Source organism: Lysobacter yananisis, from assembly GCF_031199375.1.
GTDB lineage: Bacteria > Pseudomonadota > Gammaproteobacteria > Xanthomonadales > Xanthomonadaceae > Lysobacter > Lysobacter yananisis.
Genome location: NZ_CP133568.1, coordinates 3,670,169 through 3,727,839, shown reverse-complemented (window position 1 = coordinate 3,727,839; position 57,671 = coordinate 3,670,169). Strand labels below are relative to the sequence as shown.

Sequence of the window (57,671 nt, the reverse complement as noted above, 5' to 3'; positions counted from 1 at the left end):
CTTGACGAAGACCCACTTGTGATTGCTGCAGGTGTAGTAGTTGCGCCAGCTGCCCTGCACGATATTGGTCGTGGCGCCGTTCGGATTGCAGTACGCCCCGCCGATCTGCGCGTTCGCCACGCCGACGCCGCCCACCAGACCCACCGCGAAAACCGCAGCCGCCACCTTCATCATCGTCCGCTTCATGAACCTCTCCTTTTCGTAAACATGATGCCGCTGGAATCGTTCGCCGGCCCGCGCACGCACAACGATGCGCGCGCGCTCGCCGGGGCGGACAGCCAGCGATTCTGTCCGCCGTTGGGGGATCGGTGCTTCACGTGGGGGCGCAACGACAAGAGCCGGCGTATCGAAGCCGCGCGGCCCATGATTCATGGATAACGGATTTCGCGCCTGCTGTCCGCAGATTTCTCGGCGATTTCGCGCTTTAAATGTGATCCCCAGTCACATTTTTGGCGCAGCAAAGCGCATGAACCCAGCGATCGGTCACAGCCGCTTGCAGCACGCGCGCGCATTCGCGACCCGCACCGGTTCGCAGATCGCGCGAACGCGGCGCTCATGCGCCGCCATCGGCCGCGGACGCTCGCTACGAACCCACCCCACCTGGGTACGTAGCACGCACGCAGGCGCCGATCACTGGTTCATGCAGACCCAGCGCGTGCCGACCCAGCCGCATTTGCTGACGAGCTGCCAGCCGCTGCCGTCGCATTCGTACTTGTAGGCGACATCGCCCACCCACTCGGTCCGGACCGCGCCGACATGCGCGCTGTCGCAAGTCGCCGTCGGAATCGCGTTCGCGCTTCCACCGATCACCGCTCCCATCGCAAACAACCCGATCGCGATGCCCTTGATCATCATGTTCATGGATCCAGTCTCCCTTGGTCTGAATGGACTACGGCGGCGTTGCCGGCTGCGTTGCGTTCGGCCGAGGCCTCTGTGATTGCTGTTGGCCACGCAACGCTAGTCGTTGGAAGCGTTGCGCGCACGCTGCGAGGCACAAAAAATGCGTCGCATGCGAACGCGCTCGAACTTCGCGTGCGGCCAGAGCTTGCGCACGGCGTTGCAGCGGCTTGCTCGAAGGCCGCAGCGGGATCGCTTCGATGGGTTCGAGCGAACGCCCTCATCGGACGACAACGGCGCACCGGCGGCGAAGTCCGATCCGCATTCGACATGAAGACCGCGCGAGCGCTGCGCCGGATCGACTCCCTGCGCAGGCAATAGCCCATGCGCGATTCGAAGCGACGCGAAGTCTGCGGCGGCAAGCGCGAGCATGCAAAGTTCAACGGCGGCACCGCCGGGCCAGCGCTCGCCGGTTGCGGCCAACGAAAACCGATCGGCCCGCAGCGCCGCGCCCGATCGCAGCATTCGCGCGAGCAAGAACACGCGATGCGAGAACGCCCGGGGAACTTCGCGAGCCGAAGAAAACGCGAACCGAAGAAAACGCGGGACAAAGAAAAAGGGACCTGGCATCGCTGCCAAGTCCCTTCTCTTTATTGGTGGGCCGTCAAGGATTCGAACCTTGGACCTATTGATTAAGAGTCAGCTAGCCCAATGCATAAAATCTCTTTATTATCAGCATCTTAGGGGATCGATTTCTTCCACTTCTGCCGCCCGGAACGACGGAGCGCAAAGGCTCTGGACGCCAAATTTTCCACTTCCGCCGGTCCGTGCTACGCGAGAGCAGCCTCCGCGGCGCCACCCAATGGATTGACCTTTCCGTCTTGGCCCTGATTCCAGGACCCAGCGGTCCAGCCTGATCCCGACCGCAGCCTAGGGTCGCCTACGCAGAACTAGTCCTCATCTGCTTGGTCCGCGTCAGCCGGCATTGCGTCCTTTAAGTTCAGATGCTTGCGAAGCGCAGGATGAACAACGATATCGCCGTCAAACCGAGGCTCCAAGAACCGGTTCTGATAAATAAATTCGTACTTGCTCCCTCCCCCTTTCCCACCCACTCGCGGAACCCCGACCACCGCATACTCAAAAAGCAACTTGAGAGAGTGCATCGAATCAGCACCGTTAGCGCCAACTTCTGTCAGCGCCTTCTCCCATGTCGCGAAATTAAATCTTGAGTACCCGATTTTGTTGAGCGCACGAAAGATGGTTTCATGGTAGGGGACCTGCTTGTGCATTTCATCCACAAGCTCGTCGTAAACATGCTTCGAGTATTGAACCTCGGCGTCGTAGACGTCTTCTGGCTCTACCTTCGTGTGGCCATTCGCGACAGCGGCCTCCTTGCAATAAATGCAGAAGGCAATCAGATCACGAGGCCGCAACATAGTGCGCTTAAGGATATAGTTACTTATGTAAGCCCGCTGCCGCATTTGCTTGTCAGAAAAAACGGCAGCCCAAGCCTCGCTCTTTTTTACGGGAATGGATCTCGCTATTCGAGCATTTGCAATATCCAATAGGGCGTTTTGATCCCAGACAACGTGCTCTATATCAGCGCCAATCTTATTCTTATCGTTGAACTCCAAGTGTGCATAGATGTCGCTGCGCAAAAAAAGAACAATGGCCGGGGGCCGGGCGGCAGCGTAACGTAAATTCAGCGACCTAGCTGCTTTAATAGCACCAGCGAGCATTGCTTTCATTTCTGCCGAAGCGTCCCAGCCGTCATCTAATCGATCGACAAAGATCGATATCGGCTTTGTCTTGAATAGCTCATCCGCAAGTTCAATCAGCTTTCGATTCCAAGCATTAGCAGCAAAAGCTAGGTGGGCGCCTTCCGGCACTCCCTCAATCTCAATCGCCCCCAACTTTACTAAGTCGCCCGCTGCCGGACCTTCTAGCTTTCTGACGCGCTTGAACCGATCAAAGAGGATGTCGAGTAGCCCGCCCCCGCCGCCTTCGGCGCCATAGATGTCGAGATAAGTTTTCTTGGCCTTTTTGGCTACGGTCTCGTCGACCGAAGTCATCCACTTGCGGCATGCGGAAACGAGGAAGGTAAAGATCCATGACGCCGTATATGCATTCTCTAGAGGAAGCCCAAGTTCGGCGATGGCCTTGTGAGACTCCCAGGCATAATCCGAAAACTCCAGATTTACAACATGAGATCCGCTGATGGCCTTTCCGGGCTGCTGAAAAAGGGCAGTTTTACCCGACCCCTTTCGCCCGATGATGAATTGCTTCTGTCCTTTTCCGATACGCTCAATAACTCCGGTGTCAACGAAATAATTGTGCAGATTTCTATCGCTTTCTGCATCCAAGCGACCAAAATCCACGTCACGAACGTTGATTTCTGCGTCAGGCATAAGCTCTTCTATCCTTAGATTAAAATGCTATCTACCCATCTACAGGTCGAATTCGACCTAGTAGCCTGAGCGCGCTTGATACATCTTGTGGTCACCGCTAAACGTGCGGCGATCATCGTGAAGGGCGCACGCTGTCTCTGCAAGCACCGGTCTGCAACGTGATTGGGCGCCGGAAGCGGACACCGTGCTGCGATAACTCTCGCCAGTTCATCGCTCATTGCTCCAGGGCGCCACACACTCGACCGGCTGCGTCACCTTCGCAGCTCTCGGAATGGTGGTGACGCAGTCACGGTGCCTGGGCGCGGCGCCGCACGCAGCGGCCAGGGTCGCCGAAGTCGTCCGCCCCCCATTCCTCGTCCACGACGGCTATGCCGGGCACGCCCGCGAACGGGCGCGCCGGGTGTGCGGTTCTCGGAACGATGGTGACGCGGTAGCGGACGATGCAGGACGGCATGCCGCGCATGGTAACGGTGCCCGTCGAAGACCTTGAGACTATGCCGACTTTGCCCGTGCGCCCTTATTGCCTCGGGGGCTGGGGGTGCTTCGGAAATCGGTAACTTGGGTAACCTGCACGAAAATCAGCCACATTTCCTCGCTCTATCAATGACTTAGACATCATGGCCTGCGGTAACCAATGCGGTAACTATGAAGTAATTAGTTACCGTTCTTCCAAGTAACCATTAGTCATTGCAAGCCCCTTATAAATCAGCCACTTACGGGGAGGTTACCGATAGCGTTACCGAAAATTACCCCGTGGCGGTAACCCAAAAAAACCATTACAAACAGCCACATGGAGCGAATTTTGGGAAGCAGTTACCGAGGTTACCGTTTTCCGAAAGCCCCTCCCTGGGCCTGTGCACTTGCCCCCCTCCTCCCGTTCGTGGCGGCGGGCGAGAAGGTCTGAATCCGGGCTCGGGTGCGTCGAAATGCGTCGCGGACGCCGGGACGCCGTAAGCAAGGAGCGAGCTTGCCGCGCAGGGTCGGAACAGGCTCCGGCGTTTGAGTCGAAAGACGCACAACTAGCGGGAAGGCGTGGCGGGGTCTCGACCGCGCGCCAGCGCGCCAAACGGCGGGAGCGTCGCCGCCCGGCTCTTGACCTGCCGCCTGGGTAAGCGACCGGCGTCCGACCACGTAAGCCCAGCCCGTTCAGCCGAGTCAATCGCGGTGTGTCCGGCTGCGCTACCGTCCGCCGATGGATTAATCCGACACACGCCTAGGAAAAGTCTGACGCGCCGGGACGCCATCTAGGCGATACTGGGCGGTGCCTATTCGGTACCGCTTGGAACAGGACGAATCGAATGCAAAGCACAGCCGCTGAGACCGAGAAACGCCAGAGCACGAGACACGGAAAGTTCTACATCATCGACACGGATATTCGCGGTGGCGGTCCCGGTCACGGTGTGGTGCTAGCTAACGAAAGCAAGTTGCTCACACCTCCACGCTTGATTATCCGCCCGGAGGCAGGCGGGTTCCCGCCGCTGGCCGAAAACCCACACCTTGTTTATGACCCCGCGCAAGGTTCGATGCCGCGCGATCTTGAAGCGAGCTTGAGTGGATATTGGTTAGTCTCCAAGCGCTTCAAAGAAGCGCTGGCATCGGTCGATCCTGATGGATTTGCTTTCGTGCCTTGCATCTTCACGCTGCCCGACGGGACAGAAGGCCCACAGCATTTCCTTTGTGATGCGCTTCGCGAGTTGGATGCTGTGGACGAAGCCAAGTCCAAACTACGCGTCATAGAAAGCGCCGATTACGAAAATGGAAAATACTATCGACTAGGCGGCGCGGTCGACTTGGCCTTTAAGTCGGACGTACTGGGTTCCGCGCATGCTTTCCGCACACCATATTCGGGGGACTTTGTGTTCTGCGATTGGGTGCTGCGCGATGCGATAGGAGGGCATGGCTTCACTGGCGTGCGCTTCATAGATATCACACAGGGCAATTGAGTTAGGCCGCTGACATCTAGGCAAGGATACGCCGCATGAACTCCCCCGAAAGGCACGTCTTTGAGTTGCATCATTGCATTGAGCAGAACAAGGCATTTGATAGAAGCGTCCTGCTCCAAAAGCTCACAGCAATGGGCTTGTACGATATCGACGGCCCGCGCAACACGATCAATCTTCCCGATAGCAAGCAACTTGCAGCCGATCTTGGGATCAGTCCGCATACTGGCGGACATTTTAATGTCTACTCGGACGGCTTACTGTTTCAACTCGATGAGATTGCCGCAACGAAAGACGGCAAGGCGGCGTTGAATGGCGACCGCGAGGCTGCCGCGAAGGTAGTTCAACGCGTTCACGACTTAGAGGACACGATCAAAGTCGGTCTAATGAGGGGCGACGTGTATACGAATGTCCCGGCCGGCATGTCCTACGCCGAGGCGAAGCAGAGGACGGAAGACTTTTTCGACAATACCGACCAGTACGCACGCACTCATGCGAAAGAGATTGCGAGCGTAAGCAAGCTACCGCTCCCCGAGTCCGATTGGGCGGCCGTTGTGCAGTCGGAAGGGAACGTTCTAAAGACTGTCCAGGCCGTGAACCAGCCAGGATATAAACCAATCAAAGCTGACGCACTGGACGGACACCTATCCTTGCGACAAGCCATCAATCAGGCGCATGCCGCAAATAGATTGACTGTAAGCGAACCAAACGTCACTGCCCTACGTGAAGCGTTCGCACCGCACATAGACTCCGCAGCAGACCGAGCAGCGGCGAAGGCGCCAGGACGCGGCGCTATGGTTAAGTCCATTATCGTCGGCGGCGCGGCCGTGAGCCTCGCCGAAGCTGCGGAGGCCAGCGAGCGCATATCGTCGGCGCTCGACCGAGATAACCCGCTCGCCGCGCAATCGCACGCAATGCATTACGGCGGACGCGGTGTCGGCGGCGTTGCCGGCGGCGCCGCCGCTGGATTGATTGCAGGTTCGTGGACCGGCCCAGGTGCGCTAGTGACGGTCGCGGTTGGCGCATACACCGGCAGCGAAGCCGGCGAGAAAGTCGCGAAGTGGTGGGATAACCGGCAGGTCTATCACCAAACCGACCGCGACAATGTGTCGTGGGAATTCACCGGCCGGCAATGGGTGCGCGAGCGCACTGCGGACCTGAGCCGCGACGGCATCGACAATCCGACCACGACCACATTCGCCGCGCCGCCGGAGAAAGCGCGAGAACTGAATCTGGCCGCGCTCAATGCCGCGACGGCGCTGGAACTAAAGGACGTGCCGCCGCCGCGCAGCCCGTTTATTCAACCGCAATCGCCGGGGGATACGCCGAGCCTAGATCCCGCGCCATGGGAGCGTAATAGCCGCACCGGGCAGTGGGAGCGCAATGTGGTGGTCGGCCGGATCGATCACGGCGCGAATGACATTCGCCCCGAAATCGCGTCGCCCCAACGCGCTGCCGCGTTAGACCAGGCCGCCGACCAAGTCATCCGCGACAATATCGCGAACGGCCCCGCGCCTATCGCTTCGCGCTACGAAATCGCGTTCCGTGCGAGTGGGTTTGATGGCGAGAAACTACCCGCCGCAACAACGGTGCTAACGCAGGGCTACGTGACCGCCAGCAACGGCCAGTTGTACCGCCGCGACGACGCCGGCCAATGGCTGAACCCGAACGGCGCTCCCGCGCCCGGAAACCTGCCGGTGGAACTGGAGCGCACCAACGCCGAACTCGCGCCGCAATTAGCCCAACACCGGCAATACGTGGCCGCGCTGTCCCCCATGCAGGCGCCGCCGGCCGAGGATCGCGACCGCGCCATCCTGCTAGACACGTACCAGCAGCGCGGCGTGAACCCGACGCCCCAGCAGATGGACGCATCGATGCTCGCCGTCGCCCGCACGCGCGAAGCGAATGGGATCGCGCCGGGCGGGACGACGTTTCAGATAGAGCCCAACGCCGCAGGCAAGTACGACGTGCGCAGTCCGATCGCTCACGTTTCCAGCGACGCCGATGGCGTCCGGCGCATCGCGGCAGTGACCACGACGCCAGAAATCGAGCAAGCGCTAACGGAAGTCCGGGCGCGACCAGCGCCGATCCCGGACACGCCCGAACTGCGGATTGAGGCGCTGTCGCCGCAGCAGCGGGAGGCGCAGGAACAAGCGCTGCGCGAGGCGAATCGGCTCGGCCTGTCCCGCGATGACGTGCAGTTGACCGCCCAGCAGGCGGCCGCCGCAGCGGCGATTGCGGCGGATCGCGAACCGGAAATCGTTACCCGCCCCATTGACGCCGCCCGCGCCCAGGCCGCGCCACGGCAGGACGCGCAACCAACCGCCGCGCCATCGTCGCCGGCCCCTAGCCAACCGGCCGCGCCCCTGCCGCCGAAGGCGGAACCGTCAGCGGATGCCGCCCAGGTCCAGGCACGCGCAGACGAAGCGCGCAAACCCGTAGAGCCCGAGCAGCCCGCAGCCGAAGCCCAGGCGTCGCCGCGGTCACTGCCGGCGCAAAACGACGCGCAGGCCACGCCAGCGCCGCCGAGCGGACAGGACGACGCCCTGCGGCGCGGAAGCTCCGGGCAGGACGTGGCGTTGCTGCAATACCGCCTGGATCGCATGGGCTATCGAGGGCCGGGGGAATCCCCGCTACCGCAACATGGGCAGTTCGACGCGGCAACGGAACACGGCGTGCGCCAGTTCCAGGAGGCGAATCAGTTGCCGACCACGGGCGTAGTGGACCCCAGCACCGTGCAAACGCTTGCAGTCGCCCAGCAGGCCCACGCCATGCGCCCCACGCCCAGCGCGCAACGCGAACAACTGGACGAACCCAAGGCCGAGCGCGAAGCCCTCTCGCGCGTCCACGACGCGCCGGCTGCATCCGTCGCCCCTATTCTGCCGCCCGCACAGAGCGACGACCGCAGCGCCCCGCAGAATGTGCGCGAAGCGCCCCACGCGGAGTCTGCCCCATCGGCGCCGAGCGTAGCGGCCGAGCGTCCCGAACAGGATCGCCCACAGCGCCATGCCCAGCCCGACCAGCGGGGCTCTGCTCCCGACGCGCATCCTGCCGAGCCCGGCCGTTCGGCGGCCAGCGCCCAACCTACGCCGCCTGAGTCCCGCCCGGCCCCTGCGATGCCGCCCGCGACCGCCGAGGCGCCGACGTCTATCGAACCGGCGACACCTCCCAGCCACGCGGCCGAGCTGGCCGACCGCGCGCCCCTTGCGCCGACACCACCGCCCCAGCCGGTAGCGCCTGAGCGTGAGCCGGTCATCGATCTGTCGCATTTCTCGCGAAGCGATCAAGCGATGATCGCGAAGATTCGCGCGAACGCGCCCGACGGGTTGCCGGATGAACACGCGGCAGCGGCGATGCTGGCGGCAAAGCGCAACGGCATCCAAGACGCCGACCGACTCGGTCCCGTCGCCGTCGTGGGCGATACGCTATGGATGGGAGGAAAGGTCGAGGGGTTCCATACCGCCGTTGATGTTTCCCAGCAGGCGCCGCCCTTGCAGGACACCGTTCGCGAGACGGAACAATTCAATTACGAACAGACGCAGAAGCAAGCCCAGGAACAAGCGCAGTTGCAACAGCAGCAACAAGGGCAAGAGCAAACCGACAAGATACTGAAAATGTCGCTGATGTGAAGCACGCCACTGCATCGCGCTCCATTCGCCTACAAGCTGGGCGCAATGCCTTTGGATGACCTGTAACACCCCCTCACATGGAGAAAGAGTGATATGTGGCGAACACTAGTAATTGTTGCAGCACTGGGCGGCCTTGCCGCGACCGCCCGTGTCGACGCAGCCCCGAAGGAACCAACGGCCGAGAGCAGACGCCAAGAAGCGCAGAAGGGACAACAAGATCGCATTCAAGCCCTAACTAGGCGCGGGCGCCTGACCACCTATCAGCAATTGTTGGGGAGCGATAGCGTTCGCTCCGCCGACTCGAAAACAGCAGCTCAAACCGAAGCGTTCACGCGCGATGCGGCCATAGACTTGGCTGCGTTGGGTTTTACTGCGGCGGACGTAAAGTCGTATCGCGGCCGCAACACCGACCTATTCGATATCGCATACCGGTTTTTTGTGGGGACCACGACGACACCAGCCGAACAAATGCTCCTGGCCGATACGGTGGTCATCGCCACCGCCGGAGATGTGCGAGCTGGCAAGGCTCGCACCGACGGTTTTCTGTCAGAAATCCCCTTCACCGTTGTGAAATCGCTGAAAGGCAATCGCGCTATACGCGACGTCATACTGCTTCCTCGAAACTCTGGGCCGACGGGTAAAGACACCGAGCAGATTGATTTTTCCGAAGCCAAGTTCACGCCCGGGAAGAATTATCTATTGGTGCTCTCGAAAAACTGGTATGAGCAATATGTTGCAATGGCAAAAAAACAGCCAGAAAGCCACTTCACAGCCTTGCCCTATCTCGCCTATGAAGTGTCGCCCGATGGCGCCCTACTTTCCGGCCCTAAACCCGCTTTGTCGGGTGTCGCGCCCAAAGACCTGAGATCGATTGAGGCCGAGCTTAAACGCCACCAAGAAAAGAGCCAGGCCGGGGAGCGTCGTGAAATCTAATCTAATGATGGCCGTGGCGGTAGTATTTACAGCATTTGTGACCTCTGCAAACGCAACGCCTCCGGTGATCTACGGGAAGTATGGTGCGCGCTCGGTCACTGTTGGCTTTCACAATTCAATCCCAGCAGACTGCATAAACGCGACCATCTTCGCGGTAAGCGAGTGGAATGCAGTTGCAGCAGACTTCGACCTAAAAACCAAGACATCCTCATTCCAGCCACGTTACGCCGACCAGACCCCGACTTTCGATGACCAAAATGTCACTATCGAAGACGGCACGCCAGGCGACTCAAACGCCATCATGGTGACAAGAGTGAGGCGCAACACACAAACCAAGATCATTGAAAACACTGACATTATTGTTGACAAGCGACGCATCAACCAAGTCGGGCCGACGCCAGTTGACAAGCTAAACTGTGCTGGATTGAACCCCACGCCGCTGGATGAATTGGACTTCCAGTCGTCCGTACTGCATGAGCTTGGACATGTTGTGGGCCTTGAGGATGTACTAGACGACGCTAGTTGTGCGCTGTACAGGTCCTTAAACCCAGGCGTGAAGCGGCGCAGCTTATGTAATGATGAAAAGCAGGCATACATAAATAGTTATGGCAAACGCTTTCAGATTGTCAGCATCCCGAATGTAACGGGCCCCCAGCAGGTCAACATTCCGGCTCAAATCCATTACGACGGAACACCAAAATTCCCGGTCCAGCGAAAGACAAAGATAATTCAATGTCCAAGCGGTTGGTCTTGCGACGACTACAATGGGAGTTATTCCAGCACCACCCTTTCTCCGCTGACATTCAACTTCAAATGCACTCCTTCCGCCTCGCTGCCCACCGCCACATTCAAATGGCAAACCACGCTCACCGATGCTAATGGCATCGTGACAAACGCGGTGGATCACACGAGCACATGCACCCAGCCGACCACCTCGCAGAAGGTGCAACCAAACGCGGAGCAGCAAGGCTCTAGTCGGATCATCATCACCAACTGAAGCGACACGCCGCTAAGCCGTATTTTCGATACGGCCGAGTGCAATAGATTTGTCGCGCCATGCCTGGTGCATGGCGCGACACTCGCCAAGGCCGCGAGCCAGCGCTACCCTTTACCTAGCAAGCCTTAGCTAAGTTCGTACGGGACGAATCTAACGACGTCTTCGCCGAGCCAATCATTGAGGCGTCGAAATCGCGCCTGTAAAGGGATCAACTCATTGCGAGCGAACACGCGGGCGGCCTTCTCCACATCGCCGAATCCGCCCGTGTTGTTCGGCGGCATGCCCAGCAACTGCGGCGGTACACGGTGCGCGGCCAGAATGTCATCCCGCGTCGCGCCCTTGATGCCCAGGAACTCATCCTTCGCCGCAACCTCGCTGATCGGAATCACCTGCACGCCGTCCTTTTTCCCGTTCGGCGAGTAGAGGAACAGATTGCGAAAGTTGCCGACGCCCTTGGAGTCGCGCAGCGCCTGCCGCATCGCGTCAACGTCGGCTTGATCCTGCGCGGCGTCGTTCACGTACATGATGAAACCGGCATGGCTGCCGTTGAGGTAGTAGCGGCGCCGGAACAGCGTCGCCGACTCATTGAGGAATGCCGACTGCAACGCGCCGACGTACTGCGGCACGCCGTAAAGCTCTTGGATCAAGTCCGGTTCGATGAACTGGAATACCGAGTCGCGCGCGAATTCGTGTTCCTCGCCGCCTTGGGTGAAGAAGTAGGCGCCGTCCTCAATGCCGCGCCGCGTGTAGACCGCGAGCGAGTGCTTAAGCGCAATTGCCTTGCCAGTGCGGGCGTTTCGCCGTTCCAAGTAGGCATTGCCCAGCGCGATCATATCCAGCGCCAAGCGCTCGAACTGATCGCCGCTGAGCAGCCGGTGCTGAACGAAGGTCGAGGACAGGATATTGCACTTCGTGTAGATCGCCGACGCGTGGTGCGGACTGGAGCGGAACGCGCTTGCAAGGCCGCTCATGGACACGGGCGGTTCGTACCAGCGGCCGACGCGCACGCACTCGCCGTGATCCAACACGCCGCACTTATCCAAGACAGGCACGGGGTCGCCGAACGTAAACGCCTGCGCCTTGGCCGACTTCGCGGCGGATTTGGCGGGTTGGCATGCAGCGGTCATCAAAATATCTCCACAATGGATTTTCCGCGCGGGCCGTCGCCGCTAAGCGGTTCATGGTCCAGTGCGTGCATCACCGCCACGCGAGGTCGGCGTGCCCAATGTCGTCGCTGCGGCTCGCTTCAAACGTGGCCTGCCGACCGCTCGCGGTCATGGTCTTGCGAATGGTGGACCACCTGACCGTTCCTGTGTTTCAACTGATGGTCGATCAAGTGGCCGAGGCAACACCAGCGAAAGCAAATCACATGCTCCGGTATGCCCGTCGCGCGTTTACCTACGACGTGCAACGCGGCCATTGCCGCACCAATCCTGCGAAGGGAACCAAAGCGGCCGAGGAACTAGGCGAGTTCAAGATGCCGGATCACGACGTGTTCGCCGCCGTCCATGCGTTTGCACGTCAACGCGGCGCGTTGAAGGCGCATACACGGGGAAGCCTATCCCCGTATCTCGCGCCTGCAATGGTGCTGGCCTATGGCTGCCGGCTGCGAGGTTTGGAGGTAAACACCCTCACCGATGCGCACGGTTTGCGCGAGGGCATCTTGTGCAATCGCCTGAAAGGCAGCAAAGACAACATCACCGAATGGGATACCGACTTGCGCGCCGCGTGGGCGGAACTCGCCATACAGCGCGCAGCGGTTTGGAGCCGTCGTAAGTTCCCAACCCCGCTACAACCTGAACAACGGTTCCTAATCGTCAGCCAGTCGGGCGACCCGCTGGAGAAATCCAGCCTGGATTCGGCATGGCAACGACTGATTGATGCCGCCGTCGCCGCCAAGGCCATCACCGATGCGCAGCGCTTCACCCTGCACGGGCTCAAGCATCGCGGCATCACCGATTCGGAGGACAAGTCGGCGGCCGGGCACAAGACGAAGGAAATGCAAGACCGCTACGACCACGAACTGCGGTTGGTGGCGCCGGCGGCGAAGCGCAAGCGGCTCACTTAAATTTACCGGCAATTTTACCGGCGCAAAGAAAAAGGGACTTAGCAGCGATGCCAAGTCCCTTCTCTTTATTGGTGGGCCGTCAAGGATTCGAACCTTGGACCTATTGATTAAGAGTCAACTGCTCTACCAACTGAGCTAACGGCCCGGTAAAACCGAGGAGCGAAATCTTACACAACAACTTCGCTCCGCACAACACTTTCGTTACAACAAATTCCGTCGCAACGAATTTTTAGTGGGGTGGCTGAGGGGACTCGAACCCCCGACATCTGGAATCACAATCCAGTACTCTAACCAGCTGAGCTACAGCCACCACAGAAACACTTACCAGCCGCGCATTGTACCGCACGGCGCTTGCGAATTTGGCGCGCCCGGCAGGAATCGAACCTGCAACCACCGGCTTAGAAGGCCGGTGCTCTATCCGGTTGAGCTACGGGCGCCAGGAAAGTCGAATCTTAACTGACGGCCGGCCTGGACGATGGATGGTCGGGGCAGAGGGATTCGAACCCACGACATCCAGCTCCCAAAGCTGGCGCTCTACCAGGCTGAGCTATACCCCGGAACCGGGACTTCCGAAGCGCGCCAACGCCGCGAAAGGCCGCATAGTTTCGTCGCGGTTACCTGAACTGTCAATCCTGTCGCGCAATCCGTCCAGACCGCCGGTCCGCGCCCGGCGGTCGCACACTTGGAAACATCCTGCCGCGGCCGGCCGCAAGCGCCGGCGTGTATGCTTTCGCCGGTCAGAAATCATCCTCATCCGTCGGCGCGGCCGGCGGTACGCGACGAAAAAGGAGCTACACCGATGATGCGCAGCGGCAACCCCGCCCTCAAGGAATCCACCTTCCTCGACCTCGGCAGCGGCGCGGTCGTGACCGGCAACGGCCAGGCGATGACCCTGAACGGCACGGTCAACAAGACCGGCTTCCTGTTGCTGCTGACCGTGCTCACCGCCGCGTTCGCCTGGAACCAGATCGAGATCGGCCCGCGCGGCCAGGTCTCCGGCGCCGGCCTGTACCTGTGGGGCGGCCTGATCGGCGGCCTGATCATGAGCCTGGTGACCACCTTCAAGAAGGAATGGTCGCCAATCACCGCGCCGATGTACGCGCTGCTGGAAGGCTTCTTCCTCGGCGCGATCTCCTCAATCTTCGAAGCGCGCTTCCCGGGCATCGTGATCCAGGCGGTGATGCTGACCTTCGGCACCCTGTTCGCGCTGCTGGCGGCCTACCGCACCGGCCTGATCAAGGCGACCGAGAACTTCAAGCTCGGCGTGGTCGCGGCGACCGGCGGCATCGCCCTGGTCTACCTGGCCTCGATCGTGCTGCGCATGTTCAACATCGAAATCCCCTACATCCACCAGTCCGGCATCATCGGCATCGGCTTCAGCCTGTTCGTGGTGGTGATCGCGGCGCTGAACCTGGTGCTGGACTTCGACTTCATCGAGAACGGCGTCGAGCAAGGCGCGCCGAAGTACATGGAGTGGTACGGCGCGTTCGGCCTGATGGTCACCCTGGTGTGGCTGTACATCGAGTTCCTGCGCCTGCTGTCGAAGCTGCAGTCGCGCAACTGACGCCGCCGCGCGGTACTCGCGAAAGGGCGCCTTCGGGCGCCCTTTTCGTTTGCGCGGCGCTTGTTCGCGCGGCCTTGGTTTGCGCGGCTACAGCGGCAGTTCGTAGCTGCGCTTGACCACCTGGCTCGGCAGGTCGGTCTTGACGTTGGCGATGCCGTTGGCGCGGGTCAGGTGGGTGGTCTGGAAGCGGCGGTAATCGTCGAGGTCGGCGACCACCACGCGCAACATCGCGTCGCATTCGCCGAGCACGATGTAGCACTCCATGACTTGGTCCAGGCGCAGCATCGCGGCGACGAAGCGATCGATGGTCTCCGCGTCCTGGGTCATCAGCCAGACCCGGGTGAACAGGGTCATCGACAGGCCGAGCCGGGCCGGGGCGAGCACGGCGACGTAGCGCTCGATCACCCCGGCCTCTTCCAGCAACCGGACCCGGCGCAGGCACGGCGAGGGCGACAGGCCGACCCGTTCGGCCAGCTCGGCATTGGCGATGCGGCCCTCGCGCTGGAGCACGCGCAGGATGCGGCGGTCGGTCTCGTCGAGGCGCATTGGAAGCTCCTGCGGCTATCGGTGCGGATTCATGGCAGTTCCTGCCAATAATTCCGACAAACGCGCCATCCGCGCAACCCCATGCCGCCGCACCGGGCCGATCATGGCGGGCATGGACCTGCACACCGCCCTGCTCTTCTGCGCCACCGTGTTCCCGCTGATCTGCACGCCGGGGCCGGACATGCTGTTCGTCGCCTCGCAAAGCCTCGGCGGCGGCGCCGCGGCCGGGCTGCGCGCCACCGCCGGGGTCTGCGCCGGTTATCTGCTGCATTCGCTGCTGGCGGCGCTCGGGCTGGCGGCGTTGGTGGCGGCGTCGCCGCCGCTGTTCCAGGCGCTGCGCTGGATCGGCGTGGCCTATCTGGCGTGGCTGGCGTTCAAGCTGCTGCGTTCGGCGCTGCGGCGCGGCGCGCTCGACGCGCAGGCGGTCGAACGCGGCGGCCGGCGCGATGCGTTGCGCCGCGGCTTCCTGACCGCGGCGCTGAACCCCAAGGGGATGATGATCTACCTGGCGATCCTGCCGCAGTTCATGCGCGCCGATGCGCCGGCGGCGCCGCAGGCGGTCGCGTTGTCGGCCCTGTTCGTCGCCGGCTGCGCGCTGGTGTATGCGGCGTTGAGTCTGGCGCTGGGGCGCGGTGCGCGCGGCGGCGGCGCGGCGACGCTCGGCGGTCGGCGGCGGCGCTGGATCGACGGCGTCGCCGGTGGGTTGATCGCGGCGGCGGCGGGGAAGCTGGCGCTGAGTTGAGCTGCGGTGGACGCGAGGGTTCCGACTGTAGGAGCGACGCGAGTCGCGACCGCGGGGTCGCCAGGTTGCATCGTATGCGCTGTGCCGCGGTCGCGACTCGCGTCGCTCCTACAGTCGGCAGCGCAACAACGCAGGCTGCATGAAAAACGGCGCCCTGGGGCGCCGTTTTCGCTTTCGCACCGCAAAGCCGTCAGTAACGCCCGTCCTCGTCGGACGCGTCGCGGCGGCCTTCCACGCCTTCCGGCGGCGGCGGCTGGTCGCCGACGGTCCACAGGCGTTCGAGCGCGTAGAACTCGCGCACGCGCGGCAGCATGACGTGCACGACCACGTCGCCGAGGTCGACCAGCACCCATTCGGCCTCGCGCTCGCCTTCCACGCCCAGCGGCATGACATCGAGGTTCTTGGCGAACTTGACGACTTCGTCGGCGATCGACTTGACGTGCCGGGTCGAGGTGCCGGAGGCGATCACCATGTAGTCGGTGACGCTGCTCTTGCCGCGCACGTCGATTTCCACGACATCCTTGGCCTTGAGTTCTTCCACCGCGGCATGGACCGTCTTGAGCAGCAGCTCGGTCGGCGGCGGCGGGTTCGGAAGCTGGGTCTTGATGACTTGGGCTTGGCTGGTCAAGAGGGTACGGCTCGTCGTTCGGAAGATATGTGCCGATTATACCCAAGGCCCCCGCGGCGGCGCTGCGGACCGCGCGCCGGGACGTTCAGGCGGGCGTCGCGCCGCGGCCGGCGACGACGCCGTAGAGGCCGCATTCGCGGATGTAGGCGGCCACCGCGGGCGGCACGAATTCGTCCCAGGGCCGGCCGGCGGCGATGAATTCGCGCACCTGGCTGGCCGATTCGGCGTGCAGCGGCTGCTTGAGCCGGTAGACGCGGCCGGCCGGGGCCTGGCGCAGGCCGGCCGGATCGGCGGTCTCGCGACCGGGTGCGATGGCTTCGATCCGGACCGCGTCGAGCGGGCTGCCCGGGCGCTCGGCGACGACGAAATGGGCCAGCCCGAACAGCGCCTGCCATTCGCGCCATTTCGGCAAGTCGAGGAAGCTGTCGGCGCCGACCAGCAGCGCCAGCGGGCGCTCGGGGCCGAACTCGGCGCGCGCCTCGCGCAGGGTTTCGACGGTATAGGAGCGGCCTTCGCGCTGCAGTTCGCGCCGGTCCACGACCAGCCCGGTCTCGCCGGCCACGGCCAGGTCGAGCATGTGCGCGCGCTGGCGCGCGTCGGCGCCGGGCGCGGCGCGGTGCGGCGGGTCGGCGGCCGGCATCAGCCGCACCTGCGCGGCCAGCGCGTCGCGCGCGGCGCGGGCGACGGCGAGGTGGCCGTCGTGGATCGGGTCGAAGGTGCCGCCGTAGAAGACCGCCAGGCTCATCGCCGCCGCGCGCCGCTCAGTGCGCGGCGACCGCGAGCAGGCGCAGCGCGCGCGGCTCGGCCACCGCCAGCAGCAAGCGTTCCAGCGCGACCCAGGCGTCGCCGGCCTCGCGGCCCTTGGCCATTCGGTCCACGCGCCCGGCCTGGACCAGCAGCGCTTCCCAGCGGCGCGCGTCGTGGCGCTGCAGGGCGCGGCGGTACATCGGCTGTTTGGAGTCCCAGATGCGCTGGGCCTTGAATTCGGACGACAGGTTGCCGCCGCGCGCCGACACCCGCGCCAGCGCGGCGGTGCGCTGCAGTTCCATCACCACCATGCCGAGCAGCGCCGGCACCGCTTCGCCCTCGGCGCGCAGGCCGGCGAGCATGCGCGAGACCTGCGCGCCCTGCCCGTTCATGGCCGCGTCGAGCACCCGGAACACGTCGAAGCGCGCCGCGTCGGCGACCAGCGCCTGCATGCGCTCGACGGTCAGCGTTTCGCCGTCGGACAGCAGCGCCAGCTTGTCGACTTCCTGCGCGGCGGCGAGCAGGTTGCCCTCGACCCGGTCGGCCAGGCTCTGCACCGCGTCGCGATCGGCGCGCAGGCCGCGCTGGCGCAGGCGGCGCTCGATCCATTCGGGCAGTTCGTGCGGTTTGATCGCCCAGGCCACGCACAGGTGGCCGATGCGGCCGACCGCCTCGCTCCACTTGCCGCCGTGCTGCTTGCTCCATTCGCCGGCGGTGATCAGCAAGGTCGCGTCGTGCGGCGGATCGGCGCAGAAATCGGCGATGACCTCGGCGCCTTCCTTGCCCGGCTTGCCGCTGGGCAGGCGCAGTTCCAGCAGGCGCCGGCTGGCGAACAGGCTCGGCGCGCGGAAGCTCGCCGACAGCGCGTTCCAGTCGGGCTCGCGCTGGTTGCCTTCGGCTTCGAACACTTCGCGCTCGCCGATGCCCTGGGCGCGCGCGGCGGCGCGCACGGCGTCGGCGGCTTCGAGCACGCGCAGCGGCTCGGGGCCGGCGATCAGGTAGGCCGGGCGCAGCGGTTCCTGGTCGAGTTGGGCGACCAGGCGTTCGGGGGTGAGTTCCATGACGGCGGCCTCGCGCGTCGGGCGCAGCGCGGCGGGCGGCTCAGCGCCGCTCGACGACCGCGCCGCGCTCGGTGACCGCGCCGATCCGGCGCAGCACCGCCGAGCTCATCTCGCGGCGCATTTCGCGCATCAGGATCTCGCGCTCGCCCTCGGTGCCGATCGCGTTGGTCGGGTTCGAGACGTAGTCGCGCGACAGCTCGATGCTCTGGCGCGGCACCAGCGGCTTGCCGTCGGACTTGCGCAGTTCGAACACCACCGCGTAGCGCAGGCTGTATTCCTGCACGCGGCCGAGTTCGTCGAGCGCGGCCGGGGTGTCGCCCCAGCGTTCCGACATCAGGTCCAGCACCGCCACCTCGGTCGAGCCGTCCTGGGCCGGCACCGCGCCGGCGCGGGTCAGGGCCTGGGCCAGCGATTCGGCCAGCGGGCTGTAGCGGTCCACCGAGACCACCCGCACCGGGCCGAGGTCCGGCGGCAGGGTCAGGGCCTGGCGCAACTGGAAGCCGCAGGCCGACAGGGCCAGCACGAGAGCCGCAAGCGACGTGCGGGCGAAAAGGGAGCGAGGCGTCATGGGACGAAGTCTGGACGAGGCGGCCGTGGGCAGCAATAGCGAAGGCTGAACCGTGCGACGCGGTGCGCGCGGACGCGCCGGCCCGCGTCGCGGGCGGTCCGGCGCCGCCGCGGCGGCGGCGCCGGCGCGCGGGCTCAACCGGCGACGATGTTGACGATCTTGCCCGGCACCACGATGACCTTGCGCACGCTCAGGCCTTCCAGGTACTTGGCCGCGTTCGGTTCGGCCAGCGCCAGCGCCTCGATCTCTTCCTTCGGCGCGCCGACCGCGACCTCGATGGTGCCGCGCAGCTTGCCGTTGACCTGCACCGCCAGGGTCGCGCTGTCGCGGGTCAGCGCGGCCGGGTCGGCCTGCGGGAAGGCGATGTCCTCCAGCAGGGTCTCGGCGTGGCCCAACGTCTGCCACAGCGCGTGGCTGGTGTGCGGGGTGATCGGGTTCAGCAGCAGCACGATCGCCTCCAGCGCCTCCTGGCGCAGGGCGCGGCCGTTGCCGCTGGCGTCGTCGAACTTGTACAGGTGGTTGAGCAGTTCCATCACCGCGGCGATCGCGGTGTTGAAGCTGTGGCGGCGGCCGTAGTCGCTGCCGACCTTCTGCACGGTCTCGTGGACCTGGCGGCGCAGGGTCTTGTGCTCCGGGGTCAGCGCGGCCGCGTCGAGCGCCGGCGCGGGGCCGGCGTCGGCGTGGCGCTGCACCGCGGTCCACAGCCGGCGCATGAACCGCGCCATGCCTTCCACGCCGGCCTCGTTCCACTCCAGCGACTGGTCCGGCGGCGCGGCGAACATCGAGAACAGGCGCACGGTGTCGGCGCCGAACTTGTCGACCATCAGCTTGGGATCGACGCCGTTGTTCTTCGACTTGGCCATCTTCTCGATGCCGCCGATCTCCACCGGCAGGCCGTCGGCCTTGAGCGTCGCGCCGACGATGCGGCCGCGCTCGTCGCGCTGGACTTCGACGTCGGCCGGATTGATCCAGTCGGGCCGGCCGTCCGGCCGCGGGCGATAGTAGGTTTCGGCGATCACCATGCCCTGGGTCAGCAGGTTCACCGCCGGCTCGTCGCTGTCGACCAGGCCCTGGTCGCGCATGAGCTTGTGATAGAAGCGGAAGTACATCAGGTGCAGGATCGCGTGCTCGATGCCGCCGATGTACTGGTCCACCGGGGTCCAGTACTTGGCGCGCGCGTCGACCTGCTCGGCCGCGCCGGGCGAGGTGTAGCGCGCGTAGTACCAGCTCGACTCCATGAAGGTGTCGAAGGTGTCGGTCTCGCGCTCGGCCGCGCCGCCGCAGTTCGGGCAGGTGGTCTTGCGCCAGTTCGGGTCGGCCTTGATCGGCGAGGTGACGGCGCCGGCTTTGGCGAACGCGTCCTCGACGTCTTCCGGCAGCACTACCGGCAGCTGGTCTTCCGGCACCGGCACGTCGCCGCAGCTCGGGCACAGGATCACCGGGATCGGGCAGCCCCAATAGCGCTGGCGGCTCACGCCCCAGTCGCGCAGGCGGTAGTTGACCCGGCGGTTGCCGCGGCCTTCGGCTTCGAAACGCGCGGCCAGCGCGTCGAGCGCCTGCTGGAAGTCCATGCCGTCGTACTCGCCGGAATTCACCAGCCAGCCGCGTTCGTTCCACGGGCCCTGCTCGGCGATGCCGCGCTGGAATTCCTCGACCACCTGCACCGCCGCGCCGGTGTCGTACACGTCCAGCGCCGGCGCGCCGCCCAGCGCGCTGGCCATCGGGTCGGCGTGCGCGGACAGGTCGCGGCCGATCTCGGCCAGCGCGTCGCGCACCGCGTCGGGCACGATCACGGTCTTGATCGGCAAGTGATAGCGCTGGGCGAATTCCCAGTCGCGCTGATCGTGGCCGGGCACGGCCATGACCGCGCCGGTGCCGTAGTTCATCAGCACGAAGTTGGCCACGTACACCGGCACCTGTTCGCCGGTGACCGGATGCACCGCGCGCAGGCCGGTGTCGCGGCCGCGCTTTTCCTGGGTTTCCAGCTCGGCCTCGGACACGCCGCCCTGGCGCAGTTCGGCGATGAAGGCGGCCAGGTCCGGATCGGTCTGCGCGGCGTGCGCGGCCAGCGGATGCTCGGCGGCGACCGACACGTAGGTCACGCCCATCAGCGTGTCCGGGCGGGTGGTGAACACCACCAGATTGTCGAGCGCGGCATCGACCGGGCGGCCGTCGGCTTCGACCACGTCGAAGCGGATCTCCAGGCCCTCGCTGCGGCCGATCCAGTTGCGCTGCATGGTCTTGACCGCATCCGGCCAGCCCGGCAGCGCGTCCAGGCCGTCGAGCAGTTGCTGGGCGTAGTCGGTGATCTTGAGGAACCACTGCGGGATTTCGCGCTTTTCCACCAGCGCGCCGGTGCGCCAGCCGCGGCCGTCGACGACCTGCTCGTTGGCCAGCACGGTCTGGTCGACCGGGTCCCAGTTCACCACCGAGTTCTTGCGGTAGGCCAGGCCCTGCTTCATCAGCCGCACGAACATGCGCTGCTCGTGCACGTAGTAGTCCGGCGTGCAGGTGGCGAACTCGCGCGACCAGTCGATGGCGTAGCCCATGGTCTTGAGCTGCGCCTTCATGTGGGCGATGTTGGCGTAGGTCCACTTGGCCGGCGCGGTCTTGTTCTTGATCGCGGCGTTCTCGGCCGGCAGGCCGAACGCGTCCCAGCCCATCGGCTGCAGCACGTTGAAGCCGGTCATGCGCTTGTAGCGGCTGATCACGTCGCCGATGGTGTAGTTGCGCACGTGGCCCATGTGCAGCGCGCCGGACGGGTACGGCAGCATCGACAGGCAGTAGTACTTGGGCTTGGCCGAGTTCTCGTCGACCTCGAACGCGCGGGTCTGGTCCCAGTAACGCTGGGCGGCGGCCTCGAGGGCGGCCGGCTCGAAGGGCCTGGAGTCGTTCTGGGGGTCGTGCGGGGCGGGGGCGGCGGCGTCGGACACAGGCGTGGCGGTGGCGATGGGGCAGGACCGGCAAGCCTACCGCAGCGCACAAAAGCCCGCCACGCATGGCGCCGTCCCCGGCCCGCCGCGGGATGGCCGGCAGCCGCGGCGCGACCGCCGGCGCGCGGTCCGCGCGGCGGCCCCGCCCGGGTATGGGAAGATGAGCCGGTCGGACCGCCCCCCGAGCCCGCCTTGGCCCAGCCCTCGCCGCCCGCGTCCCCCACCCCACCGCCGCCGTCGCGGCTGGCCTCGCGCTATCGCGCGTACCGGCTGCCGGCGTTCGTGCTGGCGGCGGCGCTGCTGGCCGCGGTCGGCGTGGCGACCGTGGCCGGCCTGCGCAGCTTCGCCAACAGCGCCGAGTGGGTCGAACACTCCTACCAGGTCATCGCCGAGATCGAATCGACCCTGGCCGCGACGCGCACGGTCGAATCCAGCGCGCGCGGCTACCGCCTGACCGATCGCCCGGCCCTGCACGCCGAGTACCTGGCCAGCATCCCCGCGGCGCTGAACCATTCCTCCGAACTGATCGCGCTGACCCGCGATAATCCGCGCCAACACCGCCTGGCCCGCGACGTCGAGCGGCGCGTGCGCATGCGCCTGGCCGAGATCGACCGGCTGCTGGAAATGCACATGCGCGACCCGCAGCAGGCCCGGCTCAGCAGCCAGACCAGCCACGGCGCCGAGCAGATGCGCGCGCTGACCGCGGTCGCCGACGCCATGCGCGAGTACGAGCGCGCCCTGCTCAGCGCGCGCGACGCGCGCACCGAGCGCAACGCGGCCCTGCTGACCGCGCTGGTGGTCGGCGGCCTGCTGCTGGCGCTGGGCCTGCTGGCGCTGCTGATGCTGAACCTGTGGCAGGAGAACAAGCGCAGCCGCGCGCTGGAACGCGAAAGCCGACAGGCGCTGGCCGAACTGGAAGCCTCGGCCGCCGAACGCCAGCGCCTGACCGAGCGCCATCGCAGCCTGAGCCACTACGCCGGCCTGCTGCAGAGCTGCCAGACCCTGCAGGAAGCGATGGACATGACCGCCCACGTCATCGCCGACCTGATCCCGGAATTCGGCGGGCGCTGCTACATCCTGCGCGCCTCGCAGAACCTGGCCGAGACCGCCGCGCGCTTCGGCCGCGAAGCCATCGCCAGCGCCGACCTGCTGCATCCCGACGATTGCTGGGCGCTGCGCCGCGGCCGCACCCACCGCAGCCAGGCCCACGACGGCGGCGTGCGCTGCGCCCACCTCGCCCGCGCCGAAGCCGGCGCCGACAGCGGCGGCGACCCGCGCTGGAGCCTGTGCGTGCCGCTGATGGCGCAGAACACCTCGCTCGGCCTGCTGTGCCTCAGCGGCGAGCGCCCGCCGCGCGAGGCCGACCTGGCGCTGATCCAGTCCATCGCCGAACAGCTCAGCCTGGCCGTGGTCAACCTGCAACTGCGCGAGACCCTGCGCGTGCAGTCGCTGCGCGATCCGTTGACCGGGCTGTTCAACCGCCGCTACCTGGAAGAGAACCTGCAGCGCGAACTGCTGCGCTGCCAGCGGCGCAAGCTGCCGCTGTCGGTGCTGATGCTCGACGTCGACCACTTCAAGCGCTTCAACGACACCCACGGCCACGCCGCCGGCGACGCGCTGCTGGCGCGGGTCGGGCAGCTGATGCAGGAACTGGTGCGCAACGAAGATATCGCCTGCCGCTACGGCGGCGAGGAATTCACCATCGTCCTGCCCGAGGCCGACGCCGCCGCGGCGATGCAGCGCGCCGAGCAGATCCGCGCGGCGATCGCGGCGACCACGATCGTCCACCTGCGCCAGACCTTCGGCCCGGCGACCTGCTCGATCGGCCTGGCCACCTCCGTCGGCGACCGCGACACGCCGCAGCAGTTGCTGCAGGCCGCCGATGCGGCGCTGTACCGGGCCAAGGCCGAAGGCCGCGACCGGGTCGTCGACGCCAACACGCCGGCCGCCGCCGACGCCTGAAACCGGCGGTGCGCGGGCGCGGGACGGGATACCACCGCGGCCCGTTCGGCCGCTGCCGTGGCGCTGCGCGACGAATGCGTCGCGACGCAAGCTTCTCTCTCCTGCGACGACCCGGGGCGGCGAACCGCCCCGGGCCGCGCTGGCGCGCCGTAGCGCGCCGGGTCAGACGCAGACGCGGGCGACCGGCTTGCCGTCCTTGTCGTACAGCAGCTTCTCGGTCTTGCCGATCGGGCACGGCACCGGCAGTGGCTTGAAGATCTGGGCGCTGGCGTGAGTGGCGAAGGCCAGCAGGCCGGCGACGGCCAGGGCCGCGAGGAAACGCGATTTGCTCATGGGTGGTTCGACTCGCTGGGCGAACCGGAAATCGACTGGCGATGACGTCGGAAGCCCCGGTCCGTATGGCTTCCCGCCGGCGCCCACCTTGCGCAAGCGCTGCCGCGCTGGCAAGTGCGGTCGCTCAGGGCCTGGCGGTTTTTTGGCCAAACTCGTTAAAGAATCGTAACCGCGCGGCCCCATCGCAACGACTCGCGCGACGGATGCGCCGACCCTACGCCGGCGTGCGGCGGCGATGCGCTCAGCCGGCTTGCGGCGCTGGCGACGACACGCTGGTCGATGCGCAGGTCCACTGCAGCGAACCGTCGGCCTGCGGCACGGCGACGAGGTTTTCGCCGGTTCGGCAGATCACCGGCGTGTACTTGGCCTGCTTGCCGCGGTCGGTGCCGCTGTTGCCCTCGCCGGCCCAGGCCGCGCCGCAGGCCGCCAGCGCCAGCAGCGCGAGCGCCGCCATGGTCGTGTCGCGCATCGTCGTTCGCTCCTTCGATCGCCGCGCGAGCCGCGGCGCTGCGTCCAGCCTGCGCGTTCGCCGCGACCGCGGCAAGTGCGCGCGCGGCGTCGCCGCGCGGGCCGTCGCGTCGCCGGATCGGCGCCGGATCGACGCCGCTGCGAGCGATGGCCTAGCCCGTTCGTCACGTTGACCTTCGGCCCGCGCGGCTTGCATGCTGGCCCGGCCCGGCGGCCGCGCGGGGGGGAATCGCGACGCGGCGCCGCGCACTCGAACGTTCTGCGTTTCCCATTCGCGCGACGCGGCACGGACGGCGCCTCGCGGCCGCGGGCCTGCGCCCGCCACACGCCTCGCCCGCCCAAGACGGAACCGACCCGACCATGATCCGACCGCACGCCGCCGCACCGCTCGCCGTCCTGTCCTGCCTGTTCGCCGCCGCCGCGCAGGCCGCGCCGACACCGGCCGAACCCACCGCGCTGCGCTGCGGCAAGCTGTTCGACGCGCGCAGCGGCAAGCTGCTCGGCGCCCACACCATCACCGTGCGCGACGGCAAGATCGCGCAGGTGCAGGCCGGCCTCAACGACGTCGCCGGCGCGCGCGCGGTCGATCTGTCGCAGCACACCTGCACACCGGGCTGGACCGACCTGCACGTGCACCTGGGCGGCCAGTCCAGCGCGCAGAGCTATTCCGAAGGCTTCCGCCTCGACCCGGTCGACTTCGCCTTCCGCGCGGTCGGCTACGCCAACAAGACCCTGATGGCCGGCTTCACCAGCGTGCGCGACCTCGGCGGCGAAGTCAGCCCGCACCTGCGCGACGCGATCAACCAGGGCCTGGTCAGCGGCCCGCGCATCTGGGCGGCGGGCAAGTCCATCGCCACCACCGGCGGCCACGCCGATCCCACCAACGGCATGAACGATGCGCTGTCGCATCTGATCGGCCCGCCCGGCCCGACCGAAGGCGTGATCAACTCCATCGACGACGCCCGCCAGGCGGTGCGCCAGCGCTACAAGGAAGGCAGCGACGTCATCAAGATCACCGCCACCGGCGGCGTGCTGTCGTACGCCAAGTCCGGCGACGCGCCGCAGTTCACCGTGGACGAAGTGAAAGCCATCGTCGACACCGCCAAGGACTACGGTTACCGCGTCGCCGCGCACGCGCACGGCGAGGAAGGCATGAAGCGCGCGGTGCTCGGCGGCGTCACCAGCATCGAGCACGGCACCTACATGAGCCCGGAAGTGATGTCGCTGATGAAGCAGCGCGGCACCTGGTACGTACCGACCGTCTACGCCGGCCGCTTCGTCGCCGACAAGGCCAAGATCGACGGCTACTTCCCCGACGTGGTCCGGCCGAAGGCGGCGCGGATCGGCGCGATGATCCAGCAGACCGCGGCCAGCGCGTACAAGAACGGGGTCAAGATCGCGTTCGGCACCGACATGGGCGTGGGCCCGCACGGCGACAACGCGCGCGAGTTCGTCTACATGGTCGAAGCCGGCATTCCGGCGGCGGTGGCGCTGCAGGCGGCGACGATCCGCGCGGCCGAAGTGCTCGGCGTCGAGGATCAGGGCACGATCGAGACCGGCAAGCGCGCCGACATCGTCGCGGTCAAGGGCGATCCGATCGCCGACATCAACGCGGTGCTGGACGTGGCGTTCGTGATGAAGGACGGCACGGTGTACAAGCAGGCGCTGTAAGCGCGGCGGGGCGTGTCGAAAAACCCGGTCGCGCAGGCGGCCGGGTTTTTTATTGCGGCGGGGACGGCGCGGATGTCGCGACCTGGGCCGAAAGCGTCGGGCCTGAAGGCCCTCCCACAACAGCCGGCCAGAGCGCCGGCTGTTGTGGGAGGGCCTCGTCGCTGTTGTGGGAGGCCTTGTCGCTGTTGCGAGAGGGCCTTGTGGCTGTTGTGGGAGGGCCTTCAGGCCCGACGCTTTCCGCTCCGGTCGCCGCGGCCTTTGCACACCGGCTTCACGCCCACGATCCCAGTTCCGGCCATCGCGCCGCCGCCCGACCCGCGCGCGTGAGCCCGGTCACGGCGAACGGCGGCGGCGCCGTGCCATAACCCAAGCGGTCGCCCGCACCGTCTGGCGCGCGACGCCTCGATCCGCAGCCGGCAAGCAGCCGCCTCACCCAACGCCGCTCGCCCCATCCATTCCGCCGCCACCGCTGAAAAGGAATTCGCCGATGCCATCGCCGCTCCGCGCCATCGCGCCGCGCCGCCCGCACGGCCGCCCGCGCTGATCGTTCGCTTCCATGCCGATGCCGCAGCAAGGTCAGCCGCGGGTGCGCCCGCGGCAGGCGCCGATTACGACCGACCTTGCTGCGGCGCCGGCGCCCGACGTGGGCGCCGCCCGCGTCCGCGGCGCATCGCCCGCAACCACCGGCAACGAAAGGACTCGACCATGACCCTGCGCCCAACCTTGCCGCTGCGACGCGCGTCGGTCGCGCTCGCCGTCGCCGCGTTCGCCTGCGGCTACGCCGCGGTGTCGGCCGCCGCGGCGCCCTGCCCCTGCTTCGCCGAGCAACGTCAGTGCCTGGCCGACGCGGCCTCGGCGCCGGAGCGGCGCATGTGCAAGCTGGAATTCGATCGCTGCATGGAACGCGCCTGCCCGACGCCGCGCGCGCATTGAGCGCGGCGCCTCAGCGCGGCGCGCGCGCCGCGGCCAGATAAGCCGCCAGCCACGCCAGCAGAGCCACCCGCTGCGCCGGCGCCGCCGGCACCAGGCGCGCGTCGGCCGCGATCACCGCCAGGCCCACCACCGCGGCCGCGGCCAGCGCGATCGCGCCGAAGCGGCGCCACGCCGGCGCGGCCAGCGCGCTCCAGGCCAGCAACGCCGCGCCCGGCGCGAACGCCAGCCACCACAGCAGCCAGGCCAGCGCGTGCAGGCGGCTGGCCTGCGCGTCGAGGTCCCGCGGATCGAGCACGGCGATGCCCTGCGCCGCCCACGCCAGCGCCGACCACAGCCACAGCCACGCGCCGATCCGCGCCAGCGCGCGCTGCCCGCGCGCGGCCTCGGCCAGGCGCCAGGCCACCCAGGCCAGGACCAGCCCCGGCCCGACATAGCCCAGCAAATTGAACGCCAGCGCGCGCGGGATGCCGCGCGCGCCGAGCAGGCCGGGCGGATGCTGCCAATGCGAGTAGCCCTCCAGCGCCGCGCCGAAACCCAGCAGCGCGGCCACGCAACACAGCGCCGCGGCCAGCGCCAGCGCGAACGCGCCCGCGTCGCCGGCGCCGGCCCGCGTCGCGCCGGCGGCGGACTTCGCGCGCGCTGACTTGCCGCCGGACGATGTCGGATCGGCCAATGTCGAGCCGGCGGGCGCCGCATCGGCGGACTTGGCGCCGGCCGACGTCGATGCCGGGCCCGCGGAACGCGCGCCGGCGGAGTTGGGTGAGGCCTTCATCGCGACATGCTAGCGTGCGCGGCTCGCGACGCGCTTGCCTCGCGCCGCCCGCGTCCCCACCTGTAGGGACGAATCCGCTATCGAGTCCACGAGCCCGCCGATGACCGCCCACGCCGCCACGCCCCACGTATTCGACGCCACCACCGAAGGTTTCCAGCAGGACGTGCTGCAAAAGTCGCTGCAGGTGCCGGTCCTGATCGACTTCTGGGCCGACTGGTGCCAGCCCTGCAAGACCCTGGGCCCGATCCTGGAAAAGCTGGCCGGCGAATACAACGGCGCGTTCGTGCTGGCCAAGGTCGACGTCGAGGCCGAGCAGCAGCTCGGCGCCGCGTTCCAGATCCGCTCGATCCCGACCGTGTACCTGATGAAGGACGGCCAGCTCGTCGACGGCTTCGCCGAAGCGCTGCCGGAAAGCGTGGTGCGCGAGTTCCTCAAGTCGCACGGGATCGAGCCGGCCGCCGCCGCCGCCGAGCCGGAGCCGGTCGAGGCCGCGCCGGTCGACCCGCACGCCGAAGTCGTGCGCCTGCGCCGCGAGAGCGCCGAGCAGCCCGACAAGCCCGAGCTCAAGCTCGACCTCGCCCTGGCCCTGCTCGCGACCGGCGCGCAGGCCGAGTCGGAACAGCTGCTCGACGCGCTGCCGGCCAACCTCGCCACCGACGACCGCACCGTGCGCGCCCGCGCCAAGCTCGGCTTCCTCGCCGTGGTCCGCGACGCGCCGCCGGCGGCGACCCTGGAGGCGACCTTGGCCGCCACGCCGGAGGACTCCCAGGCCCGCTACCTGCTCGGCGCACGCCTGATCGCCGCCGGCCAGGACCAGGCCGGGCTGGAGCAACTGATCGAACTGCTGCGGCGCGACCGCACGTTCCAGGAAGGCCTGCCGCGCAAGGCGCTGATCGATGCGTTCCGGGTGGTCGCGGACGAGGACCTGGTCGGCGTGTACCGGCGCAAGATGTCGGCGTTGCTGTTCTAAGCGCCCAGGCTCGGGGATCGGGATCGGGATCGGAATCGGGAGACGCAATCACTGGCCTCCCGTCGCCCAACTCCCATCTGCTTTCGCCATCCACCCCAGCCTGCTGCTTTCGCCATCCATCCCAACCCGTCATTCCGGCGAAAGCCGGAACCCATTTTGACTTTGCTCTTTCCGGTGGCAAAAAACGCAAAAGCCAAATCAAAATGGGTTCCGGCTTTCGCCGGAATGACGGACCGGGGGAAGCTCTCCTCGGAGTGACGGACCGGGGGAAGCTCTCCTCGGAATGACGGTTGGGAAAGCTCTCCCCGGAACGACGGGGCGAGGAAGCTCTCCCCGGAACGCCGGGCAAGGAAACGCGGCCGACCACTCCACTCACCGCCACGGCTTCAACAATACGCATCCGTATGGCAGACTGCCCGCGCCCCTCCCCAGCCCAGCGCGCATGAAAGCCAGCACCCTGCGATTCGGCCTCAACCTGTGGCCGCCGTTCCTGTTCACCGGCGTGCACGTCGCCGCGATCTCGCCCGACTACCGCCACGCCGCGGTCGAACTGCGCATGCGCCCGTGGAACCGCAACTACGTCGGCACCCACTTCGGCGGCAGCCTGTTCGCGATGACCGACCCGTTCTGGATGCTGCTGGCGATGAACGCGCTGGGCCGCGACTACATCGTCTGGGACCGCGCCGGCGGCATCGAATTCCTCAAGCCCGGCCGCGGCACCGTGACCGCGCGCTTCGACCTGTCCGACGAGATCCTGGACGAACTGCGCGCGGCCACCGCCGGCGGCGACAAGTACCTGCGCTGGTTCGACAACGACATCGTCGACGCCAGCGGCGAGACCGTCGCCAAAGTCCGCAAACAGCTCTACGTGCGGCGCAAGCGCGACCGCTGAGCGGCGGACGCGGCCGGCTTGGCGCATTCGCGACCCGCGTCGCCATTCCCCATCGCGCCCTGCGGTATGGAAGCCCTGTCAGAAACCACGCCTGGGCCCCACTCAGGCTTGTAAACGCGGGCACTTAAAAGCCACACTAATCGTCACGCGGGCACTGCCGCAGCGTTATGCTGCGCAGTCGCGACACGGGGCCGCGAATGTCCAACAGCACAATTCCATTTGATGCCCAACGCGCGCCGATGCCGGAGATCGCCGGCTATCGATTGCGCGAGATCATCAATCACGGCGGCTCGTCCACGGTCTACCTGGGCGAGCAAAGCGCATTGGGGCGCGAGGTCGCGATCAAGATCATGCTGCCGCACGCGTTGGCCGACGAGGTCAGCCGGCGCCGCTTCGAGAACGAAGTGCGCACCATCGCGCGGCTGGAACACCCGCACGTGGTCAGCATCCACGAAGTCGGCCGCACCCGCGACGGGCTGCCGTACTACGCCATGCCCTACCTGCCGCGCGGCCACCTGGGCAAGCGCATCGAGCAGGGCTTCGCGCGCGGCGAGGCCGACGTCATCGCCATCGCCGAACCGTTGCTGGCGGCGCTGGAATACGCCCACGCGCGCGGCGTGGTGCATCGCGACGTCAAGGCCGAGAACGTGCTGTTCGACAACTCCGAACGGCCGCTGCTGGCCGACTTCGGCATCGCCCTGCGCCGCGGCTTCGGCGCGCGCATGACCGCGACCGGCCTGGCCGTCGGCAGCACCGCCTACATGGCGCCGGAGCAGGCCCGCGGCGAGGAAGTCGACGGCCGCGCCGATCTCTACAGCCTCGGCGTGCTGATCTGGGAAATGCTGACCGGCCGGCTGCCGTTCGAGGCGCCCGACGCGCTGTCGATGGCGGTGATGCACGCGCAGAACCCGATCCCGAAACTGCCGCCGCCGCTCAAGCACTGGCAGCGCTTCATGAACCGCGCCCTGGCCAAGCAACCGGACCAGCGCTTCGAAAACGCCGCCGAGATGGCCCAGGCGGTGACCGAGATCAAGCAGCGCGGCCAGCTCAGCGGCGTCGGCCGCGCGATGGTCGCGCTGCGCCCGCTCAAGCGCTGGGCCACCCCGGCCTGGGCCGGGCTGGCGGTGGCCGCGGTCGGCGTGGTCGTGGTCGGCTTCGGCCTCAACCGGGTCGAGAAGGACGGCTTCTTCCGCGCCGAGCCCAAGCCCGCCGCCAGCGCCGCGGCGCCGGCCGCGCCCGACCCGACCCAGGCGATGATGGCGCCGCTGCCGCAGGCGCCGCTGCAGGATTCGCTGCAGGCCGCGCGCGGCTACATCGCCGACGGCCGCCTGGCCGCGCCGGCCGACGCCAACGCCTACAACAGCCTGCTCACCGCCTGGCACCTGGACAGCACCAACCCGGAAGTGGCGGTGGTGGTCGAGGAACTCACCCAGGCCTTCGGCGAGGCGCTCGCGCGCGACCTGCGCGAGGGCCGCGACCCGCAGGCGCGCCAGCACCTGGTCAACGCCACCGCGCTGGGCCAGCAGACCGGCACCGCCGACTCGCCGGCGCAGCGCGCGCTGCGCGAGAAGGCCGCGCAGGCGCTGCAGGCGCGGCTGGACCAGGCCGCGCGCCGCGGCGACGGCGGCGACGCCGGCAAGGTGATCGCGCTGGCCGACGAGTTCGCCCTGCCGCGCACGGTTTCGACCAAGCTGATCGCGCAGGCGCGCGGCATCGCCGGCGACGGCACGGTCGCGCGCGGCGCGGTCGCCGCCACCGCGGCGGCGCCGGCGGCGAGCGTGGCGGTCAGCTTCAACCCGCGCCCGGTCAGCCGCGGCGAGTTCGCCCGCTTCGCCAGCGCCAACCAGCGCTCGCCGGCGCTGTGCCGCGAACGCGCCTCGCTGCTGCGGGTGCTGGCGCCGAAGGACTGGAAGGCGCCGGGCTTCGACCAGACCGAATCCGAGCCGGTGGTGTGCGTGTCGATCACCGACGCGGAGGCCTATGCGCAGTGGTACAGCCAGCAGACCGGCCGCCGCTACCGCCTGCCGACCGCCGAGGAAGCCCAGCGCATGCCGGTCAACGGCGGGCGCTCGCTGTCGATGTGGTCGGCCGACTGCGGACGCAACTGCCAGCAGCGCCAGGTCGGCGGCAACTCCTGGCGCAGCGCGCAGGCGCAGCGGCCGCTGAGCGCGGGGCGCGGCTACGACGATGTCGGGTTCCGGTTGGTGCGCGAGCGCTGAGGCCCACCGGCCGCGGCGGATGTTTGCGAAGCCCTCCCTCGCGGAGGGTTTGTGCTTTTTGCGACAGGGCTGCGGCTTCGGGGAAGAGGGCTTCTGCTTTCGTGGGAGGGTCTTCAGGCCCGATGCCTTTCGCTCGGGTCGCGAACGCCTGACCGCAAAGCATCGGGCCTGAAGGCCCTCCCACAGAAGCCCAATGCAATGGCCCGGGCACTGAAGGCCCGCCGCAGGCAACTCCCGGCGCGCGCGCTCCCCTACAATCCGCGCCATGCGCCCGCCGAATCTGCAACGCCTGTTCCTCTCCGGCCTGTTGACCCTGCTGCCGATCTGGCTGACCTGGGTCGTGGTCAAGTTCGTGTTCGTGCTGCTGTCGGACATCAGCAAGCCGCTGGTGGAGCCGCTGTTGCGGGACGTCGCCCTCGCCCATCCGCAGGCGCTGGGTTGGCTCGGCTCCGGTTGGGTGCAGACCGCGCTGGCGCTGATCGCCACGGTCGCGGTGATCCTGCTGACCGGCGCGCTGGCCCGGCGCGTGGTCGGCCAGACCCTGCTGCGCTGGTTCGAATCGCTGATCCGCCGGATTCCGCTGGCCAGCACCATCTACGGCAGTGCGCGGCAGTTGCTGGACATCCTGCAGACCAAACCCGACGGCACCCAGCGCGTGGTGCTGGTCGACTTCCCGCATACCGAGATGAAGTCGATAGGTTTCGTCACCAAGGTCATGCGCGAGGAAGGCAGCGGCCGCGAGCTGGCCGCGGTGTACGTGCCGACCACGCCGAACCCGACGTCGGGTTATCTGGAAATCGTGCCGGTGGAGAAGATCACCCCGACCGACTGGAGCGTGGACCAGGCGATGAGCTTCATCATTTCCGGCGGCGCGGTGTCGCCGGCGACGATTCCCTTCTCCGTGCCCTCCGCGGCCGCCGCGACCGCGGCCGCGCCCGACAAGGACGCCCCATGAACCGACGTTCCGCGTTTTCCTTCTGCCTCGCCGCCGCGCTGGCGCTGCCGTTCGCCGCGGCCGCCGCCGCGCTGACCCCGCATCCGGTCGCGCTCGACGACGGCCGCAGCTTCAGCCTCGACCTGCCGGCGGATCTGGAGATCGTGCCGGTCGTGCAAGGGCTCAAGCGCGTGCGCTTCTTCGCCCGCAGCCCCGACGGCCGCCTGTTCGTCACCGACCTGCACGACCTCAGCGACAACAAGCTCGGCCGGGTCTACGCGCTCGACGGCTGGGACGAGAAGCGCGAGCGCTACACCAAGGTGTCGGTGTACCTGGACAAGCAGCGCAATCCCAACAGCGTCGCCTTCCACACCGACGCCCGCGGCCAGCAATGGCTGTACGTGGCCAACACCGACAAGCTGCTGCGCTATCGCTACCGCAACGGCGACGTGAAGCCCTCCTCCGAACCCGAAACGCTGGCGACCTTCCCCGACTACGGCCTGAGCTACAAATACGGCGGCTGGCACCTGACCCGCAGCCTGGCCTTCGGCGGCGGCAAGCTCTATGTCGCGGTCGGCAGCAGCTGCAACGCCTGCGTGGAAAAGGAAGAAGTGCGCGCGGCGATCCTGCAGATGAACCCCGACGGCAGCGGCCAGCGCACCTACGCGCGCGGCCTGCGCAACGCGGTCGGGCTGCTGTACCGCGACGGCCAGCTGTACGCCACCAACCAAGGCTCCGACCACCTCGGCGACGACAAGCCCGACGAGACCATGTTCGCGGTCAAGGACGGCGCCGACTACGGCTGGCCGTATTGCTACTTCAGCCGCGGCAAGGTGTTCGCCGATCCGAAGTTCCCGCGCAAGGAAGGTTGCGCGACGGTGCCCAAGACCTTCGCGTACTTCCCCTCGCACGCCTCCGCGCTGGGCCTGACCTTCTTTCCGGCCAGCGATGGCGGCCAGTTGCGCGACGAGTTCGCGGTGGCGCTGCACGGCTCCAGCAAGCTCAAGCTCGGCCACGGCTACCGCATCGTCCGCGTCGGCGCCGACGGGCGCGCGCGCGGCGATCTGGTCGCCGGCTTCCTGCAGGACGGCAAATCGGTCGGCCGGCCCTGCGACGTGCTCGCGCTGGGCCGCGACAGCTTCCTGTTCACCGACGACAAGTCGGGCGTGATCTACAAGGTGAGGCCGAAGCGGTGAGCGCCGGCGAGAACAGCATCGCGTTCGCCGCCGGCCAGGGCACGCGCACGCTGCAGGACCGCTCGCTGCGTCTGTTCATCGTGCTGTCCTCGTTCTTCTGCGTGAACGCGGCGCTGGCCGAGTTCATCGGGGTCAAGATCTTCGCCCTGGAAGACACGCTCGGGATCGCGCCGCTGCAGTGGAACCTGTTCGGCCAGACCGGCTCGCTGAACTTCACCGCCGGCACCCTGTTGTGGCCGGTGGTGTTCCTGATGACCGACGTCATCAACGAATTCTTCGGCCGCCGCGGCGTGCGGCTGATTTCGTGGCTGGCGGCGATGCTGATCGCCTACGGTTTCCTGTTCGCCTTCGCCGCGATCGCGCTGGCGCCGGCGGGCTGGTGGGTCAAGGCCGCGCAGGCGCAGGGCGTGCCGGACTACCAGGCCGCGTTCGCGGCGATCTTCGGCCAGGGCATGTGGAGCATCGGCGGTTCGCTGGTGGCGTTCATGCTCGGCCAGCTGATCGACGTGGCGGTGTTCCACCGCATCCGCAGCGCCACCGGCGACAAGCACATCTGGCTGCGCGCGACCGGCTCGACCGCGGTGTCGCAGCTGGTCGACAGCTTCGTGGTGCTGTACATCGCGTTCGTGCTCGGCCCGCAGCACTGGCCGATCCCGCAGTTCCTGGCGATCAGCACGGTCAACTACGGCTACAAGATGCTGGCCGCGTTCGCGATGATCCCGCTGATCTATCTGTTGCGGGTGTGGATCCACGGCTACCTGGGCCACGAGCGAGCCAAGCAACTGCGCGACGAAGCCGCGGCGGACTGAGCGCGCGCACCGATCCGGCCGGGCCGCGCAGACCGCGCTGCCGGCCTGCCGTTGTGGGAGGGCCTTCAGGCCCGACGCCTTCCGCTCATATCGCCGCGATCCATCGCACTACACTCGCACCCGCGCAGCGAGTCCTCAGTAATCGCGCGCCTCATCGAACCAACCCAGCGCCTGCTCTTCGCCGACGCCCAGCGCCGCGACCTGGGCCAGCTGGCTGAACTGCCACACCGCCTCGCCGATGTCCTCGCGCTCGCCGGTTTCGATGCCCTTGAGGTAGTTGAAGTGCGCGGCGAACGCGACGACGGCCGCCTTCGCCGCTGCCGCGTCGCCGGCCTGTTCCAGCGCCTGCAACGCCGTGTCGTACGCGGCGTTCGCCGCCTTGGCGTTGCGGCCGCTCCAGCCGGCGAACGGGCGCCCGTACTCGCGCTGCCACCACTCGGGCTTGCGCAACTGGCTGACCGAGGCGTAGTCGCTCCATTCGCGCAGCTTGGCGCGCGCCTTGAGCTGGGCCTTGAGCGTTTTTCCGGCGGCGTCGTCGACGTTGTAGGCGATGAAGCGGTCGAGCTTCGGCCACGCGTCGAGCGGCGGCAGGCCGTCGAGCTGCGGCGCGAAACGGATCTCCAGGCTATCGAGGTCCGTCAGTTTCGCCAGCGCGTCCCAATCGCTGAAGCCGCCCCACAGCGACAGGCTCCGCAGCGCGGCGAAGCGCTCGATGCCGGCGAGCGAGATCGGCTGGCCGAGCGGGCCGGCGTGCAGCGACAGCGACGTCGCCGCGTGCAGCAGGCCCAGGTCGGGCAAGGCGTACGGCGCATCGCTGCGGCGGCGCGACAACGCCGGCAGCAACGACAGCGAACGCGGCGCCGCGCCCAAGGCGGTGAAGTGCGAGAGATCGCCGTACAGGCCGAGGCTGCTGCGTTCGGGCAAGCTCAGCCGCAAGTGGCCGGAGACCTCGTCGAGCCGGATCTGCAACGAGCGGATGTCCGCGCCGCCGCCATCGACGGCGCGCGCATCGGCGAACGCCGGCGCCCAGGTGAATTGCTCGATGCCGCGCCGCTGCGACCAGGCGAAAAACCCGCTGTCGTTGCCGCGATAGTCGATGTAGCGCGGCCACGGCGAACCCGCGGGCGTGGCGAACGGCTCGAACGCGCGCCACTGGATCGCCTCGTCCGCGGCGACGTGCAGGTCGGCCTTCTTGCCCATGCGCGCCGGGCCGAGGATCAGATTGCCGCGGCCGGGCTCGATGGTCAGCACGTGGCTGCGCGTGGCGGTCAGGTCGAGCCGGTAGCGGCCCGGATCGCTGACCGAACCGGCGGGGCGATCGGACACATCGATGGGTGCGGACATGCGCTGCTCCTGGTTGCCTCTTCGCGATCCATTCGGCGGGCGCCGCGAAAGCCCGGGCGCCAAACGCGGCCGGATGCGGCCTGATGCGGCCGGACGAGGCCGGACCGAGCGGAATCGAGTCGTCTCGGGCCGACCCGGGCCGACCCGGGCCGAATTGGCGCGCGCGTGGATTCTTCGACAATCCACCGCCGTTGTCACGGCGCCGGGCCGCGCGCCGCGGCCGCCATGACCTTCGGCCCATGCCCCGCCCATCCGCGCGCGCGAGCCTGCGGGTCCATACGTCCGGATCGACCTCATGACCGCCTCCCCGACCCGCGCGTCCGCGCGCCCGGCCGCGCCGCTGCTCGGCGCGTCCCTGCTCGCCGCCGCCCTGGCCCTCGCCTTGCCCGTCGCGGCGTTCGCCGCGCCCGCCGCCGCCGCGCCCTCGCCCGGCGTCACCGTGGAGACCAAGGCCGCCAAGCTCACCCGCCTGTACGAGCAGTACTGGGAAGAGAACCTCAAGCTCAACCCGCTGATGGCCACCCAGCAGGGCGATCCGCGCTACAACGACCAACTGCCCAACATCGCCGGCGCGCAGTACCGCCAGCAGCGCCGCGAGTTCTTCCAGCGCTGGCTCAAGACGGTCGAATCGGTCGGCGCGCAGGGCCTGTCCGCGCAGGACCTGCTGAGCTACGAGATCTTCGTGCGCAACGCGCGGCTGGAACTGGAATCGGACCGTTTCCCGAGCTGGCAGCAGCCGGTCAACCAGTTCCACAACTTCGCCGCCGGCGTCGCCCAGTTGGGTTCCGGCGCCGGCGCGCAGCCGTTCAAGACCGTCGCCGACTACGACAACTGGCTCAAGCGCGCGGCCAAGGTGCCGGCGATCTTCGACCAGTTCGTCGCCAACAGCCGCGAAGGCGTCAAGCGCGGCGTGGTCCAGCCCAGGGCGCTGATGGTCAAGGTGGTGTCGCAGCTCGACGCGCTGATCAAGGACAAGCCCGAGGACAGCTTGTTCTGGACCCCGGTGACGAAGTTCCCGGCGGACTTCTCCGACGCCGACAAGCAGCGCCTGACCGACGCCTACCGCAACGCCATCGCGACCGAACTGATGCCGGCCTACGCGCGCCTGCGCGACTACGTGCGCGACGATTACCTGACCAAGGCGCGCGCCAGCGCCGGCCTCGGCGCGCTGCCCAACGGCGGCGAGTGGTACGCGTTCAACGCGCGCCGCTCCACCAGCACCGCGCTGACGCCGGCGCAGATCCACCAGATCGGCCTGGACGAAGTCGCGCGCATCCACGGCGAGATGGACAAGACCATCGCCGCGCTCAAGTTCAAGGGCGACCGCCAGGCCTTCTTCAAGTTCCTGCAGACCGACCCGCGCTTCGTGTTCAAGGACGAGCCGGCGCTGCTGGCGCATTACCGCGGCCTGGAAGCGAAGATCAACAAGCGCATCCCCGAACAGTTCTCGCTGACGCCGAAGGCGCCGTTCGAGATCCGTCCGGTCGAGGCGTTCCGCGCGCAGTCGGCCGCCGGCGGCTCGTACATGCGTCCGAGCGAGGACGGCACGCGTCCGGGCATCTTCTACGTCAACACCTACGATCTGCCCACGCGCAAGACCTGGGACGCGGAAGACCTGTACCTGCACGAGGCGATCCCGGGCCATCACTTCCAGCTCGCCTTGCAGCAGGAACTGACCGACCTGCCCAAGTTCCGCCGCTTCGGCGGCGAGACCGCGTTCACCGAGGGCTGGGGCCTGTACGCCGAATCGCTCGGCAAGGACCTGGGCGTGTACGAGAGCCCATACGACTACTTCGGCTACCTGCAGAACGAGTTGTGGCGCGCGATCCGGCTGGTGGTGGACACCGGCCTGCACAGCAAGGACTGGACCCGCGAGCAGGTGATCGACTACATGCTGGCCAACTCGGCCGAGAGCGAAACCCAGTCCACCGCCGAAGCCGAGCGCTACATGGCGATCCCGGGCCAGGCGCTGGCGTACAAGATCGGCGAGCTCAAGATCATGGAACTGCGCAAGCGCGCGCAAACCGCGCTGGGGCCGCGCTTCGACGTGCGCGAGTTCCATGCCGAAATGCTCAAGGACGGCGCGGTGCCGCTGGAGATCCTGGAGCGCAAGATCGATCGCTGGATCGAGAGCAAGAAAGCCTGAGCGCGGACGGCGGGCGGGCCTGCGGGGCCGTCCGCCCGTCTTCGGGGGGCGTCCTGGGGCCTGATCGGCGCGAGCGGAGCGCAGAGCGTCGGGGCTGAAGCCCCTCCCACAAGAGCGAAAGCGTCCGTTCCGATCCATCATCCGCCCCATCGGCGCCCGCGCGCTCGCACATCGCGAGCGCGGCGCTTGCGGGAGGGGCTTCAGTCCCGACGCGCTTGGATCCGCTCGCCGCGATCCGCATCCCCCGCCCACCGATTCAAGCGCCCGCATACACGCGCTACGATCCGCCGACGGCATGTCCCGCGCGCAGAACGCGCACGCTTTCTCACCGCAAAGCCGCCTCGGACCGGAGCCGTTCAGCCGCCGCCGCTCCCGCCAGATCCACCGCTCGACCGGCCCGCAAGCAGCAATAATGTGACTGAAAGCGCATAATTAGGGGTTGCTGTGTTCCTCGCCCGCCGGCCGCGCGGCCGGTTTGCGCCGTCTCTCTCAGCCACGGATTACGGATGTCTCCCATCGCAGCCCCCGCCGCCGCGTCCGCACCGTCCGCCGCATCGCCGGCCGCGCGCCCGCGCGCGCGCCGCTTCGTCGCCGCGTTGCTGGCGCTGTTCGCCCTGGCCGGCGCTTGCGGCGCCGTCCAGGCGCAGGACTGGAGCTACCGCGTGCGTCCCGGCGACACCCTGTGGGACCTCGGCGCCAAGCACCTGAAGACCGGCATCAACTGGCGCCGGCTGCAGGAACACAACGGCATCGCCGATCCCTACCATCTGCCGCCGGGCACGCGCATGCGCTTCCCGATCGGCTGGCTGCGGATCCAGCCGGCCAAGGCGCGGGTGATCGCGGTGCGCGGCGCGGTCAACTGGCTGGCCTCGGACAAGTCGCCGGCGCAACTGGTCGGCGAAGGCCTGCGCCTGGGCATCGGCAGCCGCCTGGAGACCGGGCCCGGCGCCAGCGCCACGCTCGAATTCGCCGACGGCTCGCGCATGACCGTGCAGGACAACAGCGCGGTGGTGTTCGACGAACTCAGCAGCTACGGCAGCACCGGCATGGTCGACACGCGCATGCGCCTGCAGCGCGGGCGCGCCAGCAACCGGGTGATCCCGGCCAGGGGCCCGGCCTCGCGCTACATCATCCAGACCCCGTCGGCGACCTCGAGCGTGCGCGGCACCCGTTTCCGCATCGCCGCCGGCGACGCCGGCGCGGCCGACGCGACCGAAGTATTGGAAGGCAAGGTCGAGGTCGGCGCGCAACGCGGCCAGGTGCTGGTGACGCCGGGCTACGGCACCCTCGCCGGCCGCGGCGACGCGCCGTCGGCGCCGATCGCTTTGCTGGCGGCGCCGCAGCTCGACCCGGCCGCGACCGTGCTCGACCAACTGCCGGCGCGCGCCGGCTGGAACGCGGTGCCCGGCGCCAGCGGCTACCGGATCGAAGTGGTGCGCGACGACGCGCCCGAAGTGCTGCTGTTCGAGCAATCCACCGCCGACACCCGCGTGCGCATCGACGACCTGCCGCCCGGCCGCCAGCGCCTGCTGGTGCGCGCGGTCGCCGGCAACGGCCTGGGCGGCCACGACCTCGTCCAGGCCTTCACCGTCGACGCCGGCCCGGCGCCGCCGCTGACCCTGGCCCCGCTCGACGGCCAAAGCGTGCGCGTGCCCAAGCCGCGCTTCGAATGGGCCAAGGTCGAAGGCGCCGCCGCCAGCCGCGTGCAGATCGCCCGCGATGCCGACTTCGCCGAACCGCTGCTCGACGAAACCGTGCGCGGCCAGCGCTGGCGCCCCGAGCGCGCGCTCGAACCCGGCAGCTACTTCTGGCGGGTCGCCTCGCGCGACGGCGACGGCCGCCTCGGCCGTTTCGGCAACGCCTTGCCGTTTCAGATCAGCGACGCGCCGCTGGATCCGGGACTGCAGCCGCCGCAGTCGGCGCAGGGCAAACTGACCCTGCGTTGGCAGCGCGGCGAGCCCGGCCAGCGCTATCGTGTGCAGATGTCCCGCAAGCCCGACTTCTCCCAGTTGCTGCTGGAGCGCGAGGCGGATGAGCCGCAGATCGAACTCGACCGCCCCGGCGGCGGCACCTGGCACGTGCGCGTGCAGACCATCGAAGACGACGGCTACGCCGCGCCGTACGGCCCGGCGCAGGAGATCCGCCTGCCCTGCCGCCTGTGCTACGCCGCCGGCGGTACCGGCGCGCTGTTGCTGCTGTTGGCGCTGTAAGCCCGCCGCGGCGATGAGCGCGAGCGCATGAAAACCGGCGCGCTGTCGATCGCGTTGCGCGTCGGCGCGGCGCTGGCCGCGGCCGCGCTGACCGCGCTGCTGACCGTCAGCGGCGCCAGCTGGCGGCTCGACGATTTCCTCTACGACCTGCACCTCTCGCACTGGGGCTACCCGCCCGACGGCGACGTGGTGGTGGTCGCCATCGACGACCGCAGCCTCAACGAACTCGGCCAATGGCCGTGGCCGCGCGACCTCCACGCGCAGATGTTCGACCGCCTGGGCTATGCCGGCGTGCGCGGCGTGGCCCTGGACCTGGTCCTGGCCGAACCCGACCGCAACGGCGACGAACGCGACCGCGCGCTGGCCGCGGCGATGCGCCGGCTCGGCCGCGTCGCCCTGCCCGTGGTGACCGCGCCGCTGCGGCAGAACGCGCCGCCGGTGGAAGTCCTGCCGACGCCGGTGATCGCCACCGCCGCCAGCACGCTCGGCCATACCGACATCGAGCTCGACGCGGAAGGCACCGCGCGCGGCCTCTACCTCAAGGCCGGCCTCGGCGACGCGCGCTGGCCGGCACTGGGGCTGGCGCTGATCGGCCTGGACCGGCAGGCGCCGGCGCAAAGCGCCGCGCGCGGACCGCTGCCGGGCCTGCGCCGCCCCGCCTCCGAACGCGGCTCGCCGTATCTGTGGACGCGCGACCATTACGTGCGCATCCGCTACGCCGGCCCGCCCGACACCTTCAGCCAGGTCTCCTACGCCGACGTGCTCGGCGGCCAGGTGCCGGTGGAACTGCTGCGCGACCGCTGGGTCGTGATCGGCGTGACCGCGACCGGCCTGGCGCCGCGCTACCTCACGCCGATGTCCGAGGACGTGCGCATGCACGGCGCCGAGTACCAGGCCAACGTGATCGAGATGCTGCTGCACCACCGCGCGATCGTGCCGCTGGCGCCGCTGTGGCAGGCGCTGCTGGCCGCGACCATGCTGCTGGCGGTGGTGCTGGCGATGCTGCACCCGCGCCTGCAGCGTCCCGGCCTGGTCGCCGGCAGCGCCGCCGTGCTGGCCCTGGCCGGCAGCGTCGCCCTGCTGCGCCTGACCGACCTGTGGTTCCCGCCCGCCGCGACCTTGATGATGATCGGCGCGGCGTATCTGGCCTGGCTGATCGGCCACCTGCGCCACTGGCGGCGCGAAGCCAACCTCGACACCCTGACCCAGCTCGGCAACCGCCGCCGCTTCGACCACGTCCTCCAGCGCGAACTCGCCAGCGCCCGCCGCACCCGCGCGCCGCTGTCGCTGGCGCTGATCGACGTCGACCACTTCAAGGCCTACAACGACGCCCACGGCCACCGCGCCGGCGACAAACTGCTGCAGAAGATCGCCGCCGTGATCGCCTCCCACGCCCGCCGCCCGCGCGACCTGCCGGCCCGCTTCGGCGGCGACGAATTCGCGGTGATCCTGCCCGACACCCACGTCGAAGGCGCCGCCCGCGTCGCCGACGCCATCCTCGCCGACCTGCGCAAACTCGACGCCCGCTACGGCGCGCGCGAAGACCAGCGGGTGAGCTTGAGCGTGGGCTTGTATACCTGCGTACCGGGGCCGCATACGCATGCGCGCACGGTGTTCGACGGGGCCGACGCGGCGCTGTACCGGGCCAAGGAGAATGGGCGGGATCGGCGGGAGGTTACGCGGTTGGGGGAGGTTTGAGCGATGCCGCGATTGCGTCGCCGACGCAACTCGTCGTTTAGCGGCGCGGCCTGATCGCGGATCGCCTACGTGTACCCGGGTTGAAAACCGGGAGGCCGCGCTGTCGAGAAGAGCGCTTGCTCATGCGAGCGCAACCATTTTTGTGCGCACTTCGCAGGCTCAGCTCAACCTATTCGGCTTATTCCGACGGCGAAGCGACGAACACTTCCTCGCCCAAATACAGCAACCATGGTTCAAGCGGGCTGACCGAAAAAATCTCCAGAACATGACCGCTGGCGAATCCCAAGCTCGGATCAAGAGAAGAGTCGCTGCCCTGCGATCTGCACGTCGCGACGATGTTCCCCGCCAACAACTTGGCTACCTCGTCGGAATCGGCGTTATCCGACCCAAGAAGCAGCCTCCCCTCAAGCAGGACCCGCCAAGGCGTCATTACGGTCATACGCCAACCATCGCCATGCAGCAGCAGCGCCGGATCTTGCCACTCAGCACTCACGACCCTCAGAGGCAGCCTATCGGCGAGCTTCCCGATTGCTTCATTTGTCACAGTCATGGTGTCTGTCGATGGGTTGGCGCAGCAGAACGATTTCGGGCCTATTGACCGTCATAACGGCAGCCCCTTAGGCACCGATGCCAGTGCGGCTTCAATCGTATCCGAGCGGGAACCAGCAACCGCGCACGGCGTAATTGCCTAGATTGGGTAAGACATGACCAGGATCGAGGTCATCGATTTTCACCCCGGCGACTATCCGCCGGATCGCTACTCCACGTGTTTCGGGCATGCATTCGTGCAACACACGCAGCGCATCGTCTTGAGAACGCGCGGTGATACCGCAGCCCAGACCTAGGCCTTGAGGAACGGAAACAGGCTGGAACTCGAACCAATACAAGATCATGGGGCGGCTTGACTCTCACAGCCGACGAGTGCGGTACAAGTGCGCGGCAAACTCGGAACGATCATCGCGCCAGTCTTCCTCGCGACTTTCGCAGCATACTCGCCCCCTCGCAAATCCTCCATGGCGCGGAATCTCTGAATTGTTCAAAGATTTCCTAGAACCCTGCGTGCCGACGCTCTCCAAGAATCAAGGCAAGCAAGGGCGTCGCAACCAGCCCGATCAAGGCCATCGCCGCGCCAGAGAATGGCTGGTCCAACTCGTAAGCGACTTCGCCATAGCCCCGGATACCCTGCGTTCGGCCCCGCAGGGCGGCACGCAAGAAATACGCCTTCGCTCTTCCGAGGTCGGGAGGTGAAGCAGTTCGATAATACTCAGCGAACCCAAGCAGAACTTCCGGCGTCGCCCCCCTGCGTTCGGCCTCCAACAGATTGACGAGTGCAAAGTCGCGGTCGCCCAGTTTAAGCAGGACGCGGGCCAGCCCCCGATAAGAGACGGGAGCGGGTGCGATCTCGATCATCCTCTGCCAATCGTTTGCTGCAGCGACTAGGCGATCGGGCGGTCCATCGGCCCAATTCTCGAGCGCCATAGCTCGCCTAACCAGGCCATCGAGCAACCAAGGCTCTCCGGCCTCAACGAGCGCAGTAGCGGCAGTCACTGCCGTTTCATATTCGCCGCGAGCCAGCGCTTCCTCAGCCAAATCTTTAGTGGATTCGATGTTGCTCATTGCGGCTCGGACGGCATGGGGGACTCGGGTGATTTGGATGGCCCAGGAGGCTTGGGTAGCTTAGAGCCGCTGACAAAACCAATCAACGAATGGTAGACAGATCACGGAGCAAGCCAATCGCAACAGCGCAAAGTGCGTGTCCAGGCTCCGTTCGAAGCGGATACGCAGCATGCCAAAATCGGCCAACCCAGCATGTATCCGCTCCGCCACTCGGCGATGCCAACTCAAGGGGCCTCATGCGCGTGGGCGCACGGTGTTCGACGGGGCGGATGCGGCGTTGCACGGGGCCAAGGAGAACGAGCGAGATCGGCTAGGGATCATGCGGCTGGGGGGGGAGATCTGAGCGACGTCATGCGCGCCAGCGGCGCGATCAAGCCCTCCGCTCACGCGACGGCGAAATGCCGACAGGCTCGCCAAACAGCCGGTGACAGTTCGCTGCTCAATGCCAAGCCACGGCTTTGCGATATGTCAGCGCACCCACTTCAAGGCGCCCGCATCCAAAGACAGCATATCCATAACCTCCGCGAGAGACGCTGCGGCATCGCTCGAAGAGTCGACACGCAGGACAAATCCCTGCACCGGGGAACTTTCGTACCTGATCAACTCAATCGTCGCGCCTGATCGCAACCGGCCTCCCGTGGCCAGCCACTTCCCCATACCTGGCTCATCTCCTTCTACCAGCGCGCAATCCAATTTTTCCTCGATCCGAAGCGGGTCGACCGACAGCAGCGCGATCTCTTCGTATCGCCCAAGCCAGCCTTCCGCAGGGAGTAGTTTAGCCATGAGAGCACCTTGAAATTCGAGTTTTCAACACTGAACGTTCGTCACCACGCATTGGATCACAGCTTGGCCACTCCTCTCGGCAGCATCTCCGTGCGGCGCTGGAGTCCAAGTAGGCTTCCCAGGAACGTGACCAACATCCGGCCGGTTTGGCGTATAGAACTCAAAACCCTTCCTACCTACTGGAACAGGCCCATCGTACGCCTGCACTTTTGGGAAGTTTGACTGAAAGAAATTAGTCGGAGGATTTCCCCGTAGTTCGCCACTGCGGCTAATGCTGCCAATGCTTTCTACAGAATCACCCAGCCGGTGAAATGGGCCAAACAGTTGCCGCCCTGCCCCGACCCCATCCTCTAGAACGTCTTTGACAACCTTTCCACCAACTCCTGCGGAAACAGCAAAGCCGGCGGTGGCGGCTGAATCTCCAGCCACTACTTCCATGGCAATCAGGGCGACGGAATTTGCCTTGACGGGCTGAGCCAACGCTATCATCGCCACTTCAGGTGCGAGCACGCCAACAGCGAGCATCGCGCCGATTCCAACAGTCAAAGCGAATGTACCTCTTGGGTTGGGGTCCGGCCCGTGCCCTAAGCAATAAGAACATTGCCCCGTCGAATAGGCGGTTACTGCAGCCCCCTCGCGACCATCTGAATCCAGATAAAAATATGGATTTCCATTCCCATATCGATACCGATTGAAACCGTTAGCCAGGCTATCAATCGCCGAGATGGGATCAGTGCTCAAAAAAACGCCAAGACTGGAATCGTAGTACCGCTGCTGCATATAGGTGAGCCCACTACGCCCATCCATCACATGCCCGGTATACCCCACCCCGTCATACGCCGGCTTCCCGATCGCCGCCCCATACGGCTCCCAATCGGTCCGCTCCACCACCTGCCCCGCCTCGTTCGTCACCGCCACCGGGCTGCCTAGCGCATCGGTGTGGTAGTACTTGGTTTGAGCCGTCTGCGTCGCCCGATTCCAGTCGACCGTCGCCAGCAGGCTGCCACCCAAGTAGACATGCGGCCGGTTGATCTCGGGATAGTTGTCGTTCGTGGCCTCGTTGGTGTGCCCCTCGTAGCGGAACAGCAGTTGCCCGTCCAGGTTGTAGAACGAATTTACGAATGTCGTATCCGGTCGGTCGAACTGGCTCAAGCGGCGTCCGTGGGCGTCGTAGGCATAGGCTTCCTTGCCCACCACTCGGCGCAGGCGGTTGCCGTAATCGAAGCGGAACTCCTGGCCGTTCTTGTTGGCCAGATTGCCTTGGTCGTCGTAACCCAGGCCGATCACGCTCGGGCCGGCGCTGCCGTCGCGGATGTTGGTCAGGTGGTTCTTGGCGTCGTAGACGTAGTGGTGGTTCTTGACGCCGGCCAGCGACCAGCTGCGCAGGTTGTCGACCGCGTCGTAAGTGAAACGATGCCAGCAGTCGCCGCCGAAGATGCATGAGCCGGCCGCGGTGAGACGGTCGAGGCCGTCGTAGCTCATCCAGCGGTTGTACTGGTACTGGCCCTGACTCTCGCGCTGGCGATCGAGCACCTGGGCGACATTGCCGTTGTGGTCGTAGCCCGTTTCCAGGTCGATCGTGCCTGCGTCGGTGCTGCGCGACGGCAGCTGCCGGGCGTTCTGCTGCAAGGTGTGGACGATGCCGTTGCCGTAGGTGAACTGCCGGATCGCGCCGTTGGGGTAATAGCCGACGTTGCTGGCGTAGGTCCTGCCGGTCGAACTCACGCCGGTCTGCTGGCCCAAAGCGTTGACCGCGTAGTTGACCTGCAAGCCGTCGGGAGCGACGTAGCTGATGCGGTTGCCGTTGGCGTCGTAACCGTTGGCGCTGTTCCACACCGCGCCGTCGCGCAGCGTGACCGATTCCGAGCTCAGCAGGCGGCGCTTGTTGTACTGGTAGCGATTGACGACGATGCCCTGCCCGTTGCCGTCGTTGTCGGTCGCGATCTCGCGGGCGAGACCGTCGGGATGGTAGTTCCAGGTCTGATTGCCGCGCCCATACGGGAAGGCCATCGTCTTCAGACGGCCGAGCGCGTCGTAACTGCGAACGACCGCACGCCCGGACGCCGCTGCCTCGGCGCGATTGCAGGCTACCGGGTCGGGGAGGTTCAAGCCCGCCGCCGTCCACGCGACATTGCCCGCGGCATCGTAATCGACCACGGTCGCGCCGGTTTCCGGCTCGATGGTCTTGCACAGCCGCTGCTGAGCGTCGTACACGTAACTGCGGGCGACGCCACCCGCGCCCCCGGCGCCGACCACGACGGAAACGGAAGCGGAGGTCGCACTCGCCCCGTGATTGTCGGTGACCTTCGCGCTCAGCGCGTAGCTGCCCGCAGACAGCTGATCCAACATCGCCGAGTACGGCGCGCTGGTCGCCGTGGCGAACCTGGCGCCGTTGACGAAGAACTCGACCTTGCTCACCGAGCCATCGCTGTCGGCCGCGTCGGCGGCCACCGCGAAACTGCCCGGCGCCGTGCGGAACGCGCCGGGCAACGGCGAGGTCAACGCCACCGTCGGCGGCCGGTTGACGACGATCTGCACCGGCGCGGAATCGGTGTACGCGCCGCGGGTGTCGAAAGCGCGCGCGACCACGCTGTGCGTTCCCGCCGAGGCCGTCCAGTGGACCTGGTAAGGCGGCGCATCCATGTTCCAGACCTTGATCCCGCTGATCAGGAACTCGACCCGCTGCACCGCGTCGTCGCTGTCGCTGGCGCTCGCCTGCAACAAGGCGAGATCGCCGACCAGGAACACCTGCCCTTGTGCCGGCGAGGTCACTTGCACGGCCGGCGGCGTATTGACGGTAGGAATGCCGTGTACGTTCAGGCTGGCAAGCACCAAGCTACCGCTCTTGAGCTGCAAACGGGAACCGTCCGCGGTAATCGAAGCCACTTGGGAGCCGCTTGCGCCCTGCGCGAACAATGTCGGGTTGTCGCCGGACAAACCGCTTATCCATAGCTTCGCGTCGGCGGCGTCGCTGCTCCACTGCACGTTGGCTGCGCAGACGGATTGCCCCCAGGGAATGACGCAGGGGTTAGGCGATGCGCTCAACGATCCGGCCGGCGCAGCGACAGTGATGCGCAACGTCGTGGACTGGATCGCACCCAATTGCGAGGTGCTCGCCGACTTGGAAGCTTCGCCCCCTCCCGCTATGACCACGAAACCGTGGAGCACATAGTCGTAGGTACCTGGCGGCAGGTTGGACTCGTAATAATCTTGCGATACCTCCGGCTGCAGCGCGATGTACTGGCCGTTGCGCGTCATGTAGATGGAGCTTGGATCGATCTGCTCGGTGACGCCGTTGGCAGTCCCCTCGATCAGATTGATCCGCAGGCGGAAAGAAGCGGGGGCGGCGTAGCTCACCCCGTCCGGCGTCAACCACTGGAAGCGAGCCGCGGCTTGAGCCTCTACCGCCGACATCAGCAAAAACAACGACAGTCCAAAGGCTACGATCAGGCGCAGCCATGAGTTGCGACCACCGGCTTGCGCGATCGATCGCGCTCCTGGACTCAGATGAGCCGCGCAAAGGGTGCTCATTGGCCGGCTCCCGAACGCACGATTTTCAAGGGCTTTGCGTACACATCCCGGTCGATTTCAGTATGCACGCCTTCAGGCTGGTCGATACTCACCGGCCAGTCGAAGACAGGCTCGTCGAAGGCCATGTAGCGGGTCAGCGTGGCGTTGCCCTTGGGATCGGTCAGCTTGGTCTGGAAGCCGGGCAGATATTCGCGGACGGTATCGAGCGGACCCAGTTCAGAATCCTGGCGGGTGCGGGTGGTGCGCCCGAGCACGTCGTAGCTGGTCCAGGTGCCGCTCGCCGCCGGGATCGCGTCTGCGCTCGGATAGGACTGGAACACCGCGCGTCCTTGGGCATCGTAGGCCGTGCTGACCGCACGCAAGGTCGCTGTCCGGTCGCTGCTGTCGTACTCGTGGGTCAACACCGGTCGCCACATCGCATCGAAGTACGTCTGCTTGGCGTAGTTGCCTTGCACGATCGACTCACGCCACTGACCGCTGACAACGCCCGGCGGCTTGGCGTCGGCGTCGGTCAAGGCGCGGAATTCGGCGCCCTTGGGCGACCACGCCACGGTGTCTCCGCTCGGATAAGCGATGCTGGAGACCCGGCCCATCGCGTCGTAGCCGTAGCCGGTGCTGTAGCCGTTCTGGTCCGTGGTCGAGGTCAGCCAACCGCGGCTGTCGACGCTCGCCGTCTTGCTGGTGCTGTCTGGGTACTGGATGGTTTGCGGATAGCCGCGCTTCCAGCCCGACAGCACGGCGGTCGTGTCCAAGACGGCCGAGTCGCGCCCGTCGGACACGCTAGCAATGGTCCCGTCGGCGTTGTACGTCAGCGTCTGCAGCAGCGCGCCGAACGAATAGAAGCGCACCGGCACAGCCTTCGCCGGGTCGAACTCTTTCTGCAGCATGACTTGTCCGGCACAGGTTGCCGGCGCGGCGCAAGTGAGCGAACGCAACTGGCCGAGCGTCCAGAGGCCGAGGTCGTCGTAGTAAGCGATCGTCTCGGTGCGGCTGTATCCCAGCGAACTGTATTTGGTGACGCTCAAAGGGCGCGCGAAATAATCCAGCGAATCCACCCGCCTGGAAAAAGCAGCCCCCTGCAGGCCGACCGTGGTCTCGAGCAGCGGCCGGTGATACTCGCCCTGGAAACCATCCTCGTCAAAGCGCAGGCTCCTGCCGTACTTCGCTGGATAGGCCTGGTCGACCAGGCTCAGATCGTAACGTTGGGTAGTGGTCTGAAGCACATGCGCAGCGTCGCTGCCCACTTCCTCCTTGATCAGCTTGCCCTCGTTGTAGCGATAGGTATTGCCATAGCTGTAGCGCCGCCACTCGCCGTTGGGTCCGGTCACCGTGGTCACGCTTGCGCCAGCGCAGCTTTCCGAGGTGCACGGCGGCAATGCGCATTGGGTGGAAGTATCGTAAGGGCAGACTGGATAAGAAGCGGTCGTACCCGGATAAGGCACGAATCCGATATTCGGCTGATAGGCGTAGTTCCAGGCGGCTGTCTCCAACCCTGGCCCGGATATGACTTTCCGCTTCAACGTAAAGCTGAAGGCGGCGATCGGGTAGATCGGCGTGTCGTCTGTCGGATCGTTGCCGTAGCCCCAATAGGGCGGATTGCCGCCGACCGTGGTGATGCCGTCGCAGTTCAACGGCACGCTGCTGCGTCCATGCCGCTGCACATCGACAGTGAACGAGACCGTCGCTCCGGAGGGGTGCTTGACGCTACCGACCAGCTCCGTCTGCGGTTGGGTCAAGCTGTTGATGTACGGGCCGGAGTGCTGCTCGGTGCAGTCGCGGAAGATGTCGATCGGCATGACCACCTGCCCGACCGGAAAGCCCTGCTCGTTCATCGGCGGGCTTTCGTACAGCGCTTCCGGATAGTGGATTTCCGCAGTAGCGAAGGCGCCGAATTCGATCTGCCAGCGACTCGAATCCGGCAGGACCACGGAATTGAGGACCTTCCGCGATCCCGCGCTGGTTGCATAGGTCCAGGTACGGATACCGTCGCTGACGCTGGAAACCACATCGCCGGTGTAGCTCAGGCTCAGGCGCCGCCCATCGCTGGCCTGGATCGAGGTAAGCCTGACCGGCTCATTCCATGCATTGGCGTAGGTGTAATCGACATAGTTGCCGAAGCGGTCTTCCACGCGTGTGGCGTAGAGCGCGTTCCTGCGTTGGTCGAGCCGGCCCCAGATCGGCCCTTCGACGCTGTAGCCGATCATCTTCTTGGTCATGCCCTCGCTGTTCTGCGCCATCCAGTCCAGCCAGTAGCGAGTGCCGTCCGGAGCGATGGCCAGAAATCCCTCGCCGCTGCCGTTCTTGATGCTCCCAAGGCACGAGAGATAGACCTGATTTCCCGCCACCCAGCGATACCCTGTCGCATTGCCCGGCACCGTGTTGCCGGTGGCGGCAAGCAGAAGTTCGCCGCCACCGGGCACATCGAGCTGGATGCCCTGCCAGAAATCGCGCGTTCGATACTTGCTGGGTGCGGGCGGCAATCCACCCACCGAGCAGCGCTTGAGCGCATTCGCGGCCGAAGAACCGACCCAGTCGGGGGCGAACACCCCGTTGATGTTGGGCGCCTCGATCTGCCAATCGGCGAGCATGCCGTCGTTGCGCACGTCCTTGCGGTCGCGCACGACGAAGCTGCGGGTCAGCGCCACCGGCAGTTTGTCGTTGCCCGGTAGGCTCACGTCCGTCACCGAGAACGACAGCGCGCCGTTGGAGAGGCGGACTTCGTCGCCGGCGAGGTTCGGGCCGAGCGGCTCGACCTTCTGGCTGGCCTGGAGCCGTTTGCCCAGTTCGTCCCAGACGAACTGTCCCGTCTCCAAGGCGGCCGCCGTGTGGCTGAACAGCGCCATCGACGCGACCAACGCGATACCCGCGGCACGGCCGAGGCGAGTGCCGCCGTCGCCGAGCCGGATCCCGGCTTCATTGCTGTACTTCACTGCTTTCCCCTGCTCGATCCTTGTGCGCGCTGCACGGCGCGCAAGCGCCGGTTTCGCGGCCGCTCCATCGGCGAGTAACAGTTCAGCCAGCCGCTTTCATCTCTTTCGACCGCACGCGGCCGGAGAGAAGCGGCGTCGCAGTCCCCTGTCGCGACAGCCGGTATGAGTCGGATCCACAAACCTGTGGCTGTTTATAGCAGAGCGCAGCCGCAACGGATGAGACCGGCCGAATCGCGACACAGAAATAAACAGCAGGTGCCGCGCCTGCACACCGATAGCATCCACGCTGCTTGACACCGCACACCCTCAAAGAAAAAGGCCGGCAATGCCGGCCTCTTTCATCTGCAACCAAGCGCAGCCGGTCACCCCGCGCTGCGATCCCGGCGCTGCCCCTGCTGCTGGCCGCCGCCGTTGCCGCCGCGGTGCTGCTTCGGGCCGGCGTGCGCATGACGCGGCGCCGGCTTGCCGTGCGGACGGTGGGCGGGCTTGCGCGGGGCATTGTTGCCGCGGTTGTTGCCGCCCGGGCCCGGACGGCGCGCGCCGGGGGCGTCGGAGCCCATGCGCAGCGGGCGCGAGGGTTCGAAGCCGGCGACGCTGACCATCTCGATGTCGTCCTTGAGGATGCGCTGGATCTGCCGCAGCAGGCCGGCTTCGTCCGGCGAGACCAGCGACAGGGCTTCGCCGGTGGCGCCGTTGCGGCCGGTGCGGCCGATGCGGTGGACGTAGTCCTCGGCCACCATCGGCAGGTCGAAGTTGATCACCAGCGGCAGGCTCGGGATGTCCAGGCCGCGCGCGGCGACGTCGGTGGCGACCAGCACGCGGGCCTTGTTCGCCTTGAAGTCGCGCAGGGCTTTCTGGCGCTGGGCCTGGCTCTTGTTGCCGTGGATCGCGACGGCCTTCAGGCCGGCGTCTTCGAGCTGTTCGGCCAGGCGGTTGCAGCCGTGCTTGGTGCGGCCGAACACGATCACCTGATCGTTCGGGCGCGCGGCCAGGATCTGGATCAGCAGGTCGCGCTTGCGGCCGCCGTCGACCGGATGCACGCGGTGGCTGATCGCGTCGGCCACGACGTTCTTGGCGGCGATCTGCACCTGCTGCGGGGTGCGCATGAACTCCAGCGCCAGCTGCTTGATCTGGGCCTCGAACGTGGCCGAGAACAGCAGGGTCTGGCGGCTGGCCGGCAGGCGGCCGAGGATGCGCTTGATCGCCGGCAGGAAGCCCATGTCGAGCATGCGGTCGGCTTCGTCCATGACCAGCAGTTCGACCGCGTCGAGCTTGGCGCTGCCGCGCTCGAGGTGGTCGATCAGGCGGCCCGGGGTGGCCACCAGCACGTCGACGCCGCGGCGCAGCGCGTCGAGCTGCGGGCCCATGCCGGCGCCGCCGTAGATGGCGTGAACGTTCAGGCGCAGGTACTTGGCGTAGCCGCGCAGGCTGTCGCTGACCTGCAGCGCCAGCTCGCGGGTCGGCGCCAGGATCAGCGCGCGCGGCTTGCGCGGGCCGCCCTGCGGCGCGGCGGTGGCCAGGCGGTGCAGCAGCGGCAGGCCGAACGCGGCGGTCTTGCCGGTGCCGGTCTGGGCGCCGCCGAGCAGGTCGTGGCCGGCCATCGCCAGCGGGATCGCTTCGGCCTGGATCGGGGTGGGGGTGGCGTAGTTCTGCTCGGACAGCGCGCGCAGCAGCGCGGGCGCCAGGCCCAGGGATTCGAACGTCATTGCTTTGGTACTCCGGATGTTCGCGCCGACGTGCCGGCCGCGCCATCGGCGCGCCGGACCTTCATTGGTCGCGTGATGACTCCAGCGTTCCCTTGAACCGCGCTGCGAGTCTCTATGTTTGACGACGCCGGAAGCTCCGGGCCGTGTCTGCGCGACGAAAGACGTGCGGGATAAGAAGTCGCGCCGCGGCCGTACCGGCATGTGCGGGGCGACGGGCAACCTGGGAAACGTACCCTTGCGGGGAGGCAGCCGTGCGCTGAACGGGGCGGACTCTACGCTAAAACAGTCGCTTACGCCAGCCACGCCGGGAGGCGGGCTCAGCCGGCGCTCATTGCGGTCGAGCCGGGACCGGGGACCGGGGACCCGGGACCGAAGGGCTCAAAGCCCTGGTCCCTGGTCCCTGGTCCCGGCTCCCTCACAGCTTCTTGCGATTGTCGGTCGGCACCCGGTCGATCAGCTTGTTGTACGGATCGAAGCCGACCTCGTACGGCGCCTGGTCGACCACCGCGGTCACGGTGAATTCGCCCTCGGTGACGCGGCGGCGCTGCAGGTACAGGACCTTCTCGTCCTCCTCCTTGCCCGAGGCGCCGCGCGCGAACACCCCGACCTCGATCCAGTCGTCCATGCGTCCGGGCGTCTCGCGGCCCTTGCCGTCGGCATAGCGCTTGCCCGCCTGCAGCTTCATCGTCACCTCGTACTTGCCGTCGGCCCGCTGCTTCGACGAGGCCGCCAGCACCCGGTTGTCGTAGAAGCCGATCTTCTCGAACAAGTCGGTGATCAGCGCCTGCTGGTCGGGCCGGGCCTCGCTGCGCAGGTACGTCAGCAATTCGGCCGAATTGGTGTACGGCGGCTGCTGGTAGCCCTTGTCGAGCAGGAAGCGCTTGAGCGCGCGGTTGACCGCGTCCTCGCCGAGCTCCTCGCGCAGCCGGTAGAACACCAGCGAGCCCTTGCGGTAATGGATGTAGGGCTGGTTCTCGACCCGGTACAGCGGCAGCTCCTCGACCCGCTCGCCGGCGCGGTCGGACAGGTAGCGGTCCAGTTCGTACTTGAGGAAGCGGCGCATCTTGGCGCGGCCGTATTCCTTCTCCATCACCATCAGCGCCGAGTACTGCGACAGCGATTCCGACAGCACGGTCGAGCCCTGCTGGTCGGCGCCGATCACCTGGTGCGCCCACCACTGGTGCGCGACTTCGTGCGCGGTCACGTAGAACACGTAGTCGATCGCCGCCGGATCGCGCAGGTCGGCGACGAAACCGATCGATTCGGAGAACGGAATGGTGTTGGCGAAGCTCTGGGCGAAGGTCTCGTAGCCGGGGAACTCGATGATCCGCACCTGGCGGTGCTGGTACGGGGTGAAGTGGGTCTGGAAGTACTCCAGCGAACGCTGGGTGCCGGCGATCATCCGATCGACGTTGAACTCGTGCTTGGGATCGTAGTAGATCTCGATCGCGATCCCGCCCGGATAGGTAGCGCGCTTGACCTTCCAGCGCGCCGACAGGTACGAGTAGAACGGCAGCATCGGCCGGTCCATCGCGTAGTCGAAGCACTTGCGCCCGTCTTTTTCGTATTCGCGCACCAGATAGCCCGGCGACAGCGCGATCTGGTCCGGCGCGGTGCAGATCGAAGTCTTGAAGTCGATCCAGTCGGCGTCGCTGGCGATGTAGTGGTGGGCGCGCGCGGCCTGGTCTTCGAGCTTGGCCATGCGCGGCACGTCGCCGAGGCCGCGCTTGCGGCGTTCGTTGCGGTCCTGCAGCTGGCGGCCCGGGTCGTAGCCGAAATGCGGGAACGCGCCGGAGTTGAAGAAGCTGCCGTTGCCGACGATGGCGTGCTGGCCCGGCTCGTTGCTGAAGCCGCGCACGTGCCGCGACTGCACGAAGGTCAGCTCGCGCCGCTCGCCCGGCTGCATCGGCCGGTCGAGGCGATAGATGCGGTAACCCAGGCGCTCGTCGTCGCGCAGCAACTTCGCGCCGCCGAAGTCCAGCGCCTCGATCTTCGACTCCGGATCGACCTGGAGATGGAACTCGGCGATCGGCGCGGCGTGCGGGTTGACGATGGTGTAGCGGCCGCTGGCGCTGACGCCGAGGGTTTCCGGGCGCAGGTCGACGGCGTTGTCGACCGCGACGATCCGCGGCTGCGGCAGGTCCTTGTACTTGCGGTAGTCCTTCTCGTAGCGCGCGCGCTCGTCCATCGCCAGGTCCGACGGCAAATAGCGGTTGAGCACGTTGGTGTTCCAGAAGATCCACGCGCCGGTCGCCGCCCACGCCAGCAGCGCGGCGGCGAGGGCCAGCCGCGGCCCGCCGCGCAGGCGCTCGCGCGCCAGCCGCAACCGCTCGCGCCAGTGGCCGGGAATGCCGCGCACCCAGAACGCCGCGGCCACCAGCAGCAACGCGCACAGGAACAGGCCCCAATAGCCCTGGAACCACAACCGCCCGGCGAGGAAATGGCCGTAGCCGTTCATGTCCGAATACGGCGCGTCGGGCGCGTTGGCGTAGTTGTAGAGGTTGTGCTCGAAGTGCAGCATCCCCAGCGTCGCCTGCGCCACCACCACTGCGATGGTCAGGCCGTAGCCGATGAAGCGGTTGTTGCACAGCACCTGCAGCACCAGCGCCAGCCCGCCCATCAGCACGTACGGGATCGACGCCAGCAACAGACCCTTGAGGTACAGCAACGGTTCCAGCGCAGTGTAGCCCTTGAACAATTGCACGCCCATCGCGGCGACGCCGCCGATGGCCTGGAACGCCAGCACCACCGCGATCAGGGCGACGAACTTGCTCAGCATCGGCACCCAGTTCGGCACCGGCATCGCGTCGGTCACCTCGCCGAGCCGGGCGCTGCGTTCCTTGAACACCAGGTCGCCGGCGTAGAACATCGCGATCAGCACCAGCATGTAGCTGTAGCTGCCCTGCAAGGCCTGCAGCATCAGCGCGGTGGTCGGATAGACCTGGGTCCCGAACAGGCGCTGCATGCTGCTGGCGCCCATGATGAAGTTGAACGCGGCGAAGGCCAGCATGATCAGGAACGGCACGCTCTTGAACACGCCGACCGCGTCGAGCCGCACGCTGGCCCAGAACTGCGCGCGCACGGTCGCCGCGTCGAACGCGGGCCGCACCGGCGCGACCCGCGCGGACGCCGCGCGCGGCGCCGGCGCCGTCGCGGGCTTGGCCTTGCGCCGCAGCCAGCCGCGGCCGGTGCCGGTGCGCTGCGGTTTGAACAAGGCGAAGGCGGCGGCGATCATCGCCGCGCCCACGCTCAGCCACAGCGCGCGATTGAGCAGCAGGTAGCCGGCCAAGTCCGGCAGGCGGCTGTTGAGTTCGGGCGCGGTCCAGTAGCGCGTGGTGCGCGCGAACGCGGTCAGGCCGAACGGGTCGATCATCGCCGAGACCAGTTCGTTGTCGAGGTCGCGCACCAGCGCGCCGGCCAGCGAGCGCAGCACGAAGAAGCCGATCACGCCCAGGTACACCACCAGCAGGTTGCGTCCGGTCACCGCCAGCAGCGCCAGCAGCGCGCCGATGAACACCAGGTTCGGCAGCACCAGCACGCCCATGCTCCAGACGTAGGGGTACAGCGAGAACGCGCCGAGCCGCTCGGGGTCGATCCACGGCATCGCCGGCGCGATCATCAGCCCCAGCGTGACCATCGCATAGACCAGCAGACACGCGGCCATCGCCCCGGCGAAACGGCCGACGAGGAAGTCGCGCTTGCGCATCGGGCTGGAGAAGAACAGGTCGGCCGTGCCCATCTCGAAATCGCGCAGCAGCGCGTTGGAGACGAAGGCGGCGATCGCGAACAGGCTCAGCAGACTCATGAAGCCGTAGAACATCGCGATGGTGGTCGGCGCGTTGCGGTTGACGTTGCCGACGCCGCCGCCGATCTGCACCGCGTCGCTGCTGGCCGCGGCGAAGGTCATCAGCCCGAACATGATCGCCAGCACCCACAGCAGCGGCGAGCGCAGTTGCTGGCGCAACTCGAAGCGGAAGAATTCGTAGGTCATCGCTCGCGCCTCAAGCCGCGACGCGCGAATGCTTGCGCAGGCGCTGGAAGTACACGTCCTCCAGGTCCGGCGCGACCGGCTCGAAGCCCTCCTCCGGCGCGTCGGCGCTGAACACGTGGATCACCGGCTGGCCGCCGACCAGGCGGGTGGACAGCACGGTGAAGCGGGTCTCGTAGCTGTCGAGTTCGGACTTGGGCACCTGCCGCCGCCACACCTGTCCGGTCAGCGCGGCGATCGCCGCGTTCGGTTCGCCGCTCAGCAGAACCTTGCCCTTGTCGACGATGGCCATGGTCGGGCACAGGTCGGTGACGTCCTCGACGATGTGGGTGGACAGGATCACCGCGACGTTCTCGCCGATCTCGGCCAGCAGGTTGAGGAAACGGTTGCGCTCTTCCGGATCGAGGCCGGCGGTGGGCTCGTCGACGATCACCAGGCGCGGATCGCCGAGCAGCGCCTGGGCGATGCCGAAGCGCTGGCGCATGCCGCCGGAAAAGCCGCCGAGTTTCTGCTTGCGCACGTTCCACAGGTTGACCTGGTGCAGCAGGCCCTCGACCACCTCGCGCCGCTGCTTGCGTTCGCCCAGCCCCTTGAGCACGGCGAAATGATCGAGCAGGTCCAGCGCGCTGACCTTGGGATAGACGCCGAAGTCCTGCGGCAGGTAGCCCAGCAGCCGCCGCACCGCGTCCTTCTCGCGCAGCACGTCGATGCGGCGACCGTCGGTCTCCAGCACCGCGCTGCCGCCGTCGGCCTCCTGCAGCGTCGCCAGGGTGCGCATCAGCGAGGACTTGCCGGCGCCGTTGGGACCGAGCAGGCCGAACATCCCGCGCGGGATGTCCAGGCAGATGCCGTCCAGGGCGCGCACCCCGTTGGCGTAGGTCTTGGTGAGGTCGCGGATGGTCAGCATCGGATGGGGTCTCGGGCGGGCGGCGGACGGGCCGGCGGGCGGGGAGGAACA

The 57,671-nt window shown here is 67.0% G+C and carries 44 protein-coding genes, 4 tRNA genes and 3 pseudogenes (1 of these 51 cut by a window edge); 19 read left to right on the top strand and 32 right to left on the bottom strand.

Annotated features, from left to right (window positions below; genetic code table 11):
- The 4 genes from RDV84_RS15610 to RDV84_RS15595 all read right to left on the bottom strand — a co-directional run.
- On the bottom strand, positions 1-186 hold the 5' portion of the coding sequence (locus RDV84_RS15610) for a hypothetical protein (RefSeq protein WP_309150855.1). The gene continues 36 nt to the left of window position 1, outside the view; only the first 186 of its 222 coding nucleotides appear in the window; its start codon is at positions 184-186; its stop codon lies beyond the left edge, outside the window.
- Positions 187-630: 444 nt separating this feature from the next.
- Complete coding sequence (locus RDV84_RS15605; protein WP_057948287.1) at positions 631-861, bottom strand: hypothetical protein; 231 nt, start codon at positions 859-861, stop codon at positions 631-633.
- 96 nt (positions 862-957) lie between these two features.
- On the bottom strand, positions 958-1,476 hold the full coding sequence (locus RDV84_RS15600) for a hypothetical protein (protein WP_309150854.1): 519 nt from the start codon (positions 1,474-1,476) through the stop codon (positions 958-960).
- Positions 1,477-1,787: 311 nt separating this feature from the next.
- A complete protein-coding gene (locus RDV84_RS15595; RefSeq protein ID WP_309150853.1) occupies positions 1,788-3,245 on the bottom strand; it encodes a P-loop ATPase, Sll1717 family in 1,458 nt (485 codons plus the stop codon).
- Between the two features lie 1,298 nt (positions 3,246-4,543).
- Between RDV84_RS15595 and RDV84_RS15590 the strand changes: the two genes are divergently transcribed.
- The 4 genes from RDV84_RS15590 to RDV84_RS15575 all read left to right on the top strand — a co-directional run bounded on the left by RDV84_RS15590 (position 4,544) and on the right by RDV84_RS15575 (position 10,744).
- A complete protein-coding gene (locus RDV84_RS15590) occupies positions 4,544-5,188 on the top strand; it encodes a DUF1629 domain-containing protein (protein WP_309150852.1) in 645 nt (214 codons plus the stop codon).
- A gap of 35 nt (positions 5,189-5,223) precedes the next feature.
- Positions 5,224-8,814, top strand: a complete 3,591-nt coding sequence (locus RDV84_RS15585; protein ID WP_309150851.1) for a peptidoglycan-binding protein — start codon at positions 5,224-5,226, stop codon at positions 8,812-8,814.
- 93 nt (positions 8,815-8,907) lie between these two features.
- Positions 8,908-9,747, top strand: coding sequence for a hypothetical protein (locus tag RDV84_RS15580; RefSeq protein WP_309150850.1), 840 nt, complete (start codon positions 8,908-8,910; stop codon positions 9,745-9,747).
- Entirely contained in the window at positions 9,737-10,744 is a 1,008-nt protein-coding gene (locus RDV84_RS15575) for a hypothetical protein (protein ID WP_309150849.1), read from the top strand. Before RDV84_RS15580 ends, RDV84_RS15575 begins: the two co-directional genes overlap by 11 nt.
- A gap of 125 nt (positions 10,745-10,869) precedes the next feature.
- On the opposite strand, the gene RDV84_RS15570 is transcribed toward RDV84_RS15575, so the two are convergent.
- A complete protein-coding gene (locus RDV84_RS15570) occupies positions 10,870-11,871 on the bottom strand; it encodes a phage portal protein (protein ID WP_309150848.1) in 1,002 nt (333 codons plus the stop codon).
- Between the two features lie 98 nt (positions 11,872-11,969).
- On the opposite strand from RDV84_RS15570, the gene RDV84_RS15565 reads away from it, so the two are divergent.
- Positions 11,970-12,812, top strand: coding sequence for a site-specific integrase (locus RDV84_RS15565; RefSeq protein WP_309150847.1), 843 nt, complete (start codon positions 11,970-11,972; stop codon positions 12,810-12,812).
- A 69-nt stretch (positions 12,813-12,881) separates the two neighbouring features.
- On the opposite strand, the gene RDV84_RS15560 is transcribed toward RDV84_RS15565, so the two are convergent.
- The 4 genes from RDV84_RS15560 to RDV84_RS15545 all read right to left on the bottom strand — a co-directional run bounded on the left by RDV84_RS15560 (position 12,882) and on the right by RDV84_RS15545 (position 13,369).
- A tRNA-Lys gene (locus RDV84_RS15560) sits at positions 12,882-12,957 on the bottom strand.
- An 88-nt stretch (positions 12,958-13,045) separates the two neighbouring features.
- Positions 13,046-13,122 (bottom strand) — tRNA-His (locus RDV84_RS15555).
- 50 nt (positions 13,123-13,172) lie between these two features.
- Positions 13,173-13,249 (bottom strand) — tRNA-Arg (locus RDV84_RS15550).
- 43 nt (positions 13,250-13,292) lie between these two features.
- A tRNA-Pro gene (locus tag RDV84_RS15545) sits at positions 13,293-13,369 on the bottom strand.
- A gap of 245 nt (positions 13,370-13,614) precedes the next feature.
- On the opposite strand from RDV84_RS15545, the gene RDV84_RS15540 reads away from it, so the two are divergent.
- Positions 13,615-14,376, top strand: coding sequence for a Bax inhibitor-1/YccA family protein (locus RDV84_RS15540; protein WP_091794726.1), 762 nt, complete (start codon positions 13,615-13,617; stop codon positions 14,374-14,376).
- Between the two features lie 87 nt (positions 14,377-14,463).
- Here RDV84_RS15540 and RDV84_RS15535 read toward each other — a convergent pair whose 3' ends face one another.
- On the bottom strand, positions 14,464-14,922 hold the full coding sequence (locus tag RDV84_RS15535) for an Lrp/AsnC family transcriptional regulator (protein WP_057948288.1): 459 nt from the start codon (positions 14,920-14,922) through the stop codon (positions 14,464-14,466).
- Positions 14,923-15,034: 112 nt separating this feature from the next.
- Here RDV84_RS15535 and RDV84_RS15530 point away from each other — a divergent pair, with 112 nt between their 5' ends.
- Positions 15,035-15,664: a LysE family translocator gene (locus RDV84_RS15530; RefSeq protein ID WP_309150846.1), complete on the top strand. Its 630-nt coding sequence runs from the start codon at positions 15,035-15,037 to the stop codon at positions 15,662-15,664.
- A 190-nt stretch (positions 15,665-15,854) separates the two neighbouring features.
- Here RDV84_RS15530 and rsfS read toward each other — a convergent pair whose 3' ends face one another.
- The 5 genes from rsfS to leuS all read right to left on the bottom strand — a co-directional run bounded on the left by rsfS (position 15,855) and on the right by leuS (position 21,601).
- A complete protein-coding gene (rsfS, locus tag RDV84_RS15525; RefSeq protein ID WP_309150845.1) occupies positions 15,855-16,292 on the bottom strand; it encodes a ribosome silencing factor in 438 nt (145 codons plus the stop codon).
- Positions 16,293-16,377: 85 nt separating this feature from the next.
- Entirely contained in the window at positions 16,378-17,037 is a 660-nt protein-coding gene (gene nadD / locus RDV84_RS15520) for a nicotinate-nucleotide adenylyltransferase (protein WP_309150844.1), read from the bottom strand.
- A gap of 16 nt (positions 17,038-17,053) precedes the next feature.
- Positions 17,054-18,100 (bottom strand): DNA polymerase III subunit delta, encoded by a 1,047-nt coding sequence (gene holA, locus RDV84_RS15515; protein WP_309150843.1) that lies wholly within the window; start codon positions 18,098-18,100, stop codon positions 17,054-17,056.
- 40 nt (positions 18,101-18,140) lie between these two features.
- Positions 18,141-18,623, bottom strand: a complete 483-nt coding sequence (locus tag RDV84_RS15510) for an LPS-assembly lipoprotein LptE (protein WP_231736133.1) — start codon at positions 18,621-18,623, stop codon at positions 18,141-18,143.
- Positions 18,624-18,802: 179 nt separating this feature from the next.
- Positions 18,803-21,601, bottom strand: coding sequence for a leucine--tRNA ligase (leuS, locus tag RDV84_RS15505; protein WP_309150842.1), 2,799 nt, complete (start codon positions 21,599-21,601; stop codon positions 18,803-18,805).
- A 192-nt stretch (positions 21,602-21,793) separates the two neighbouring features.
- Between leuS and RDV84_RS15500 the strand changes: the two genes are divergently transcribed.
- Entirely contained in the window at positions 21,794-23,563 is a 1,770-nt protein-coding gene (locus RDV84_RS15500) for a sensor domain-containing diguanylate cyclase (RefSeq protein ID WP_309150841.1), read from the top strand.
- Positions 23,564-23,725: 162 nt separating this feature from the next.
- On the opposite strand, the gene RDV84_RS15495 is transcribed toward RDV84_RS15500, so the two are convergent.
- Positions 23,726-23,896 carry a hypothetical protein gene (locus RDV84_RS15495; protein WP_157490406.1) on the bottom strand — a complete coding sequence of 57 codons (171 nt, stop codon included), beginning with the start codon at positions 23,894-23,896 and terminating at the stop codon, positions 23,726-23,728.
- Between the two features lie 241 nt (positions 23,897-24,137).
- The gene (locus tag RDV84_RS15490; RefSeq protein ID WP_057948296.1) at positions 24,138-24,365 is read right to left on the bottom strand and encodes a hypothetical protein; all 228 of its coding nucleotides are present in this window, start codon (positions 24,363-24,365) and stop codon (positions 24,138-24,140) included.
- A gap of 359 nt (positions 24,366-24,724) precedes the next feature.
- Here RDV84_RS15490 and RDV84_RS15485 point away from each other — a divergent pair, with 359 nt between their 5' ends.
- Positions 24,725-26,035, top strand: coding sequence for a metal-dependent hydrolase family protein (locus RDV84_RS15485; RefSeq protein WP_309150840.1), 1,311 nt, complete (start codon positions 24,725-24,727; stop codon positions 26,033-26,035).
- Positions 26,036-26,084: 49 nt separating this feature from the next.
- On the opposite strand, the pseudogene RDV84_RS26570 reads toward RDV84_RS15485, so the two are convergent.
- A pseudogene (locus tag RDV84_RS26570) lies at positions 26,085-26,294 on the bottom strand (DUF6053 domain-containing protein); the annotation flags it as partial.
- A gap of 446 nt (positions 26,295-26,740) precedes the next feature.
- On the opposite strand from RDV84_RS26570, the gene RDV84_RS15480 reads away from it, so the two are divergent.
- On the top strand, positions 26,741-26,968 hold the full coding sequence (locus RDV84_RS15480; protein WP_309150839.1) for a hypothetical protein: 228 nt from the start codon (positions 26,741-26,743) through the stop codon (positions 26,966-26,968).
- 10 nt (positions 26,969-26,978) lie between these two features.
- Here RDV84_RS15480 and RDV84_RS15475 read toward each other — a convergent pair whose 3' ends face one another.
- On the bottom strand, positions 26,979-27,740 hold the full coding sequence (locus tag RDV84_RS15475; protein ID WP_309150838.1) for a DUF998 domain-containing protein: 762 nt from the start codon (positions 27,738-27,740) through the stop codon (positions 26,979-26,981).
- 100 nt (positions 27,741-27,840) lie between these two features.
- Between RDV84_RS15475 and RDV84_RS15470 the strand changes: the two genes are divergently transcribed.
- From RDV84_RS15470 to RDV84_RS15460, 3 genes are all read left to right on the top strand, one after another.
- The gene (locus RDV84_RS15470) at positions 27,841-28,710 is read left to right on the top strand and encodes a tetratricopeptide repeat protein (protein ID WP_309150837.1); all 870 of its coding nucleotides are present in this window, start codon (positions 27,841-27,843) and stop codon (positions 28,708-28,710) included.
- A 442-nt stretch (positions 28,711-29,152) separates the two neighbouring features.
- Complete coding sequence (locus RDV84_RS15465) at positions 29,153-29,602, top strand: DUF4442 domain-containing protein (RefSeq protein WP_057948301.1); 450 nt, start codon at positions 29,153-29,155, stop codon at positions 29,600-29,602.
- Positions 29,603-29,799: 197 nt separating this feature from the next.
- On the top strand, positions 29,800-31,821 hold the full coding sequence (locus RDV84_RS15460; protein WP_309150836.1) for a bifunctional serine/threonine-protein kinase/formylglycine-generating enzyme family protein: 2,022 nt from the start codon (positions 29,800-29,802) through the stop codon (positions 31,819-31,821).
- 100 nt (positions 31,822-31,921) lie between these two features.
- On the opposite strand, the pseudogene RDV84_RS26565 reads toward RDV84_RS15460, so the two are convergent.
- Positions 31,922-32,005, bottom strand: a pseudogene (locus RDV84_RS26565) (DUF6053 domain-containing protein); the annotation flags it as partial.
- Between the two features lie 81 nt (positions 32,006-32,086).
- Here RDV84_RS26565 and RDV84_RS15455 point away from each other — a divergent pair.
- Genes RDV84_RS15455 through RDV84_RS15445 form a run of 3 tightly spaced genes read left to right on the top strand, consistent with a single transcriptional unit; the run spans position 32,087 to position 34,760 of the window.
- Positions 32,087-32,776 carry a DUF502 domain-containing protein gene (locus RDV84_RS15455; protein ID WP_078998089.1) on the top strand — a complete coding sequence of 230 codons (690 nt, stop codon included), beginning with the start codon at positions 32,087-32,089 and terminating at the stop codon, positions 32,774-32,776.
- On the top strand, positions 32,773-33,951 hold the full coding sequence (locus RDV84_RS15450) for a PQQ-dependent sugar dehydrogenase (RefSeq protein WP_309150835.1): 1,179 nt from the start codon (positions 32,773-32,775) through the stop codon (positions 33,949-33,951). Before RDV84_RS15455 ends, RDV84_RS15450 begins: the two co-directional genes overlap by 4 nt.
- Positions 33,948-34,760: a queuosine precursor transporter gene (locus RDV84_RS15445; RefSeq protein WP_309150834.1), complete on the top strand. Its 813-nt coding sequence runs from the start codon at positions 33,948-33,950 to the stop codon at positions 34,758-34,760. Before RDV84_RS15450 ends, RDV84_RS15445 begins: the two co-directional genes overlap by 4 nt.
- A 135-nt stretch (positions 34,761-34,895) precedes the next feature.
- Here the strand turns inward: RDV84_RS15445 and RDV84_RS15440 are convergent, their stop codons facing one another.
- Positions 34,896-36,104, bottom strand: a complete 1,209-nt coding sequence (locus RDV84_RS15440; RefSeq protein ID WP_309150833.1) for a hypothetical protein — start codon at positions 36,102-36,104, stop codon at positions 34,896-34,898.
- 295 nt (positions 36,105-36,399) lie between these two features.
- Between RDV84_RS15440 and RDV84_RS15435 the strand changes: the two genes are divergently transcribed.
- Positions 36,400-38,250: a DUF885 domain-containing protein gene (locus RDV84_RS15435; RefSeq protein ID WP_309150832.1), complete on the top strand. Its 1,851-nt coding sequence runs from the start codon at positions 36,400-36,402 to the stop codon at positions 38,248-38,250.
- Here the strand turns inward: RDV84_RS15435 and RDV84_RS27370 are convergent.
- Complete coding sequence (locus RDV84_RS27370; RefSeq protein ID WP_486624511.1) at positions 38,177-38,491, bottom strand: DUF6053 domain-containing protein; 315 nt, start codon at positions 38,489-38,491, stop codon at positions 38,177-38,179. The genes RDV84_RS15435 and RDV84_RS27370 overlap by 74 nt on opposite strands.
- A 265-nt stretch (positions 38,492-38,756) precedes the next feature.
- Here RDV84_RS27370 and RDV84_RS15430 point away from each other — a divergent pair, with 265 nt between their 5' ends.
- Positions 38,757-40,460, top strand: coding sequence for a FecR family protein (locus RDV84_RS15430; RefSeq protein WP_309150831.1), 1,704 nt, complete (start codon positions 38,757-38,759; stop codon positions 40,458-40,460).
- Positions 40,461-40,487: 27 nt separating this feature from the next.
- Positions 40,488-42,158 (top strand): CHASE2 domain-containing protein, encoded by a 1,671-nt coding sequence (locus tag RDV84_RS15425; protein WP_309150830.1) that lies wholly within the window; start codon positions 40,488-40,490, stop codon positions 42,156-42,158.
- Between the two features lie 178 nt (positions 42,159-42,336).
- Here the strand turns inward: RDV84_RS15425 and RDV84_RS15420 are convergent, their stop codons facing one another.
- The 10 genes and pseudogenes from RDV84_RS15420 to RDV84_RS15375 form a co-directional block, all read right to left on the bottom strand.
- Positions 42,337-42,708, bottom strand: a complete 372-nt coding sequence (locus RDV84_RS15420; protein ID WP_309150829.1) for a hypothetical protein — start codon at positions 42,706-42,708, stop codon at positions 42,337-42,339.
- A gap of 91 nt (positions 42,709-42,799) precedes the next feature.
- Entirely contained in the window at positions 42,800-43,051 is a 252-nt protein-coding gene (locus RDV84_RS15415; RefSeq protein ID WP_309150828.1) for a hypothetical protein, read from the bottom strand.
- Between the two features lie 154 nt (positions 43,052-43,205).
- Positions 43,206-43,775, bottom strand: a complete 570-nt coding sequence (locus tag RDV84_RS15410; protein ID WP_309150827.1) for a tetratricopeptide repeat protein — start codon at positions 43,773-43,775, stop codon at positions 43,206-43,208.
- A 60-nt stretch (positions 43,776-43,835) separates the two neighbouring features.
- Positions 43,836-44,003: pseudogene (locus tag RDV84_RS15405) on the bottom strand (IS5/IS1182 family transposase); the annotation flags it as partial.
- A 240-nt stretch (positions 44,004-44,243) separates the two neighbouring features.
- Positions 44,244-44,558, bottom strand: a complete 315-nt coding sequence (locus RDV84_RS15400) for a hypothetical protein (RefSeq protein WP_123647444.1) — start codon at positions 44,556-44,558, stop codon at positions 44,244-44,246.
- 24 nt (positions 44,559-44,582) lie between these two features.
- Positions 44,583-48,089, bottom strand: coding sequence for an RHS repeat domain-containing protein (locus RDV84_RS15395; RefSeq protein ID WP_309150826.1), 3,507 nt, complete (start codon positions 48,087-48,089; stop codon positions 44,583-44,585).
- The gene (locus tag RDV84_RS15390; RefSeq protein ID WP_309150825.1) at positions 48,086-51,019 is read right to left on the bottom strand and encodes an RHS repeat protein; all 2,934 of its coding nucleotides are present in this window, start codon (positions 51,017-51,019) and stop codon (positions 48,086-48,088) included. The genes RDV84_RS15395 and RDV84_RS15390 overlap by 4 nt, the downstream gene beginning before the upstream one ends.
- A gap of 362 nt (positions 51,020-51,381) precedes the next feature.
- Positions 51,382-52,725: a DEAD/DEAH box helicase gene (locus RDV84_RS15385; RefSeq protein WP_078998103.1), complete on the bottom strand. Its 1,344-nt coding sequence runs from the start codon at positions 52,723-52,725 to the stop codon at positions 51,382-51,384.
- A 415-nt stretch (positions 52,726-53,140) separates the two neighbouring features.
- Positions 53,141-56,716 carry an ABC transporter permease/M1 family aminopeptidase gene (locus RDV84_RS15380; protein ID WP_309150824.1) on the bottom strand — a complete coding sequence of 1,192 codons (3,576 nt, stop codon included), beginning with the start codon at positions 56,714-56,716 and terminating at the stop codon, positions 53,141-53,143.
- A gap of 10 nt (positions 56,717-56,726) precedes the next feature.
- Positions 56,727-57,620 carry an ABC transporter ATP-binding protein gene (locus tag RDV84_RS15375; protein WP_057948316.1) on the bottom strand — a complete coding sequence of 298 codons (894 nt, stop codon included), beginning with the start codon at positions 57,618-57,620 and terminating at the stop codon, positions 56,727-56,729.
- Positions 57,621-57,671 lie beyond the last annotated feature (51 nt).

What these genes read in the sequence shown, in the direction of transcription:
- RDV84_RS27370 (WP_486624511.1), bottom strand. Translation starts at nt 38,491, where the DNA reads ATGCGGATCGCGGCGAGCGGATCCAAGCGCGTCGGGACTGAAGCCCCT.
- RDV84_RS15580 (WP_309150850.1), top strand. Translation starts at nt 8,908, where the DNA reads ATGTGGCGAACACTAGTAATTGTTGCAGCACTGGGCGGCCTTGCCGCG.
- RDV84_RS15595 (WP_309150853.1), bottom strand. Translation starts at nt 3,245, where the DNA reads ATGCCTGACGCAGAAATCAACGTTCGTGACGTGGATTTTGGTCGCTTG.
- RDV84_RS15495 (WP_157490406.1), bottom strand. Translation starts at nt 23,896, where the DNA reads ATGAGCAAATCGCGTTTCCTCGCGGCCCTGGCCGTCGCCGGCCTGCTG.
- RDV84_RS15440 (WP_309150833.1), bottom strand. Translation starts at nt 36,104, where the DNA reads ATGTCCGCACCCATCGATGTGTCCGATCGCCCCGCCGGTTCGGTCAGC.
- RDV84_RS15585 (WP_309150851.1), top strand. Translation starts at nt 5,224, where the DNA reads ATGAACTCCCCCGAAAGGCACGTCTTTGAGTTGCATCATTGCATTGAG.
- RDV84_RS15385 (WP_078998103.1), bottom strand. Translation starts at nt 52,725, where the DNA reads ATGACGTTCGAATCCCTGGGCCTGGCGCCCGCGCTGCTGCGCGCGCTG.
- RDV84_RS15430 (WP_309150831.1), top strand. Translation starts at nt 38,757, where the DNA reads ATGTCTCCCATCGCAGCCCCCGCCGCCGCGTCCGCACCGTCCGCCGCA.
- RDV84_RS15490 (WP_057948296.1), bottom strand. Translation starts at nt 24,365, where the DNA reads ATGCGCGACACGACCATGGCGGCGCTCGCGCTGCTGGCGCTGGCGGCC.
- RDV84_RS15485 (WP_309150840.1), top strand. Translation starts at nt 24,725, where the DNA reads ATGATCCGACCGCACGCCGCCGCACCGCTCGCCGTCCTGTCCTGCCTG.
- RDV84_RS15375 (WP_057948316.1), bottom strand. Translation starts at nt 57,620, where the DNA reads ATGCTGACCATCCGCGACCTCACCAAGACCTACGCCAACGGGGTGCGC.
- RDV84_RS15450 (WP_309150835.1), top strand. Translation starts at nt 32,773, where the DNA reads ATGAACCGACGTTCCGCGTTTTCCTTCTGCCTCGCCGCCGCGCTGGCG.
- RDV84_RS15570 (WP_309150848.1), bottom strand. Translation starts at nt 11,871, where the DNA reads ATGACCGCTGCATGCCAACCCGCCAAATCCGCCGCGAAGTCGGCCAAG.
- RDV84_RS15470 (WP_309150837.1), top strand. Translation starts at nt 27,841, where the DNA reads ATGACCGCCCACGCCGCCACGCCCCACGTATTCGACGCCACCACCGAA.
- RDV84_RS15605 (WP_057948287.1), bottom strand. Translation starts at nt 861, where the DNA reads ATGAACATGATGATCAAGGGCATCGCGATCGGGTTGTTTGCGATGGGA.
- RDV84_RS15400 (WP_123647444.1), bottom strand. Translation starts at nt 44,558, where the DNA reads ATGGCTAAACTACTCCCTGCGGAAGGCTGGCTTGGGCGATACGAAGAG.
- RDV84_RS15475 (WP_309150838.1), bottom strand. Translation starts at nt 27,740, where the DNA reads ATGAAGGCCTCACCCAACTCCGCCGGCGCGCGTTCCGCGGGCCCGGCA.
- RDV84_RS15540 (WP_091794726.1), top strand. Translation starts at nt 13,615, where the DNA reads ATGCGCAGCGGCAACCCCGCCCTCAAGGAATCCACCTTCCTCGACCTC.
- RDV84_RS15395 (WP_309150826.1), bottom strand. Translation starts at nt 48,089, where the DNA reads ATGAGCACCCTTTGCGCGGCTCATCTGAGTCCAGGAGCGCGATCGATC.
- RDV84_RS15410 (WP_309150827.1), bottom strand. Translation starts at nt 43,775, where the DNA reads ATGAGCAACATCGAATCCACTAAAGATTTGGCTGAGGAAGCGCTGGCT.
- RDV84_RS15565 (WP_309150847.1), top strand. Translation starts at nt 11,970, where the DNA reads ATGTCGTCGCTGCGGCTCGCTTCAAACGTGGCCTGCCGACCGCTCGCG.
- RDV84_RS15535 (WP_057948288.1), bottom strand. Translation starts at nt 14,922, where the DNA reads ATGCGCCTCGACGAGACCGACCGCCGCATCCTGCGCGTGCTCCAGCGC.
- RDV84_RS15480 (WP_309150839.1), top strand. Translation starts at nt 26,741, where the DNA reads ATGACCCTGCGCCCAACCTTGCCGCTGCGACGCGCGTCGGTCGCGCTC.
- holA (WP_309150843.1), bottom strand. Translation starts at nt 18,100, where the DNA reads ATGGAACTCACCCCCGAACGCCTGGTCGCCCAACTCGACCAGGAACCG.
- RDV84_RS15460 (WP_309150836.1), top strand. Translation starts at nt 29,800, where the DNA reads ATGTCCAACAGCACAATTCCATTTGATGCCCAACGCGCGCCGATGCCG.
- RDV84_RS15590 (WP_309150852.1), top strand. Translation starts at nt 4,544, where the DNA reads ATGCAAAGCACAGCCGCTGAGACCGAGAAACGCCAGAGCACGAGACAC.
- RDV84_RS15420 (WP_309150829.1), bottom strand. Translation starts at nt 42,708, where the DNA reads ATGACTGTGACAAATGAAGCAATCGGGAAGCTCGCCGATAGGCTGCCT.
- RDV84_RS15435 (WP_309150832.1), top strand. Translation starts at nt 36,400, where the DNA reads ATGACCGCCTCCCCGACCCGCGCGTCCGCGCGCCCGGCCGCGCCGCTG.
- RDV84_RS15380 (WP_309150824.1), bottom strand. Translation starts at nt 56,716, where the DNA reads ATGACCTACGAATTCTTCCGCTTCGAGTTGCGCCAGCAACTGCGCTCG.
- RDV84_RS15465 (WP_057948301.1), top strand. Translation starts at nt 29,153, where the DNA reads ATGAAAGCCAGCACCCTGCGATTCGGCCTCAACCTGTGGCCGCCGTTC.
- RDV84_RS15415 (WP_309150828.1), bottom strand. Translation starts at nt 43,051, where the DNA reads ATGATCTTGTATTGGTTCGAGTTCCAGCCTGTTTCCGTTCCTCAAGGC.
- nadD (WP_309150844.1), bottom strand. Translation starts at nt 17,037, where the DNA reads ATGAGCCTGGCGGTCTTCTACGGCGGCACCTTCGACCCGATCCACGAC.
- RDV84_RS15530 (WP_309150846.1), top strand. Translation starts at nt 15,035, where the DNA reads ATGGACCTGCACACCGCCCTGCTCTTCTGCGCCACCGTGTTCCCGCTG.
- RDV84_RS15455 (WP_078998089.1), top strand. Translation starts at nt 32,087, where the DNA reads ATGCGCCCGCCGAATCTGCAACGCCTGTTCCTCTCCGGCCTGTTGACC.
- RDV84_RS15425 (WP_309150830.1), top strand. Translation starts at nt 40,488, where the DNA reads ATGAAAACCGGCGCGCTGTCGATCGCGTTGCGCGTCGGCGCGGCGCTG.